At 56.7% G+C, this 57,671-nt stretch carries 46 protein-coding genes and 2 pseudogenes (2 of these 48 only partly in view); 16 read left to right on the top strand and 32 right to left on the bottom strand.

The annotated features are described in order from the left end of the window. A protein-coding gene (locus tag BLS41_RS34090; RefSeq protein WP_074772327.1) for an SDR family oxidoreductase crosses the window boundary here: on the top strand, positions 1 to 178 show its 3' portion. The gene continues 725 nt to the left of window position 1, outside the view; 178 of the gene's 903 nt are visible here — the last part of the coding sequence; the start codon falls outside the window, past its left edge; its stop codon occupies positions 176 to 178. Positions 179 to 786: 608 nt separating this feature from the next. On the opposite strand, the gene BLS41_RS34085 is transcribed toward BLS41_RS34090, so the two are convergent. The 13 genes from BLS41_RS34085 to BLS41_RS39260 all read right to left on the bottom strand — a co-directional run bounded on the left by BLS41_RS34085 (position 787) and on the right by BLS41_RS39260 (position 15,409). Further along, positions 787 to 3,087, bottom strand: coding sequence for an FdhF/YdeP family oxidoreductase (locus BLS41_RS34085; RefSeq protein ID WP_074772325.1), 2,301 nt, complete (start codon positions 3,085 to 3,087; stop codon positions 787 to 789). Between the two features lie 125 nt (positions 3,088 to 3,212). Next, complete coding sequence (locus BLS41_RS34080) at positions 3,213 to 4,292, bottom strand: catalase family protein (RefSeq protein ID WP_074772323.1); 1,080 nt, start codon at positions 4,290 to 4,292, stop codon at positions 3,213 to 3,215. Between the two features lie 544 nt (positions 4,293 to 4,836). Then, entirely contained in the window at positions 4,837 to 6,177 is a 1,341-nt protein-coding gene (locus tag BLS41_RS34075; RefSeq protein WP_074772321.1) for a c-type cytochrome, read from the bottom strand. Positions 6,178 to 6,248: 71 nt separating this feature from the next. Continuing rightward, on the bottom strand, positions 6,249 to 6,674 hold the full coding sequence (locus BLS41_RS34070; protein WP_074772319.1) for a hypothetical protein: 426 nt from the start codon (positions 6,672 to 6,674) through the stop codon (positions 6,249 to 6,251). Then, complete coding sequence (locus BLS41_RS34065) at positions 6,671 to 7,312, bottom strand: cytochrome c oxidase subunit 3 (protein WP_074772317.1); 642 nt, start codon at positions 7,310 to 7,312, stop codon at positions 6,671 to 6,673. Before BLS41_RS34065 ends, BLS41_RS34070 begins: the two co-directional genes overlap by 4 nt. A 1-nt stretch (position 7,313) precedes the next feature. Beyond that, positions 7,314 to 9,356 carry a cytochrome c oxidase subunit I gene (ctaD, locus tag BLS41_RS34060; protein WP_171910379.1) on the bottom strand — a complete coding sequence of 681 codons (2,043 nt, stop codon included), beginning with the start codon at positions 9,354 to 9,356 and terminating at the stop codon, positions 7,314 to 7,316. A 33-nt stretch (positions 9,357 to 9,389) separates the two neighbouring features. Continuing rightward, a complete protein-coding gene (gene coxB / locus BLS41_RS34055; RefSeq protein WP_074772315.1) occupies positions 9,390 to 10,379 on the bottom strand; it encodes a cytochrome c oxidase subunit II in 990 nt (329 codons plus the stop codon). Between the two features lie 272 nt (positions 10,380 to 10,651). Then, complete coding sequence (locus BLS41_RS34050; protein WP_074772313.1) at positions 10,652 to 11,542, bottom strand: alpha/beta fold hydrolase; 891 nt, start codon at positions 11,540 to 11,542, stop codon at positions 10,652 to 10,654. Between the two features lie 229 nt (positions 11,543 to 11,771). After that, the gene (locus BLS41_RS34045; RefSeq protein ID WP_074772311.1) at positions 11,772 to 12,713 is read right to left on the bottom strand and encodes an NADP-dependent oxidoreductase; all 942 of its coding nucleotides are present in this window, start codon (positions 12,711 to 12,713) and stop codon (positions 11,772 to 11,774) included. Positions 12,714 to 12,907: 194 nt separating this feature from the next. Next, positions 12,908 to 13,282, bottom strand: coding sequence for a hypothetical protein (locus BLS41_RS39265; RefSeq protein ID WP_171910378.1), 375 nt, complete (start codon positions 13,280 to 13,282; stop codon positions 12,908 to 12,910). A 34-nt stretch (positions 13,283 to 13,316) separates the two neighbouring features. Further along, positions 13,317 to 14,636, bottom strand: a complete 1,320-nt coding sequence (locus BLS41_RS34035) for a PQQ-dependent sugar dehydrogenase (RefSeq protein ID WP_074772307.1) — start codon at positions 14,634 to 14,636, stop codon at positions 13,317 to 13,319. Next, entirely contained in the window at positions 14,629 to 15,072 is a 444-nt protein-coding gene (locus BLS41_RS34030) for a DUF2231 domain-containing protein (RefSeq protein ID WP_074772305.1), read from the bottom strand. Before BLS41_RS34030 ends, BLS41_RS34035 begins: the two co-directional genes overlap by 8 nt. 190 nt (positions 15,073 to 15,262) lie before the next feature. Then, entirely contained in the window at positions 15,263 to 15,409 is a 147-nt protein-coding gene (locus BLS41_RS39260) for a hypothetical protein (RefSeq protein WP_171910377.1), read from the bottom strand. 195 nt (positions 15,410 to 15,604) lie between these two features. On the opposite strand from BLS41_RS39260, the gene BLS41_RS34025 reads away from it, so the two are divergent. Next, the gene (locus BLS41_RS34025; RefSeq protein ID WP_216350638.1) at positions 15,605 to 17,503 is read left to right on the top strand and encodes a thiamine pyrophosphate-binding protein; all 1,899 of its coding nucleotides are present in this window, start codon (positions 15,605 to 15,607) and stop codon (positions 17,501 to 17,503) included. 199 nt (positions 17,504 to 17,702) lie between these two features. Here BLS41_RS34025 and BLS41_RS34020 read toward each other — a convergent pair whose 3' ends face one another. Next, positions 17,703 to 18,959 (bottom strand): MFS transporter, encoded by a 1,257-nt coding sequence (locus BLS41_RS34020; protein WP_074773425.1) that lies wholly within the window; start codon positions 18,957 to 18,959, stop codon positions 17,703 to 17,705. 335 nt (positions 18,960 to 19,294) lie between these two features. Between BLS41_RS34020 and BLS41_RS34015 the strand changes: the two genes are divergently transcribed. The 4 genes and pseudogenes from BLS41_RS34015 to BLS41_RS40190 all read left to right on the top strand — a co-directional run bounded on the left by BLS41_RS34015 (position 19,295) and on the right by BLS41_RS40190 (position 21,738). Further along, a complete protein-coding gene (locus tag BLS41_RS34015; protein WP_074772303.1) occupies positions 19,295 to 19,660 on the top strand; it encodes a hypothetical protein in 366 nt (121 codons plus the stop codon). Positions 19,661 to 20,076: 416 nt separating this feature from the next. Beyond that, positions 20,077 to 20,478 (top strand): hypothetical protein, encoded by a 402-nt coding sequence (locus tag BLS41_RS34010; RefSeq protein ID WP_143026455.1) that lies wholly within the window; start codon positions 20,077 to 20,079, stop codon positions 20,476 to 20,478. A 51-nt stretch (positions 20,479 to 20,529) separates the two neighbouring features. Beyond that, positions 20,530 to 21,038 (top strand): annotated as a pseudogene (locus tag BLS41_RS34005) (zinc-binding dehydrogenase); the annotation flags it as partial. A 286-nt stretch (positions 21,039 to 21,324) separates the two neighbouring features. After that, positions 21,325 to 21,738 (top strand): response regulator, encoded by a 414-nt coding sequence (locus tag BLS41_RS40190; RefSeq protein ID WP_074772299.1) that lies wholly within the window; start codon positions 21,325 to 21,327, stop codon positions 21,736 to 21,738. A 973-nt stretch (positions 21,739 to 22,711) separates the two neighbouring features. On the opposite strand, the gene BLS41_RS33990 is transcribed toward BLS41_RS40190, so the two are convergent. Beyond that, on the bottom strand, positions 22,712 to 22,900 hold the full coding sequence (locus BLS41_RS33990) for a hypothetical protein (RefSeq protein ID WP_074772297.1): 189 nt from the start codon (positions 22,898 to 22,900) through the stop codon (positions 22,712 to 22,714). A 205-nt stretch (positions 22,901 to 23,105) separates the two neighbouring features. Continuing rightward, complete coding sequence (locus BLS41_RS33985; RefSeq protein ID WP_074772295.1) at positions 23,106 to 23,669, bottom strand: hypothetical protein; 564 nt, start codon at positions 23,667 to 23,669, stop codon at positions 23,106 to 23,108. Positions 23,670 to 24,013: 344 nt separating this feature from the next. On the opposite strand from BLS41_RS33985, the gene BLS41_RS38140 reads away from it, so the two are divergent. Together BLS41_RS38140 and BLS41_RS33970 are read left to right on the top strand one after the other, a co-directional pair. After that, positions 24,014 to 25,624 (top strand): alpha/beta fold hydrolase, encoded by a 1,611-nt coding sequence (locus BLS41_RS38140; protein ID WP_083380217.1) that lies wholly within the window; start codon positions 24,014 to 24,016, stop codon positions 25,622 to 25,624. Between the two features lie 8 nt (positions 25,625 to 25,632). Further along, entirely contained in the window at positions 25,633 to 25,962 is a 330-nt protein-coding gene (locus tag BLS41_RS33970; RefSeq protein WP_074772293.1) for an NIPSNAP family protein, read from the top strand. Positions 25,963 to 26,242: 280 nt separating this feature from the next. Here BLS41_RS33970 and BLS41_RS40185 read toward each other — a convergent pair whose 3' ends face one another. The 8 genes from BLS41_RS40185 to BLS41_RS33935 all read right to left on the bottom strand — a co-directional run bounded on the left by BLS41_RS40185 (position 26,243) and on the right by BLS41_RS33935 (position 33,888). After that, positions 26,243 to 26,563 (bottom strand): helix-turn-helix domain-containing protein, encoded by a 321-nt coding sequence (locus BLS41_RS40185; protein ID WP_366487166.1) that lies wholly within the window; start codon positions 26,561 to 26,563, stop codon positions 26,243 to 26,245. A gap of 61 nt (positions 26,564 to 26,624) precedes the next feature. Continuing rightward, positions 26,625 to 27,962 (bottom strand): Gfo/Idh/MocA family protein, encoded by a 1,338-nt coding sequence (locus BLS41_RS33960; protein WP_083380215.1) that lies wholly within the window; start codon positions 27,960 to 27,962, stop codon positions 26,625 to 26,627. A gap of 211 nt (positions 27,963 to 28,173) precedes the next feature. Beyond that, positions 28,174 to 28,302 (bottom strand): hypothetical protein, encoded by a 129-nt coding sequence (locus BLS41_RS40040; RefSeq protein ID WP_290439544.1) that lies wholly within the window; start codon positions 28,300 to 28,302, stop codon positions 28,174 to 28,176. Between the two features lie 960 nt (positions 28,303 to 29,262). After that, positions 29,263 to 29,538, bottom strand: a complete 276-nt coding sequence (locus BLS41_RS33955) for a hypothetical protein (RefSeq protein WP_074772289.1) — start codon at positions 29,536 to 29,538, stop codon at positions 29,263 to 29,265. A gap of 553 nt (positions 29,539 to 30,091) precedes the next feature. Beyond that, positions 30,092 to 30,847, bottom strand: coding sequence for an esterase/lipase family protein (locus tag BLS41_RS33950; RefSeq protein WP_074772286.1), 756 nt, complete (start codon positions 30,845 to 30,847; stop codon positions 30,092 to 30,094). A gap of 195 nt (positions 30,848 to 31,042) precedes the next feature. Next, positions 31,043 to 31,441, bottom strand: a complete 399-nt coding sequence (gene phaP / locus BLS41_RS33945; protein ID WP_074772284.1) for a TIGR01841 family phasin — start codon at positions 31,439 to 31,441, stop codon at positions 31,043 to 31,045. Between the two features lie 273 nt (positions 31,442 to 31,714). Further along, entirely contained in the window at positions 31,715 to 32,590 is an 876-nt protein-coding gene (locus BLS41_RS33940; protein ID WP_074772282.1) for a manganese catalase family protein, read from the bottom strand. Between the two features lie 461 nt (positions 32,591 to 33,051). Then, positions 33,052 to 33,888, bottom strand: a complete 837-nt coding sequence (locus tag BLS41_RS33935) for a CHAD domain-containing protein (RefSeq protein WP_074772280.1) — start codon at positions 33,886 to 33,888, stop codon at positions 33,052 to 33,054. Positions 33,889 to 34,309: 421 nt separating this feature from the next. On the opposite strand from BLS41_RS33935, the pseudogene BLS41_RS33930 reads away from it, so the two are divergent. The 6 genes and pseudogenes from BLS41_RS33930 to BLS41_RS33910 all read left to right on the top strand — a co-directional run bounded on the left by BLS41_RS33930 (position 34,310) and on the right by BLS41_RS33910 (position 38,228). Further along, positions 34,310 to 34,863, top strand: a pseudogene (locus tag BLS41_RS33930) (low affinity iron permease family protein). After that, entirely contained in the window at positions 34,864 to 35,130 is a 267-nt protein-coding gene (locus BLS41_RS40180) for a DUF6723 family protein (protein WP_074772278.1), read from the top strand. A gap of 73 nt (positions 35,131 to 35,203) precedes the next feature. Beyond that, entirely contained in the window at positions 35,204 to 35,371 is a 168-nt protein-coding gene (locus tag BLS41_RS39255; RefSeq protein ID WP_171910375.1) for a hypothetical protein, read from the top strand. 454 nt (positions 35,372 to 35,825) lie between these two features. Next, positions 35,826 to 36,206 carry a response regulator gene (locus BLS41_RS33920; protein ID WP_074773413.1) on the top strand — a complete coding sequence of 127 codons (381 nt, stop codon included), beginning with the start codon at positions 35,826 to 35,828 and terminating at the stop codon, positions 36,204 to 36,206. A 134-nt stretch (positions 36,207 to 36,340) separates the two neighbouring features. Beyond that, positions 36,341 to 37,069 (top strand): haloacid dehalogenase type II, encoded by a 729-nt coding sequence (locus BLS41_RS33915; protein WP_074772276.1) that lies wholly within the window; start codon positions 36,341 to 36,343, stop codon positions 37,067 to 37,069. A gap of 754 nt (positions 37,070 to 37,823) precedes the next feature. Beyond that, positions 37,824 to 38,228, top strand: coding sequence for a hypothetical protein (locus BLS41_RS33910; protein ID WP_074772274.1), 405 nt, complete (start codon positions 37,824 to 37,826; stop codon positions 38,226 to 38,228). Between the two features lie 1,439 nt (positions 38,229 to 39,667). Here the strand turns inward: BLS41_RS33910 and BLS41_RS33895 are convergent. The 7 genes from BLS41_RS33895 to BLS41_RS33860 all read right to left on the bottom strand — a co-directional run bounded on the left by BLS41_RS33895 (position 39,668) and on the right by BLS41_RS33860 (position 48,354). Further along, positions 39,668 to 40,033 (bottom strand): DUF6404 family protein, encoded by a 366-nt coding sequence (locus BLS41_RS33895; RefSeq protein ID WP_074772268.1) that lies wholly within the window; start codon positions 40,031 to 40,033, stop codon positions 39,668 to 39,670. Between the two features lie 1,635 nt (positions 40,034 to 41,668). Continuing rightward, on the bottom strand, positions 41,669 to 43,249 hold the full coding sequence (locus tag BLS41_RS33885) for a recombinase family protein (RefSeq protein ID WP_074772264.1): 1,581 nt from the start codon (positions 43,247 to 43,249) through the stop codon (positions 41,669 to 41,671). A 130-nt stretch (positions 43,250 to 43,379) separates the two neighbouring features. Then, a complete protein-coding gene (locus tag BLS41_RS33880) occupies positions 43,380 to 43,769 on the bottom strand; it encodes a hypothetical protein (protein ID WP_074772262.1) in 390 nt (129 codons plus the stop codon). Positions 43,770 to 43,880: 111 nt separating this feature from the next. Next, a complete protein-coding gene (locus tag BLS41_RS33875) occupies positions 43,881 to 44,843 on the bottom strand; it encodes a ParB/RepB/Spo0J family partition protein (protein WP_074772260.1) in 963 nt (320 codons plus the stop codon). Beyond that, a complete protein-coding gene (locus BLS41_RS33870; protein ID WP_074772258.1) occupies positions 44,831 to 45,742 on the bottom strand; it encodes a ParB/RepB/Spo0J family partition protein in 912 nt (303 codons plus the stop codon). The genes BLS41_RS33875 and BLS41_RS33870 overlap by 13 nt, the downstream gene beginning before the upstream one ends. Then, on the bottom strand, positions 45,732 to 47,303 hold the full coding sequence (locus tag BLS41_RS33865; RefSeq protein ID WP_074772256.1) for a recombinase family protein: 1,572 nt from the start codon (positions 47,301 to 47,303) through the stop codon (positions 45,732 to 45,734). The genes BLS41_RS33870 and BLS41_RS33865 overlap by 11 nt, the downstream gene beginning before the upstream one ends. Before the next feature lie 424 nt (positions 47,304 to 47,727). Next, positions 47,728 to 48,354, bottom strand: coding sequence for a tyrosine-type recombinase/integrase (locus BLS41_RS33860; RefSeq protein WP_074772254.1), 627 nt, complete (start codon positions 48,352 to 48,354; stop codon positions 47,728 to 47,730). Between the two features lie 480 nt (positions 48,355 to 48,834). On the opposite strand from BLS41_RS33860, the gene BLS41_RS33855 reads away from it, so the two are divergent. Beyond that, positions 48,835 to 50,661, top strand: coding sequence for a P-loop ATPase, Sll1717 family (locus tag BLS41_RS33855; protein WP_143026452.1), 1,827 nt, complete (start codon positions 48,835 to 48,837; stop codon positions 50,659 to 50,661). 557 nt (positions 50,662 to 51,218) lie between these two features. Next, a complete protein-coding gene (locus tag BLS41_RS33850) occupies positions 51,219 to 56,399 on the top strand; it encodes an nSTAND1 domain-containing NTPase (protein ID WP_074772251.1) in 5,181 nt (1,726 codons plus the stop codon). Between the two features lie 35 nt (positions 56,400 to 56,434). Here BLS41_RS33850 and BLS41_RS33845 read toward each other — a convergent pair whose 3' ends face one another. Then, a protein-coding gene (locus BLS41_RS33845; RefSeq protein ID WP_074772250.1) for a TRAFs-binding domain-containing protein crosses the window boundary here: on the bottom strand, positions 56,435 to 57,671 show its 3' portion. Its footprint extends 761 nt past the window's final position; 1,237 of the gene's 1,998 nt are visible here — the last part of the coding sequence; its start codon lies off the right edge, out of view; it ends in the stop codon at positions 56,435 to 56,437.

Below are 57,671 nucleotides of genomic sequence, written 5' to 3'. Positions count from 1 at the left end.
TCAGCCGAGCGGCGGACAGCCCCAGGAAAAAGTTGAGGAATTCGGCTCGGAGGCACCGATGAAGCGTCCCGGACAGCCCGCGGAACTCGCACCAATTTACGTGCTGTTAGCGTCGCAGGAGTCGAGTTTCGTAACGGGCGAAGTGTATGGCGTGACGGGCGGTAACCATCTGCCTTGATGGAGCTTGAGCGACTGCCGCTGGCCGAAACCGGGCCGCCGCCTCAGTCTTTTTATTTTGCCGTGGTAACGGGGGGTTATCGCGCCCCGTTCGGTTCGTGCAGGCCGCGGCGGCGGCCCTTTATCCAACGTCGGCATCTAAAAAAATTTACCGTTTCAATTATCTCAGTTTGATGCGACTTCGCCGAGTTGTGCTGAGGCAACCATGAGCTGAGAGTCAGCAATATCTGCCGCTCGCCATAAAGAGAAGATCGAATCTTCTGTTCAATGTTTATTAGCGACGCCGGAACGGTCGCTTCTGGCGACGGCCAACTCAAGGATCGCGCCCCATAAGGGCGCCGGTGCGTTCGGTTAGCTCTGCCAGCGTGGCTTTCACAGAAAGCGAACATTCTGCGTTGAAGCGACACAACGACCGAACTGCGCTTTTTTGAGTGAGAGTGAGAATGAATAATTCGAGAAAGTCGTTGCTTCGAAACTATCTGCCGGCGAAGTAATACACCCGATCCCTACCGATGTTTCGATGACAGAAAACGCACGCGCCGATCAATTCCGAGCGAACCGGGCCTAAATTATCGAACGGGGATATTCACATACTTACCAGCCGAGCCATCACGCACCCATTACTTCTGATTTCCGCAGTCGCACCGGTATCGATTTCGACGCCGGCACGAGACTGTCCTTGGCGTGATGCGATAACGGGATGAGCCGGTTGCATTCGGGGTAATAGCCCATGACACAACCGGCCGGAATATCGAACGCATGCACGCGCATACCACCCACTTCGCGTATCACATCGTCTTTCGAATCGGTCACGGCAGACACTTCGTCGCCCTCCGCGAGATCGAGTCTCATCATGTCGTCGCGATGCATCAGCAAAACGTTACGCGTACCCAGCACGCCACGAAAGCGGTCGTCCAGCGAATAGACCGTGGTGTTGAACTGGCTGTCGCCACGCGTTGTCATCAGACGAAGCACGCCGGGACCGCTAGATGGCATATCGGCGTCTTCATCGAGCGTATCGGGCACCACAAAATTTGCTTTGCCATTAGGCGTTTTCCATTTGCGTTCAGCGGCCGGTATCGGTCGATGAAAACCGCCGGGTTCGCAAAAGCGCCGATTGAAGTCAGCGAACTGATCGGGATAGGTCCGCTCGATCGCTTCGCGGATCGTCGCATAATCGGCGACCCACGAATCCCAGTCGACCTTTGGGTTGCGCGGCAACAGCGCCTTGGCAATACCGGCCACGATGGCCGGCTCCGACAAAAGGATTTTGCTGGCCGGGTCTGCATAGCCGTGTGAACCGTGGACGCACGCCGTGCTGTCCTCGACGCTCACCCATTGTTCGCCACTCGCCTGCTGATCAATCTCGATGCGCCCGAGGCACGGCAGCAGATAAGCGACTTCGCCATGCAGCAGATGACTGCGATTGAGTTTCGTCGCAATCTGCACGGTCAGCCTCAGCGAGCGCCACGCCGCATCCATCACATGGTGATCCGGAATCGCCACCTGGAAATTCCCACCGAGCCCGATGAACGCTTTGACCTTCCCGTCCAGCACACCCTGGCAGGCTTCTACGGTACTCATACCTTTGTGGCGCGGCGGCTCGAAACCATACAGCTTTTTCAACGTATCGAGCGGCGCCAGTTCCGGCTTTTCCGTGATGCCGACCGTGCGCTGACCTTGCACGTTCGAGTGCCCGCGTATCGGGCAGATACCTGCACCAGGCCGGCCGATATTGCCGCGCAACAGCAGCAGATTGGACAGCATCTGAACGTTGTGCACGCCATTGCGATGCTGTGTGATTCCCATCCCGTAGAGCACCATGACCGACTTCGCGCGGGCGTATTCCGAGGCGGCCGCAGTGAGTGCGTCACGCGTCAATTGCGAGCGAGACTCGATCTCGACCCAAGTAGTTGCACGCATTGCCGCAGCGAATGCTTCGAAGCCTTCCGTGTGTTCGGCAATGAACGCCGCGTCGAGCACGCGAGGCGCTCCATCTCGTTGTGCCGCGTCATCCCATTCGATCAACAGTTTGCACAGACCTGCCACGGCCGCTGCATCGCCGCCAATGCGCACTTGATGATATTGCGTACTGATGTGCGTCTGCGCCGGCGTCAGCATGTCGAGCGGCGATTGAGGATTCGCAAAACTTACCAGCCCGCGCTCTTTAATCGGGTTAAACGTGATGATGTGTGCGCCCCGCTTGCGTGCATCCTGCAATTGATGCAGCATCCGCGGCGCATTGGTGCCGGTGTTGTGGCCAAAGAAAAACATGCAGTCGGTGTGTTCAAAGTCGGCGAGCGTGACCGTGCCAACAGGTGAACCGATGGTCTTGGGCAAAGCAACGGACGTGCTTTCATGACACATGTTGGAACTGTCCGGCAAATTGTTCGTGCCATACATGCGAGCGAGAAGTTGATACAGGTACGAGGTTTCGAGCGACGCCCGTCCGGATGCATAGAACACGGCTTCATCGGGTTCGATTGCACGCAACTCTTTTGCGATGTCGGCGAACGCGTATTCCCATGTTGTTTCCACGTAGTGATCGGTGGCGGGGTCCCAGCGCATCGGCGCGGTCAGCCGTCCCGACGATTCGAGTTCCAGGCCGCTCCACGCTTCGAGTTCGGACAGTGTGTGCTGCGCGAAGAAATCAGGATCGATATGTTTGCTCGTGATCTCCCATGCGGTCGCCTTCGCACCGTTCTCGCAGAATTCGAACAAATGCGGGTCAGCCGGTTTGGCCCACGAACAGCTCACGCAGGCGAAGCCGTCAGGTTTGTTCTGGTGAGAAAGAATCGCGCTGCCATGCAGCGCGACGTGCTCCTGAATCAGAATCGTGGCAACCGCTTTCAACGAGCCCCACCCACCGGCCGCGTTTTTATATTCCTTGATTGTGCTGTCCGTGCTCATGCCGTCTGCTCCTTGCGCGATCGCCGCTGACACAGCCTGCGATTGCGCACGGCTGAACACTTGCGGGTCCGCAACAAACGGACCCGCGCATCGTTACGCGAAGTGTGCCGGTCATTAACGTGGTGTTACCCGTGTATGGGGCACCCATTGAAGCGCCCCCGAAATTCCGCCGACATTTCATAGGCCGGCTTGCGTGAGCGCATCACACCTCCAAGCGGTCGGTGTTCCGCAATGCCATGCCACGGACTGAACGACAAACCGTCGTCAATGGCGGCAGACCGAGCCTCTGTCCATGCAGGTTGCGCCGGTACCCGAATACGCGCGACTGCAATATAAGGGCTTTCGTCCTCCGGCCATTTAACCGAAGCGTCCTCGATCGGCATCTTGCCGATATCGGTCGCGAGTTGCACACGGACCTCCCATTCGCCGCCGCGCGTGGCGAAAAATTCGTTCACCGCATCGCGCAGCGCGTTCGGGTGACCATTGACATCAAGTGGTGCGTCAGTCAAAGCGGTAAGTTCTTCGGAGACCGGCACGACGCTTAGCTTGGCAAAATACTTGCCATAGAGAAACGGGACGGCCGTGAAAAAATTCTCGCCGAGGATATGTGTTTCCGGATGTCCGCCCAGACTTTTGAGCGTGCCGCTCTCGCCACCGACCGCCTCGACCACTTTCTCCGCACCACGCAATACAGCCGACAGCACTTTCTTACCGGTCGGCGCACGGTCGGTTGTTTTGGCCAGTAGTTTCAAACTCGAAAGAAAGTCCTTGGGCGTCGCCGCCGTAAATGCCGGCGCGTTGATCATCACAAAGTCCTGGGTGGTTTCCGCTTCGCTGCCTGGCAGGCGCGCGCCCTCTACATCGGCAATCTTGAGCGCCAGTCCACGCGGCGTTGAAACGCTATCGTCCAGGATGTCGCCGGGATTAGTCGACAGGCGCATCACGACTTTGTGAGTGCCCGGGCGTGCGAAAACGCCTTGGCTGAGTTCCGGCGGCAGGTCGGCAAGAACGCTCAGTTCCCCGTCGAGCAGACCGTGACTCTTCGCGTGCACGCTACGGACGCCATGCTGGTAATCCTGCGAGGTGATTTCCAGAATACTGTGCATCGCCTCGACAAGTTGGCGAGTCGTTTCCGCTTCATCTTCGGGTATTTGTTCATACGTCGGATCAAACGGCAGCGCGTGGATGGCAGACGCGGTATTCATATGAAGACTCCATGTGGGGAATTCGCGGGTTGTGCGTGGAATGCGCAACCGCCGTGCCCAGCGGGCCCGATATTCCCTCCACATCATTGCGCCGTTACAGATGCTGATTCCAACGGCAGTTATATCCATCTTCTCTCACTTCGCGATCGGTACTGCCGGCCGCCTGATACGTGATCAGGGCGGCAGCACCGCTGCGCCAGGCGGATGACTTCAGTACAACCTTCGTCAACCGCCGGGCCCGTTCGTCGAAGGTGCTTCTGATGAACCAGCAGGACATCGAGCGACAGGGTCTTGCGGCCGATTCGGAGGTGTCGCTGGAAGCCGTCTCGCCGGATCACGTGCAGCGACGCGTGGACAGCTTTCGCATCATTGCGTTCGACTTACCCGCCGGATGCATCGCCGGCCATCAATTGGAACGCAATCTGTCGATTCCGCTGTCGCATCATGCGAAGAAGAGCAAGCTGCCGGCGGCACAAGCAATTCAAGTCCGCATCGTGACGGCGCGTGCCGCCGGAGGTACTTGCGTGCCCTTCCCCGAGTTGCTTCATTTGTGTAGCGCGACGCGTACGTCGGACACGTCGCGCGTGGTCACAGGCTCTGCTGCATTGCCCCATGTATTGCGAATGAACGTCAGCACGTACGCCATTTCTGCATCGGTCAGCTTGCCAGCAAACGACGGCATCTTGCGCGACTCGGGTCCCTGCTCAGTGTGCGGACTGCCGCCGCCCTCCACTAGCAGGCGCACGAGTGACGTGGTCGATGCTGACAGAACTGCGGGATTGCCAGCAAGGCGCGGAAATTTTTGCGGCACGCCCGCGCCATCCATCTGATGGCAACGCGCGCAGTAGGTCGCATAGATGCCCGCGCCCGGTCGTTCGACATCACCCGTTTTCAACGACTGTGCCGTTTGCAGCGCGGCGCGTGATTGCGCATTGAAGTGGCCGCTCGACGCACGCGGCGGCAGGCTTTTCAGATAGACGGCAATGGCGGTGAGATCGTCGTCGTTCAGATACTGCGTGCTGTCTTCCACAACCTGCACCATGCTGCCGAACGTCACCAGTCCGTTGCCGTGGCCGTGTCTGAGAAACGCGGCAATGTCCTCGACCGAGCTTCGTCCGAGACCCGAGCCGGGGTCCGCCGTCAGGTTTGGCGCGAACCAGTGGTCGTTCGTACCGCCTGTCAGATACGCATCGCGCGATTCGCTATAGCCGCGCTCCTCGTACGCGGGCCCGCGGGGCGTATGGCACGCGCCGCAGTGTCCGAGCGATTGAACCAGATAGGCACCGCGATTCCATTGCGCGTCACGCCCGGTCTCCGGTTTGAACGCGCCGCTTGGCGCGAACGTCCAGTCCCAGAACATCAATGCCCAACGCTGGTTGAACGGAAATGGCAAGCGGGTTTCGGGTGCGGGCGTGGAAACAGGTTGTACGCCGTACATGAAATAGCTGTATAGCGCGTGCATGTCGTCGTCGGTGATCTTGCTGAATGACGGATAGGGCATCGCCGGATACAACCGCTTGCCGCCGCGTGCGATACCCTGGCGTAGCGCCCGGGCGAAGTCGTCATAGCTATATCGCCCGATACCGGCATGCGGATCGGGCGTGATGTTCGACGAGTAGATTGTGCCGAACGGTGATGCCATCCCGAGGCCGCCAGCGAAAGGCGCCGACAATGCTGGCGATCCGCCTGGTTGGGTCACGCGCGGCGCGGCGGTATGGCAGCCGGCACAATCGGCCGCCTTGGCGAGATAGGCGCCTCGAGCAATGGTCGCGGCATCTGCGCTGCTCGCCTGGGCGCTCGCGCCTGCGCTACTAGCGCTCGCTGCGGCCACCGGTATGCGCGCTGATGCGAAAGCCAGAGCCAGCGACAAACCAGCCGAAACCATGACCGCACGCTTCCATCCACACCGGTTAGCGGAAGAATTGCGAATCGGACTCTCGCGGCGGCGGCACATGATCACCACCACCTGCACGGCGACACGATCGCCAACGCGACATCGGTCGCGATCAGCGCGAACAAAAAAAGCGCACTGCACATTGCCGCGACGCGACTCACGAACCACGCCAATTCCGCTCTGGTTCGCGTGGTGCCGCCCAATATCCCCCATCGCTTTGGTCCGATCCGCCGGATGTTGCGCCACGCGAGCAGACTGCCCGCGATCCCCGCCAGCAAACATAGCGCACTGAGCACGAACAGAGCCGTGCGCATCCACGGGAACAATGGTGCGTTAAGTGGCGCGCTGTCTGGATAACAGCTTTGTGCCGCCAGTGTTTCGGCAACGAGCATCTGTACAAGCCACGCGAACGGCGCGATCAATAATCCCGCCACTATCTGGCGCATCGACGGAAAGGACACCTCGCGAGGCGCGACGTCTTCGCTCATGACCATCCCCGGAACAGATAGGGCGACAGATACAGCGTGCTGAAAATGAAGAGCCAGACAACATCGACGAAATGCCAGTACAGTCCGCCGATGGTCAACGCGGCGCATCGCTTTTCGTCGAAGTAACCGAGTGCCGTCCATAGCAGCAGGAGCAGCAGCACAACAATGCCGACCGCCACGTGCGCCATGTGAAAGCCGGTGATCGTGAAGTACAGGGAGCCATAAAGATGGGTCGTCAACCCGTAGGGATGATCGTGCCACTCGATCAACTGAATACCCATGAACGTGCAACCGAGCACCACACCCACCGCCATCGACGCTACGCCCCAGCGCAAACGCCTGCGCCGCACGCAGCACTCGCACAGCCACACGAAGCCACTACTCGATAGCAGGATGACCGTGTTCGCGATACCGAGTCCCAGCTTCGGCAGCCCCTCGGGCGGCCAGTGCTGGGTACTTTGCGAAGCCAGATACAGGTACGAAAAGATCAGATAGCCGAACAGCGCGCCTTCGGTAGCAATCAAGGTCAGGCATCCCCACCAGCCGCCCGAGCGCTCTCCGGCACTGCCGACCGGCAGAAGACGCGACGATTCGGCCGCTCCATCCGGTGACTGGTTCAGATCGATGGCGTCGCTCATATCAGGCTCCCGCGTCGTGCACGGCGCTCGGCTCGCGCTGGATCAACGCACGCTCCGGCCATAACCACGCGATGATCGATAGCGCACAGCCCGCCAGCATCGCGCCCGACACTATCCACGCGCCGACGGCGAGGCCCGCGAATACGAGCGTTGCAAATACGGCGAGCCAGAATGGCGCATACGAATCGCCGGGCATCTTCAGAATCACGTCGGGCAGCGCTTCGAGCGCAGTCGTGCCCAAAGCCTCACGCCCGTTCGCGAGCATGTAGCCCTCGTCGAGACGCGAGCGTGTCTGGATGCTCACGCCCGGCTCGTCGGTGCGGCCCTCCCACAGCGGATGACGGCTCGCGAGCGTCGGCACGACAGCAAAGTTATACGGTGGCGGCGGAGAACTGGTCGACCATTCGAGCGTGGGCGCGTCCCATGGATTGTTGCCGGCGGGCTGGCCGTTCTTCAGGCTGACAAGGAGGTCGACGAGAAAGATCAACACACCCACGGCGAACAGAAACGAGCCGAGCGACGTGACGAGATTCACCGTGTTCCAGCCCATGTCGGCCGGATAGGTGTAAATGCGGCGCGGCATGCCCAACAGGCCCGCGATATGCATCGGGAAGAACGCTACGTTAAAGCCGACGAACAATACCCAGAAGCCAATCTTGCCCAAGCGCTCGTTCATCATCCTGCCGGTGAATTTCGGAAACCAGAAATAGATGCCGCCAATCACCGGAAAGACGTTGATGCCGAGCAGCACGTAATGCAGATGCGCGACAACGAAGTACGTGTCGGTCAGTTGCCAATCGAACGGCACGGCAGCGGTCATCACGCCTGACACGCCGCCAATCACGAACAGCAACACGAATCCCGCGAAATAGAAAAACGGCACGCGAAACACGGGTCTGCCGGTCCAGATGGTCGCGATCCATGCGAACGTGGCAACCGCGCTCGGAATTGCAATGACCATGCTTGCCGCACCGAAGAACGACAGCGCAAGCGCCGGAATACCGGTCGCAAACATATGGTGAATCCACACGACAAAGCCGATCACCATCGTCGCGACAGTGGAAAGCGCGACTGGCCCGTAGCCGACCAACGGCCGCCTGCAGAACACCGGCAATGCATCGGACACAATGCCCATGGCGGGTAGCACAACCGCATAGACCCACGGATGCGCGAAGATCCAGAACAGGTGTTGCCATAACAGTGGACGGCCGCCGTTCAGCACGTCGAAAAAATGCGTCCCGATCCGGCGATCCATCCATAGCAGCAGGAATGCAAGGCTGACCGAAGGCACCGCCAGCAGGTTACCGCCCGATGCGGTGAGCGTGCCCCACACCAGTACCGGCATCCGGTCGAGTGACATACCCGGCGCGCGCATCCGCAACAGCGTCACTACGAAGTTCATCGAGCCGACCGTCGTCGAGATGCCGAGCAGCACCATGCCGAGTGCGTACACATCGATATTCGGGCCGGTGCTGTATTCGAGACCCGAGAGCGGCGCGTAGTTGAACCAGCCCGCGTCCGGTGCCTGCCCCGTTGGGAAACTCGCGTACAGAAAAATGCCTGCAAACAGAAAGACCCAGTACGACAACGCATTCAGGCGTGGAAACGCCATGTCGCGCGCGCCAAGAATTAGCGGCCACAGATAGTTCGAGAAACCCGACAGCACAGGCAACGCATAGAGGAAAATCATCGTCACGCCGTGCATCGTGAAGAGCTGGTTGTACTGTTCGGGCGTCAGTATTGTCGCGTTCGGACGCGCCAGTTGAATGCGCATGATCAACGCCTCTACGCCGCCCATCAGCAGAAACACGAAGGCGGTGACGAGATAGCGCAAACCGATGGTTTTATGATCGACGCTCGACAGCCATCCGCGCCAGCCCGGTGGCGTCTCCCATATCTCGTGCAGACGCTTTTCTTCGGCACTGCCCGCCAGCACCCGGCCGGTCTGTGGCCTACGCGCCAATGACGGCGAAGCGGCTGACTCATTGCGTGTGTCGCGCTGCGGTTCTTGCGGCGACGAAGCGCTAGCAGTGCGGTCGGACATCGTGAACGCTCCGTGTCGTCGGCAGAAACTTCGTCAATGGAGGGTCGCCAGATATGCCGAGAGGGTCTCGGCTTCCGCGCCGGTCAGCGCAATATCCGGCATCAGCGATTCGGGCTTGATCTGCTGCGCGTGTTCGATCCAGTCGAGCAGATGATCCGGCGCGTTGATCAATGTTCCGGCTGCGATTGTGCGGCGCGAGCCGAGGTGCGTGAGATCAGGGGCTTGCAAGCCGTTTGCGTTGGTGCCACGAATCGTATGGCAACCGGAGCAACGATCGATGAACAGGTGCTTGCCGATGGCGATGTCGGCAGCGTCTGCTTCCTGCTGCTGCAAGGCGGCATTCCGGCCCTGTGCGCTGCGCCACGCATCGAAGTCGGCGGGGCTTTGTGCGATCACTTCGAAAGCCATATGCGCGTGCTGCGCCCCGCAAAATTGCGAGCATTGCCCGCGATAAATGCCGGGCTGGTCGGCCTGAATCCATTGCTCGTTCGTTTGACCGGGAATCGTCTGCGTCTTTCCCGCGAGTTGCGGAACCCAGAATGCGTGTACGACATCGGCGCTTTTGAGCAGAACCTTCACGGGTTCGCCGACAGGAATGTGAATCTCGTTGGCCGTGCTGAAGTCGCGGGACGGGTCGGGGTCGTCCGTGTAGTCGACTTTCCACCACCAGTCGTATGCCGTCACTGTCAGTGTCAACTGAGGATGCACAGCAGGCGATGCGACGGATTCGAGTGTGACAAGAATGTAGACCAGCATTGCCAGCAACGCGACCGACGATATTCCTGTGCCAACATAAATCCAGCGCATACCGCCCGATTCGGCATTCAGGCTGCCGGGATCCGCCGGCTGACGCCGCCGCACAATCGCCAGGACCAGCAGGACGCCGATGATGATCGTCACTGCCACCGCGACAACGGTCATTGTCCAGCCGAGATACATCGTCGGCCGACTGGCAGGACCGGCTGCGTGGAAAAAATAATTCAAGGATGCCGATTCAGCGCGACTGGGAGTGATAGCCAGCACGAACCCACTCGCAAGCCATGGCTCGGCGCCACAGAGAACTGGTTTCGTTGTCGTTCCGCCGTCGCTCACTGTTGGCTCCCGGAACTCGCAGCTGATTGCGCCTCGATAGCCGCATTGAACCCGCACGGCTATAAGGGGCGGTAGCAAAAAACAGGCCCTACCGCGCGTTACAGTTGCAAGCTTTGGATGACGCTTCTAGGGCGGCTTGGCGCTTGTCTTAAGACATAGTTTCAGCGCGACCACCTGACTGGAAGTAATAACCCCGGCGGGCCTTACCGAAGATGCTCTATCAAAGCATTGGCAACTTCATCCGGGGCTTCCCGCGACGGAAAATGTCCGACACCGTCGATCAGAATCCGTCGGTAGCCCCCGGCAAAATGACTCTCCAGGCCGTCGGATTCCTTGGGTTCGTCGCACTGGTCTGCGCCTCCCTGCAGCATCAGCGTCGGCACGCCAATACTTCCGATGGTTGCGAGTTGCTGACGCAGGCTCGAATACGCCGGGTCGGATTCCTCGTCCTGCCGCCAGCGGCGGCGATACCCGTTCAGCGTGATCGCCAACCAGTCGGGATTATCAAAACTCTCGGCCGTGCGGGAGAACTCGTTGTCATCGAACCAGCCCGGCGGCGACCACGTCTCCCATTGAATGCGCGCAAATCCCTTCGGATCGGCTCCCACGGCATCTGGGCCACCGTCCAGCGCCATAAACCATTGATACCAGAACTTCCGCGCCTGCGAGAACCCGGGCAACGCGAACCGGCCATACGGCTGAAACGCGAGCGCAAGCGCTGCAATCCGCTTCGCGCGCTCGGGAAAAAGCGCCGCCACTGTGTAGGCAGCCCGTGCGCCCCAGTCATGCCCGACCAAATCGAATCGATTGATCGATAATGCGTTGGCCAGATCGATCGCATCCTGTGCGAGCGCGACGCCGGACCCGTCCCGCACCGTGCGATCGCTAATAAAACGGGTGCGACCGCTACCCCGCAATTCAGGCACGATAGTGCGAAAACCCGCAGCGTTCAGACGAGCCGCGACAGGAATCCATGCGCGTGCGGCATCGGGCCAGCCGTGCAACAGGATGACGGGCGGACCGTTCGGAGGCCCGGCGTCGGCGTAGCAAATTTCGAGTGTCGGGGTTCGAATGCGACAGGTAAATTCGAGCATCGTGCGCTCCTTACGATAGCCGCCATGGGCTGCCCTTGAATCCGCGTCTTGCGCTTTCCGGCTTCTCTGCAAACATCGGCGTCAGTTCTTGAAGACTTAACAGCCACAGTTCGCTTCCGTTAAATCGGCACCGGGCTTCATCACAACTCCGCCGCCATTGCGTAGCAATCGCGGCAAAATCTCTCTTATTCGTGTCTGTCGAGGCGGCGTCGCGTGCGACGCTATCGACTCAAGCGTCGAACGCATTCACGACAATTTTGCCGTGGACGTGCCCTTTTTCAAGCCTTGCCAGCGCATCAGCAGCGGACGCGAAAGGATAGGTTGCGATCACGTTGACCTTTACCTCGCCCGCGTCGATCAGGCGGCCTATCTCCGCAAGCTGCGCTCCGTCCGGGCGAGCCGTGTAACGCGCCGCGTGGGCGCCGTGTCTGGCGGCTTCCGTTGCGGAAGGCTCCGTCAGCGTCGAAATCATCGTGCCGTCCCGTTTGACCGTTTGCCATGAACGGCTTTGTGTCTCGCCCCCAATTAGATCGAAGACCAGATCCATATCTCGCGCGACTTCTTCAAACGGCTGCTTCTTATAGTCGATGACATGATCGGCTTCTAAAGACTCCACAAATTCGACCCCGTCGCCTGTCGCAGTAGCGAACACCTCCGCACCGACGTGCCGGGCAAATTGCACCGCCAGGTGGCCGACGCCTCCGGCTCCCGCGTGAATCAACACGCGCTGGCCTTTCTGTAGTCCGCCTTGGTCAAACAGTCCCTGCCAGGCAGTGAGCGCAGCAAGGGGAACCGCCGCAGCCGCTGTCGAGTCCATCGACGCAGGTCGCGGCGCCAGCCCACTCGCAACGATGACGACAAACTCGGCCAACGCTCCCTGCCCCTGTCCGACGAATCCAAACACTTCCGCCCCGTGTTCCCAGCCTGACAAGCTCTGCCCCACGCGTTCAAGCGTGCCTGCGAAATCGCGTCCGAGAGTAAACGGAAGCTTGTCCTCGCCAATCACGGGATATTTGCCATCCCGCGTTTTGATGTCGACGGGGTTGACGCTCGCAGCTTTCACGCGAACCAGCACTTCATTCGGGCCGATCGGCGGAACATCGATCCTTTCCGACCGAAGTACGTCCGGGCCGCCGAAGCGATGAATACGAAATGCGCGCATTTGAGCCATGAATTTCTCCGTGACAGTATCTTGCCGACCTGCGCGAGTGAACGCAGCCATACGATCTGCCGAGCAACGCTCATACCTCGTGCTGCACCAGTCCATCAGGAACGGTTGGACTCGAAGCCTGCGCGCCGTCGTTGCGCGGGCAATCAGCGCGGGCGTGGCGCGACAGGCACATCCGTTGCGTCATTTGATAGGTCTTACGTCACACGGAGATTCGCCATGAACAGGAGCTTGAGAAGAGCGCTGATGATCGCGACAATTTCGGGGGTCGTTTGTGCAGCCCCGGGTTGCAAGAAAAGCAATGACTCCGGCAACGACGCCTTGAGTTCGGGCAGCAGCGGCGTAATGAGCAATTCCGCCGGGCCAAGTGGGACGCCGGGCACAAGCGCCGCGGCCAATAGCGCAACCGAGGCAGCTCCCGCGAGCGCACCCTCGCCGGTGACTAGCGAGGCACCCACCGTGAGCACGCCCGATGCGACGGCGAGCGGTGCGTCGTCAGTGCAGTAGGCGCGGAGGCATTCAGGGCGGCCCGAGTTTGACCGCCGGTCGACGCAATGACGCAGTGCGGGCAAGCTCGCATCTACTGATGTCAAGAACCAGTCAGCCCTACGCCCCTACTCTTGTGACCCGCCACACGGTATTGCCGACATCATCGGCAATCACCAGGGCGCCATCCAGATCCTGCGTGAGTCCAACCGGCGCGCCGTACGATTCTCTCTCGTCATCAGAAACGAAACCGGTAACGACCGGTATAGGCGTGCCAACAGGCTTGCCGTTCTGAAAGGCGACGTAAGCGACAGCGTAGCCGCTTAGAGGGGACCGATTCCAGCTACCATGCTCGCCGATAAAAGCACCGCCTCTATATTGAGCGGGCAGGTTATTGCCGGTATAAAAAAGCAGGCCGAGTGGCGCGACGTGCGAGCCAATCGAATAGTCCGGTCGAATTGCCTTTGCCACCATGTCAGGACGTTGCGGCTGCGCACGCGGATCGACGTGCTGGCCCCAGTAGCTATATGGCCAGCCGTAATACGCGCCTTCACGGACCGACGTCAGATAATCGGGGACAAGATCCGCGCCAATTTCGTCGCGTTCATTCGCGATCGCCCACAGGCGGCCTGTTTGAGGTTCCCATTGCAGTCCAGTCGGATTGCGGATTCCGGACGCGTAGATACGACTTCCCCCTGTTGCAATATCGACCTCCAGTACGTTGGCCCGTCGATATTCAACGTCCAGCCCGTTCTCGCCAACGTTACTGTTAGAGCCGACACCTACATACAGTCGCTTGCCATCGGGACTCGCGAGCAACGCTTTAGTCCAGTGATGGTTGATCTTGTCTGGCAGATCAGTCAGTTCCACGCCCGGAGTTGACATACTCGTCTCGCCTGCGCGGTATGGAAACTTCAGAATCGCATCGGTATCCGCCACATAAAGTGTGTTGCCAATCAGTTGCATGCCGAAGGGCGAATGCAGATCGTCGATGAACACATATTTGTCCCAGCGCCCACTGCCGTCAGTGCGCTTTCTCAACAACGTGATGCGGTTGGCACCTTTCGCTTTTTTGCCGGACCGCGACGTGATGATGCCGGCTATCAACTGTTTCGGCGTGGTCACAGGTTCCGCATCGGGACTGTTCGATTCAGCGACCAGGATATCGCCGTTCGGCAGCGCGTAGACCTGGCGCGGATGCTGGAGTCCCGACGCGATAGCCTCGATTTGCAAACCCTCCGCTACCTTCGGCTTTTTGCCTGGTTGCCATCCGACATATTTGGGTACCTGTATCGGAGGGGCCAGAAAATTGTGAGCGCCAGGCAACGGTGGCTCTGCCCCTGCCTGCCTGGACGGATCATAGGTGGCCTGCTCGTTGCAACCGCCAACAAGAATCGCAACCGCCATTGCCAATGAACTGCTCAGGAAGGTTCTAGTCATGAGCCGTCCCCTTCGAATGGAACCCGCTGAACCCAAGAGCAAATTGCCCAACGCTCAACAAGATCACGGTAATCGCCGACAGAATGACGTTCGCGGGGACCATGGCGTAGGCGTCGCGGCTATGGACGAAAGCGTTGAAGATTGCCGACACGATGCCCAGAAGATTTAACCAGAAGTCCAATTTCTCCACGGCCGTCACCGCGCGCCGCGCTGAGATCCAGACGTGGACCAGATTGATCAGGCGAGGAATCACAGCAAAGAGTAAGGCCGTCGTGACCAGCCATGCTGCGCCCTTTCCCCAGAATACATTCCGGGTGACGGCGTAGGTTATGTCGAAAACGAGCGTGCCGACAAAGAGGCCGTAGGGGATCGGGTTGAGCAGATCGAATATTGCTGTCGCGAATCTCGATCCACGAATATGGGCGGAGGAATTCATTTTTGACCCTTGTCCTTCTTCTGCCCATTCGAAAAAGGCAGTCCTTCAAATACGTGCCGCAAACCGTTCGGTTGCCAGCGTCGGTGTACTCCACCAGCAATTACTGGTTGCCGACTAGCGCTTTACTCAGAGCTTTCACGTGGAGTGAGAATGGCGAGCAAAGCATCCAGACGCGCGCTACCGAGAGACCTTAAAGCTCAAGTCGCGTCTGCATCGCGGCGACGATTCCACCGAAGGCGCGCATGCTGTCGTTGCCCGCGTGATGCGCCGCTTTGCACGCGCCTAAACCACACGCAAAGAGAGCCGCAGCGACCGTAACCAGGATTGACCGTTTCATTTCATCCTCCCTAAGCCGGACTCTGGGTTAGCGCAAGCTCCGGCAGCGTCAGCAATGTAATGAATCTCATAGCAGGCGACGTACCTGGTAAGTCACCACAATTGAGCGTAGTGCAGTCACTCTTAAGCATCGCAGGACCGACACTTGCTCGAAGGCTGATTGGCATTCCGTCGCATCGCAATCGGGAGTTCTGTTATGCCCTCCATCCTCAAGCCCGCCTCCCCACACGATTCGCTTACGACGCCCGTCGATCACGACATGCCCCCGGCCGCCCACAATCGCGATGGCGCACCGAGTTCCGAGCGACGGCGCATGATGCTGAAAGCTGCGGCGGCGGGCGGAGCGGGTCTGTTCGCCGTGAGGACGATCGCGGCTCAGGCACCCGCGGCATCATCCGGACAACCCGTCAGCGCGGCACCGCAGCCGCCCTTTTCACCCGGCGACAATGCATCGACCGCCGAGGTAGTCGTTCAGACGCTGCTGGCGTGGAACGTCGATCACGTCTTCGGGATGGTTGGCGATGGCATCAATCCGCTGATCGAAGCGCTACGGCGACATAGGGACACGATCCGCTTCATTGGCGTGCGTCATGAGGAAGCCGCCGCGTTCATGGCGTCGGGATGGGCGAAGGCGACCGGCCGTCTTGGCGTCTGTCTCGCCACGACCGGTCCCGGCGCAGTGCATCTGATGAACGGACTTTACGATGCGCATTTCGACGGCGCACCGGTCCTCGCGATCACAGGGCTCACCTTTCACGACCTCGTGGGTACACGTTTTCAACAGGGCGTCGACACGCCCGCGTTGATGCAGGACGTCGCGTTGTACAACACGACCGTGACGGGGCCGCGTCATGCACTCGTCGTGACGGACATCGCGTGCAGAAGCGCGCTTGGTGCGCGCGGGGTCGCGCATCTGGCCATCTCGAAGGACATTCAGGCAATGCGTCTCGCCGATGACAAAGCGTCCATGGAAAACCACGGCCTGCGCACGTCGACGGCGTGGCGTCAGCCCGCGTCCGCACCCGCCGACGCGCAGTTGCGGGCGGCCGCCGATGCCATCAATGCTGGCAGCCGAGTGGCGATTCTGGCGGGCCAGGGCGCGCTCGGTGCATCCGAAGAACTGGAGCAGATCGCGACCCGGCTTAATGCGCCGGTGGCCAAAGCGTTACTCGGACGAAGCGTGATTCCCGACGATTCGCCTTTCTCAACCGGCGGTATCGGCCACCTCGGCACCGTGCCCTCCGAAGAAGCGATGCACCGCTGCGATACTGTCCTGATCCTCGGTTCGACGATGCCGTGGGTCGATTCGTACCCGAAGCCCGGCACGGCGCGAGGCGTTCAGGTGGACATCAAGGCTGAGCGGATTGGCCTGCGCTATCCGGTCGAAGTCTGTCTGGTCGGCGACACGAAGGAAACGCTGCGGGCGCTGCTACCCTTGCTTCATCAGAAGGACGATACGTTTCTTCGCGAGATTCAGGCTCAGGTGACGCAATGGAACGCCCTGCTCGATCAAGTCGCCTCATCGGAGCGCACGCCGATACGGCCACAACGTGTGATCCGCGCGATAAGCGACACGCTGGCCGCCGATGCGATTGTTTGCCTCGATTGTGGTGCTAACACCCATTTCGCTGCGCGTTTTTTGACGCTGCGTCGCGAGCAGCAACTGGTTGCCACGGGAATGCTTGCGACGATGGCGCCCGGATTGCCGTTTGCGATAGCGGCTCAACTGGCAAATCCCGGCAGACAGGTGGTAGCGATCGTCGGCGACGGCGGACTCGCGATGCTGATGGCCGAACTGTCGACAGCGGTGATGAACCGCTTGCCGATCAAGATCATCGTGATGCGCAACGACATGCTCGCGGAGGTCGTATTTGAACAGAAGGAGCTCGGCAATCCGCCTTACGGTTGTGAGCTGGGGGGTATCGACTTTGCGCAAGTCGCCGCGGCATGCGGCGCCGTAGGCACGAGCTGCCATAACCCGCAGCAGTTACAGGTGGCGATTGCATCGACTCTTGCGTCGCCCGGCACTGTGCTACTGGAGGTTCACGTCGATCCGGCCGAACCGATTACGACACCGGACAAACTAAAGGCGTGAAGAGGTGAAGATGCTAAAAACCGTCTCAACTGCCGTGCTGGACATTGCATACCTGCGTCGGGGGCATTTGCTCACGGTCTGTCGAAAAGACGAGAACGGCACATGCAGCGCAATCGGCGCGGGCAAATGCCCAAGAATATTCGCGTAGCGATGCCGCGAATAATTTTCTGCTCGCCGTGAGTCTCCCGCGCTCGAAAGATCACGGCCCGTTGCCCGAATGTTGGATTTTGGCGGCGGGACTGAAAACGTACACCGCCGCGCCTATCAACAATGGCATTGCAGCGGCCATGAACAGGGGCGCATAAATCTGGGCGGCGGTGACGTGCTCGTGTCTGAATGCAGCGGCAATCTTCCCAAATCCTCCGCTAGCTAACGCGACGCCCAGGAATACGAGACTATTTAGAAATCCCAAAGCGAGCCCTAGCCTGCCTGCGGGCACGATCGCTCTCGCCTGCGACATCACGAGCGGATGGATCGCTCCTACTGAAAACAGCACGCAGATCAGTCCCACACCGAGCCCACTACTTGCGTCAGGGAGAACAGCGAGCACCAGAGCTGCAAGCGCACCGGCCAATAGCCAGCTCAAAGAAATACGCTTTGGCGACCAGAAACGCACCATAAACGGAATGCAAAACGACGCGCCTGTGCCAACGATACTGGCGATTGTCATCGCGTTGCCGCGCGCCACGATATCGAAATGGAAAACGTCCGCGAGATAGGGGCCGCCCCAGGATGTACGGAACGTGCTACCCACGGACATCGCAAGACATGCCGGTGCAAGCGTCCAGAATCGGCGCCCCCTCTGGCCCGAGGCGCCGCGTGCCGTTATTGGAGAATTCGCGAGAGCCGGCGGCTTCCGATGTGTCACGAAGCGGGCAACACCAAGCATGCAGCAGAACATGGCCGCTGCCGCAACCGTCATGGCAGGTCGCCATCCCACATGCGCGGTGATCTGTCCCAATGGCGACGCGGCGGCCAGCGCGCCCGCCATCCCGACAGCGCTCGCGGTGGTGACCGCGCGGGTCTGCGAGGGTCCGGCACCATTGGCAAGGACATAGTTGAGCAGGCCCTTGAAAATCGGTGCACAGCCCAATCCAATTCCCGCCTGTGCGAGGATCGCGAGCCAGGCGCTGGTTGCGCTCGCCAGCAAGCCGGCGCTGAACGCGCCTATGCCCATCAGCATCGCGGTCGGCGTACGGACCCCGAAGCGATCGAACAGCATGCCGACCGGTATCTGCGCAGCGGCGAAAACAAGGAAAAAAGCGCCGGCGAACCAGCCAAACATTTCAGGTGAGAATCTGAAATCCGCGATCAATTCGGTCGAGATGACCGCAACGTAACTGCGGAAAAACTGACTCAGTACGTAGCTGAAAGTGAGCGCCCAAAGCCCATAGTCGTGTCGATATTTCGACGTCTCGCTGCGGCCTTCGGAATATTCGCGACGGGTCTCGGACATTAGCGACATCCTTTGGATTGCCAGCCAGAAATGATACGCGCTCTTCGCTCGCGGGAGCCACGTTCGGGCGAGTGTCTGGTGCCTGGTTAGCGCTGTAGCCAAGTAAGTAAATCAGCTCCGCGAGTTTTTCAGGGCGCACCCGGCGACGTGGGTGAATTGAGAATCGGAAAGCATCCAGTGCAATACCGGAATTTTGCTCACGAATGATCGAAGGACGGCGCTCAGTTTTCGAAGCAACGAGCCGTTGACTGGCGTGGGCGCGACGCTTGCTAACCAAAAACCGAACCCATTCGCAGGAGAGAAGCCCTTCCTGTCGTCAACTTTAGGAGTCGCTAATGCAGCAAGCAACTGGTCGTCGAGAACGCAAGAATGCCAAGGTCGTCGCTATCGTCTGCGCAGTCTTGATCCTGTTGACTTTCGTTATCTCCGAGCTCAAGCCCTGGTCGCGCAAACCCGCCGACGCGGGAGAGTGTTCGACTCACGATTCGGAATGGCGGCAAGAGGCGCTGGTGAACAAGATCAATGCCACCGGCGACCCATCGTTAAAAGCCAAGGCGGTCCAGGTTCAGGCAGGATCTCACTGGGACGATAAAAACCATCTCTGGGTCGTTCCGTTTCGAACCGCGGACCAGAGCGCCGACACAAGGAGTTTCGTCGCGCTTGTGCATTGCACCGGTTCGGTGGATATAAATCACGGGTAGTTTTCGCGACTGTTCAATTCGTGAGCTGATGGCGGCCTGCCGCGGCAAAGACGCGGTCGGTCGTCCTGTTGAACATAAGTGAATTGATGTGCAACAGGTCAGCAGTCCAGGTGACGATCATGTAGCGCGCGAACCCGACTGTTATGCTCACATGCCGAACGGATTGCACCCATGTTCCTGCACTGTTGCCGTGGACGATCTCCTTACCCCCACAGCCTCCTTCGTGTCAGTTCACTGCACCATTGGGCTGTTGTCTTATGTCAGCCGCGTTGCTCGGAGTGCATCTTTTTTCATACTTAAATTGGTGAGGATCTATTGTGCCAACCCGTTCCGCCTCGACGCCGTTCCGGGCAATCGAACGTGTCGTCGTTAGTCTGTATGACGGCGGGGTTTTGTCGCCTGCGGTCCTGGAACGTGTGATCGGCGCGCTCGCTGTAGACAACGTCGACTGGCAAACAGTGGCGTCATTGCATTCCGTGGACGGCCGTTTGCTGCATGAGATCGTGGTCTCGACAATGATGCCGTCGGCACCGCAGAATTCCGTTGTGAAATCGTTTGCGGCGATCGTCGCGCATCTGGCTGACGCAAGCGCGACTCAAAGCAACGAACGACCGCATACGCAAACGCAGAAGGCGCAGCGCACCGCCCGAAAAAAACCGGAGCGAGCGGAAAGTGACGTCGGCAGTGACGAACTCCTCGCTCAATTGTCGGACAGCGCTACTTCGACGGGCAAGCGCGGCAAAGCCACCCCTAAGCGTCCCGGCGCGGCCTCAGGCTTTAACCCGTTTGCGAGCCCACTGCCGTCACGCAGAAGATAAGAGCAAGGCGCTCTCGTCGGTTTCCCCGCCTTATTGTCACACTACATGTTCTGCTTGTCCTTCGCATTGCGGCGCTGTGGCGTATGCGACAACTGCATGAATCCACCGCGAATCCGGGCGTGGCCGGTGCAGCGTATGGATTCGGCGGGATAGGACCGTGTAGCGGCGGCCAGGCGGAGTATCTGCGCGTGCCGTTCGATGATTTCAACTGTCTCGTGTTACCGCCCGATGCTCAAGAAAAAGAGAATGACTATGTGATGCTCTTTGACATTTTCCCGCTGGGCTATCACGCTACTGAACTGGCCGGTGTGTTGCCAGGCGAAAGTGTCGTGATCTATGGTGCTGGGCCAGTTGGCTTAATGGCAGCACTCTCGGCGCAAATCAAGGGGGCGAGCAAGATAATGGTCGTCGACAGCCATCCAGATCGGTTGAAATTGGCAGAGAAGATCGGCGCAATTCCGGTCGATGATAGTGACGGCAATTCTGCAGACCGCATTCTGGAAATGACCGGTGGCGAAGGTGCTGATCGTGGCTGTCAGTCTGTTGGCTATCAGTGCAGTACACCAATCAATCGCCCCTGCATCCCGGGCACGATGTGATGAAATGCTTGCGACGAAATGCAAGCTCAAACGCACGCACATTGAAAACCAATGGCTGGCGGCCGGATCGCTTGCGGTCGAGGCTCTATCTGAAATAGACCTTCGCTCACTTCCCGCACTACGCACGCAATACCGTACTATCTGCACAGCGGCATAAGTTCAGGATCGAGGCGGAATCGCGAAACTGGCAAGTTCAAACTGGGAGCCACAAATCGAATCGTATCAATTGCGCGAGCCGCGCTGCCAAATGATGTCGCGACCGCGACGCCCCTTGATTGCAAACCGGCGAGTCCTGATCGTTGACGACTACGTCGATTCTGCGGACGCAGTTGCGCTATGCCTTGATTTGCTTGGGTTTGCAACGCATACAGCCTACGGCGGCTTCGCTGCGCTTGAAATTGCCGCCACTTGGCAACCAAGCTATATCATCTTGGACATAATGATGCCGGACATGTCAGGCTTCGCCGTGGCCAGGCGGCTTCGTGCGGACCCGCTCACTGCAGATTCAATACTTCTCGCATACACCGCTGCCAATACTCCATCCGACTATTCGCAAGCCAAGTCTGCCGGATTTGACGCTCTATGCGAAAAGCCGGCAGATCCTTGCCATCTCGCCACACTCCTGCAGAGCTTGAGCGACCCGCACAAGTCGAACTCCTAGTTCCGCGCTGATGCATCAGAGGCAACGACTTCCGAGTTACACGTACACATCCTAACGTCCGGCGGGCTTTAGATATTGACCGGCAGCCCTTTTGCATTCCTTTGAAGCGACTAGCGGGCAGCACTTTGTCAACCGAGCAAAAGGATTGTGAGCGCCCAACGAAGGCCCGCCATAACAGCTTCATCAGCATCTGCAAGCCGGCAAACATCGAACGGCTAGCCGCCTGCCTCCGATAACGATTCTTTCGCTCTACGATATTCTTCGTACGCGCTTCAGCAGACCAGGAAGAGCCGTGAAGCACCAAAGGCTGTGCCGATCTCTGCACACATCCTTCTCGAATCTCCCCAAATCCTTGTCTGCCCATCCTCAGCGTCGCTGGCACAAAAATTTAACGATTTTCAGTTGGGCCCCTGAACCTTCGTCCCCGCCGCTTCTAACTATTAGCTCCCTGATCCGCTTGCGCTAACAGGTGCTCCCGGGCCACTCGGGGTCGCGGTACCTCCTGGCTGCGTGGAATTGCCTGCAGTTTCGCCTTTGGATGGTTTTATTTTCTTCGCATGGGAGGAAGACTTGTGCGCCGGTGCCGATTGCACATTGTCCCCAGCGTTCGACCCTTGAGATGAACTCGGTGGATTGTTCTGCGCCATCGCGGAAGAAGAAAACATTGCTGTTGCACAAAGTGCGTAGAAAATTGCGTCGCTCTTCATTTCAATTCTCCTAGAAAATCTTTTGTTAAGGATGAGAACAATCTTGCAACGGATGCGTGAGACGCGCACAGCGCACAGGCAATCTTGTCCTGTGACGCCCTGCGTCGTGCTTCGCTTTAGCCAGCCGTAGACTTCCTCCGCGTCTTGCGCCCTTAACGCGTGAGTGATTCGAACCATCGCGCGTTTTCAGCAGGTGTGCAATAGCCAAAGTGTGACGATGCCCGTAGGATCAACTCGTTGTCATATCTGGTGCACCGGCTCTTGAGTCAAAGGGCCGACGCATCAACCTTGAGGATCTCGAATCCAGGATCAGCGTATCTGTCCGCAGCCTCTTCGGCTTCCTCACGAGAAAGGAAGCGTTTAGCTTCTTTCAACACTGGCGCGAGCCCGATATCGCCATCCTCCCCGCTGCCAAGAAATTTCTCACCGCTTTTGACAACATAAGTATCAATCATCTAGACCTCCAACAAATTTGCAAGCGACATGTCTACCCAGTATTTTGGCAAACAACATCAGCGTAATTGACCTTGGCTTCAAATCGAATTCGCAATTCAACGTCCAAAAACGCTATGTTCAGACCGACCGTGCTGCGCACTCGCTTGACCTTATCGAACTATGGCAGGAGAGGCAGAACCATACCGTCATCCGTTCGAGTGGCAACTAAATCGCACCCGTCGGATCCTCTGCATCGACCAGTTCGGCAATGTCATCGACCTCGATGGTTCGACCATATTTGTTCTTCACGCCATGTCCCCAAACTTGTATGTGGACGCCAGGCACGAGGTAACCGGACAGTACCTCGGCGGCATGCGGAGGCATTCGAACCGACGTACCGTCGGTCAGCAGAGCCCCGCGCAGTTCGCCTTTAGGCCCATAAAGCGGAAGCCTGACTTCGCCGCTAATCTCCATCTCGCGCCCGTCGATACGCGACTCGTGATGCTTCGCATCCCCATGGCGCGGTCCCTCATCGAGAATCACGACACCGGCGCTCGATGTCAGTTGAACAGCGGCGAGGACTTCAACACCGCGCGGCTTGACACCACGGATGCGAACTCTCTCGCCAACGCTGATGTGTTTGGCAACCTGTCTGGACAAGTGAGGCGGAAAATGCACCTGCCTGTCGTTGCCTAGAACGAGCCCATCCAGCTCTCCATGGGGATTTAACAGAAACTGGGTCACCTTTCCTTGGGTTTCTGGCAGACATGTGGGATCTATCCAATGCATTGTCTAGCTCCAAATCATCTAGGATACGGTTTCCTGCGCAAGGGGCGTTCCATCCCATCTTTACAGCGCATACAGCATTTGCGCGGGTGAGCATGGGCTGATGTCAAACCGGATCCTCTCTAACGCCAGCACGATTTTCCTAAAACACATTTGTCGCAAGTGAGTGGGTGAGCGACTTACGTGGCATTGCCGCGCCTTGCGAGCGGCGACCTTCACGCCGATCAGATCGACTGCCGTACAGGGGGGTGAGCATGCTCCGACCCATATAAATAAAGACGACCGGGAACAGTACATGCGGCAAGTTCCGCGACATCAAAACCGAAGCGGCAATCGCCGAGGTACCCATGTTCACCGACACGCATCGCCGCAAACTCGACCCCCGCGAAGAAACTTTCCTCGTGGACAGCGGCAGTGATGGCCTACAGATATTCCTTCGATATCTGCCCCCACAAAATCCAGCTGGCCGATCGCCTGTTCTGTATTTGCACGGCGCAACTTTCCCATCAGCGCTATCTGTCGCATATCGCTTTGAAGGCCGCTCCTGGCGCGACGCGCTCAGCGCGGCCGGACTCGATGTCTGGGCTCTTGATTTCCTCGGTTTCGGCGGGTCTGATCGATTTCCTCAGATGGATGACGACGCTGACGCCGGGCAACCACTGAGCCTCGCGGCATGTGCAGTTGGACAAGTCGAAGCCGCCGTGCACTTCATCCTTGAACGCAGCCGTTGTGCGCGCGTATCCCTCATTACTCATAGTTGGGGCTCGATGCCCGCCGGAATCTTTGCGTGTCACCATCCGACGCAGGTTGATCGCGTAGTAATGTTTGCGCCGTTAGCGTGTCGCCAAGGGCCACGCTATATGCCGCGTCCGACCTTGCCCGCGTGGAAATTCGTGACGAACGAAGACCAATATGACCGCTTCGTGGAAGATGTCCCGCCCGGGGAGTCCCCAGTGCTATCGCGCGAGGATTTTGCAGTCTGGGCCGAAGCCTATCTCGATAGCGATCCGGGTTCGCGTGATCGGGCCCCGCCTGCGGTCATGACACCGACAGGCCCGCTAGTCGAGATTCTTCGTGCATGGCACGGTGAACTGGCGTGGGCGCCGCAGGCGATAGTTGCACCTGTTGCAATTATTCGCGGCAGTTGGGATGGTGTGTCATCCGAATCGGACGCTCAGTGGCTGTTCGATCATCTCGTTCGCGCGGCCGAGCGTCGGATAATTACCATCTCTCGCGGAACTCACCTCATGCACCTCGAACAGATGCGTACGGCGCTCTGGCAAGAAAGCATTGCATTTCTTGCGGGCAGCATTACCGTTCGCCCGACAGGGCACACTTCAGGAGAGACCATGATGCAGGATCACCATGAAAGTAAGGACATTCCCGGCTACAACCCAGGCACGGACCAAGTTGCCAAGTCGCCGATCACACTGGATGAGCTAAAAGATCTGAAGGCGACGTGCCTGTTCAGCGACGAAGATATGGTCTATCTCCGTCTCAGCTACGACGTACTGAAGGATCAGGCCGAAAATCTTGTCACGATGTGGCGGGGAATCATTGCGCAGCACGTACACCTCGCCAGCTACAGCTTCGACCGGGAAACCGGTGAGCCTGACAAGGAGTATGGTGCGGCAGTCGGCAAGCGCTTTGCCCAGTGGGTGCTTGATACAGCACGGGCGGAATACGATCAGGAATGGCTCGACTACCAGTACGAAATCGGATTGCGTCACCACCGCGCGAAAAAAAACGTCACCGACAACGCCAACACTGCCGCTCATATTCGTGGCCGAGACATCATCGGTTTCGCTGCTGCAACCGTCGCGCCAATGCGCCCTTATCTCGAGAAAGGCGGCCATTCTCCAGATGTCGTTCAGCGTATGCAGGAAGCGTGGTGGAAGTCGATGATTCTCCAGGTGACTCTCTGGTCACAACCGTACATGAACCCAGGCGACTTTTGAGTCAAAACATGCACACCCTTTGCATTCGATACACACTGGGTCCAAACCGGCTAAAACACTTCCGCGACTACGTGGAGCGTGAGCTGGAAGCTATCCGCAACGCAGGGGGCAAGATCGTCGGATACTGGCTCCCGACGGATTTCGCCGGGCCGACGAACGTCGCGTATGGCCTGATCGATTTCCTCACTCTCGCTTCCTATGAGCATTACCGTGAGGCGTTGGCCGATGATCCTCTTCATCAGCGCAACGCGGCCGAACTGATGCGGAGCGGCGCAGTGCTCAGTATGGAACGCTCGATCGTCGAGCGGTGTGTCGATGGATACGAAGGTAAAGACTAGCTGGATGGGAGGCTGCAGCATGCAAACGCCGCAACAATGGCGGACTCTCCGCCCACGCCCTAGCTCCTGTCGCGAACCGAAAGACTTCTAGCGACTGTTTGGCGGTGCGGTAACGGAGGGAGTCAACTTTAGCGAGCGCGTACTTCCGCCCTTAGCAGACGGTCTCCAGTCGAAGGGACAACTGTCCGATTTCGCAAAACGGCAATCCGGGTGGCCCGCGCGTTAGCGATTGTGAATGGCAAATTATTTGGCGGATAACCGATACGCGCTATCTGGCGCGCTAACTCGCTAGCTGAATGAGTTTGCCACGACGTTGAGATCCAGCATCGTGGCCGTCAGCCCGAACATACCTTTCCGGTGTTGCGTCAAAAGCAATGCGGAACATCGCAATAAGATTGTTGGGGCTGGTATGGCTCAAGGCGTCTGCCACCGTCGATATGGACTCGCCATGCGCAAGCAGATCGATCGCACGCACGGGTAAAGTCTCCTGTCGCCACTCGGTCGACGAGAGGCCGAGCGTTGCGGAAAACAGGCGTCGAGCGATTCTTGCCGACAGGCCGGCTATTGACGAAAGTACCTCGAGGGAATGTTCCCAGCTCAAATCGCGCAGTACGATATCGACCAAGCAGGACAGGCCGGCGTATACACCCTAGACGTACCTTTCAGAAATTCTCCTCCTCAGGCTCTGGTCCCCGTGTCGGCTCACTAACCGCATCGAGGCGAACGGCCCTTCCCGTTCGCGCGGATTCATAGATTGCTTCCATGATGCGCTGGTCCTGCAGGCCCTCTTCGCCGGGCGTGTGCGGTGTGATATCGCGTTTCACGCACGAAGACATATGATCGATCTCGCGTGCGAACTGGTCCTGCGGATCGATCTGCAATTCGACGACGGCATTTTTGCCGTCCAGCAGCATCCCATGAAGCAGCCGCAAGCCGTTGTAGCCAAATGCGGGGTCCATTTCGGCCCAGCCCTGCGCGCCCTGCAATCGGAAAAAGCGGGATTCGTGACTGGCGTAGCTAGCGGTGCACGTGGCGGAAAAGCCGTCGGGGAAACTCAGAATGAAATGCACCCCAGCTTCTACTTCTTTGAAACGCGGATCACCTTTGGGTTGCGAAACTGTAGCAAACACCTGATCCGGTTCGCGTCCCGTGATAAAACGCACCGCATTCAAACAATACAAACCGATGTCCGGCAAAGCGCCGCCGCCGGCCAGCTTTTTGTTCAAACGCCACTGAGTGGGGTCGCCTACATTCTGCGAATTACCGGCGATAAATTCGCGCAGGGAACCCAACTGGTTATCCTTCACCATCTTTGCAATCAAACGGTCCATCGGCTCGTACTGGCTACGATAGGCAATCATCAGTTTCCGGTTCGCCTGCCGACATGCGTCGATCATGGCCTGGCAGTCCGCGACGCTCGTTGCCATCGGTTTTTCACAAAGTACGTGCTTGCCTATCCTGGCCGCTCGCACGGTGTAATCCCGGTGCAATCCATTAGGCAGCACGATGTAAATCACCTGAACTTCAGGATTGCTGGCGAGATGTTCGAAGTTTTCGTAGCCATAGACCGCAGATCCGCGCACGCCGTACTGTCGCGCGATCTTCAATGCTTTGCTGCGATCACCGGAGACAAGTGCCGCAACTTTCGAATATTTGCATTGCGACAGCGCAGGAAGAATCTGATTGAGCGATAAACGCCCTAGTCCGACGATGGCATAGCCGACCCGATCGTCGAGAGGCAGGTTCGGATCGGGCGTTTGCTCCTTCTGCTCCGTGTCAGGGTCCTGGATCAACGAAAGCTTGACTGCATTTGATTCGGCCGCTGCTAAACCCGCGGCTTGGATGGGCGCCGCCGACCCCGCCGCGAGGGCTGCCGCTAAACTGAGGCCACTACGTTGCAGAAAGCGTCGCCGTGCCTCGCCGCGGTCCGGATCAGAGGATGTACTGTCTGACGCAATGTTCGGCGCGGAATCGGCTGCGGAAGGGCGATCGCTACGCATGCTGGCTCCTTGATCAGTAGCCGTGGGAAAATGGAACTGTACCCAGCAACAGGCATACCTGTTAGCGGCTGAAGATCACAGACTGCGAGGCCCATGAGCGAGTTGCGCTTTCGCGATCCCCACCGCGACTGTCGGTTCCCAACAGCATTTCACTGGTGAACGCCGAAGAGCCGTGCGAACCGTGGGCGCATGCGCTGTCGTAGCAGCTCACCTACTGCTCGTCACTCGCCTGCTGGTCAATGTCGATTCGCCCGCGGTCGCGCAGCAGATAGGTCATTTCATCATGCCACTGCGATTCAGTTTCATCGCGATCTGCACGGTCACACCACGCGGCGTCCATGACGCGATGACGCCCTTGCGTTTCACTAGCGAGGCGATGTCAGCACCGCCACTTGATTACAAATGTTGAATGGGCCATTACGGTCCACCTTTGTACCCGTCAACTCACTAATCCCCACCGGCTCCGGAAAGAGTCAACTGCCGCCGGAACCGGAGTTGGCAGCCGAAGCAGGAGTGGCTGACCTACTCTTGGCAAGCGTATTTTTTTTTCGCGTACTCTTCTGAGCGTGCCCGGACGCGGTTGGGTCGGAAGACTGCGAGCTCGTGAGCGTTGCTCGTTCGCCGTTCGAATTGCTCGTTCCTTTCGCCCCCTTCGCCTCGGCGGCGCCTCCATTCATACCCTGCGAAAATGAGCTACTTGAAGCGACCAAAAAAATGCAAGCTAAAAAACAGCTTTTCGCGACTTTCATTTCGATCTCCGCGCGGAAGTAGACACGACTCCATCGAACTTACGTAGCGTCCGCCGCAATTGATGTACCCGTCCCCGCGGCACGATACAGAAGGTGCCGTGTCCATACCTATCGACTTGGCAAGGTGTGTGACGCGGCAGTCAATCTCGATGCGCGGTCTCAATACTTCTGCGCCACAATTCAATAATTGCACGGTTGTCGTGGCACAACAGGGCCTTCGTTAGACGTCCGCGACCGGATTGAGTCAGATCGCCGACATGGTGCGCCGTGGTATCAACGCTACGGAATGGGTGAACGGATGTGGCTGCGACTGTGTCGGACGTTTGTCCTTTTCATGCATTTTCAAACGATTTGGATGAGATATACCATTAGCTCAACAGTTAAATTGAAGGCCGAAGGACGTGATGCCGCTCAGCCTTGCAAGCGGGTTCCTACGCGGCGGCCACCAGGCAATGCACGATAAGAATGCCCAACGGCGGTTTGGCTGTCCGATGCTCACGACGAAGAACGATGCGCGGCGATGGCTAAAAGGATTTGCTCGGCGTTATCGATTAACTACCGCCTGACGCGGGATTGGTAGCTGATGCCGGCATGGCGGCGTTCGATTTTTTATTCATCTTCTTGTGCGAAGTGGCTCCGGCAGGCGCCATGGTATTTGCTCCCGACGCGCCTGACACCGAATCTGTTGAACCACTTGCACTCGGCTTGCTCATACCTGTGCCGCCTTGCCCACCTCCGGCTCCGCCGCCTGCGCTCTGCGCGTACGCGGCACCCGAAATAAAGATGAAAAATGCAGAAATCAAAATCCCTTTTGTTGAGCGTCCCATGGTTGTCTCCTCAAGCGCATAGCGGTCATAGTCACCGGAAGGTGTGAACCCGCTATGGGAAGAGCGCAATCCGTATGCCGCACCACGGAATCTGCTCGTATCGTGTCATCAGCACAGCAATGCTAAGCAATGAAACTTCTACGTGCCGATTTTCGCTTGTTACGCAATGAGTCTGTGCGTGGAGATTTACCGGCTGGGAGCGCGACCTCACTGCCCGTCGTGTAACACCGGACTGCCGAAGCACCGTTATTGTTGCCACGAGCGTCCAGCCTGTCCGCAAGAGCAATTAGAAATCTGCCCAGCTCGACGCTCCCATGTTTGTGCACAAAATTCTGTACCAACTCGTCGATACACGCCGCGCGGGATGCAACATGTAGCATGCTAGCGATATGCGAGGTCCCCACAGCAAGTTCAAGCTGGAACGCGACTTCAATGCGAGCTTCTCTGGCGGCAACAGGTTTGCTATAAGCGCTCACTTTCAAGTCTCCTTTTTTGGCGGAAATGCTTTCTAGCAACCGGGCCAATCCACTACCAACGTCGCCTCATTGTAGGTCTAAAAAACTAGGGCGACGCTCTTTTCAAGGAAGTCGCAGGCGGGGCTATGCTGAGGTTCAGCAAGCAAACCCGCAACAACCTGCAGTACCTCGGGGCTGTGCAGCATGCCCCAATGGCTAACATTCTCAACCGCTACATTGCGATGATATTCGGATGCGGTGCTTACACATCCCTCCCATCCTACGAGACCATCGGATATTGAGTAAACCGACGTGCATCTCACATTGGGGACGATGCTCAGTTGCGAAATCTGAGCCCCATCCAGCGGAGAAACGCCGCCGTTAAGTAGCGTCAGAAGCCAACCTGCATGGGTGGAGTTTGGCTGGTCGGCGAATGGCGTTGCTAAAGTGATGATCTGCCGGACAAGCTGCGGATGGCGTTTCCCGAGTTCGCGGGCGTATACCCCGCCCAGACTCCATCCAATCAAGGAGACGTGGCGTTCATTTCGCGCATGAAGACGAATCAATTGCGTAGCAGGGCGGTCGAGAAAACCATCGAGGTTGTCCTCGGGCCATTGATTGACCCCTTGGTCCCAATCGTGAACGTCGTAGTCCAATCCGCACAGCCTTTCCCGCATCGCTTTTGTGGCAGTTCCATCCGAACCTAGGCCCGGGAAAAAGAGTACAGGATGACCATCTCCACGCGGCAGCGAAGTTGATGAAGCCGTCAAACCAGCGAAATAGTCTGAGATGGCCCGCAGCGGCTCTAGCGCAAGCAGAAACGCTGACGGAGGCGCAAATTGAACGGCGTCCATTTAATCCCCGATGATGCAGTCAATTGATTGACCAAGTGAAGAACTTTATAGCTGTGACGCACCGGTGAAAGTGTGACTCTCAGTCCCAGTGCCGGCTTCTTCGGCGTCGCTCGCCCCCCGACGCGCATCCACTCGCTCCTTCGCAAAAAAACAGGCAGATCAGTCTGCCTGCGAGCACACTGTCTCCGTTGACGATTACTCCGTCGCGGCTACATTCGTTTCAGCGGAAGTGGCTTTCGTGAGGTCTGCGACAAAGCCCTTGGCGTCTTGCTGGTAACGCTGAAGCTGTGATTGACTTGCCGAAGTAAGGCCACCCTGAACATCTGCCAGGATTTCCCGAACATGCCGCCCGTACGCCAGGCACTTTTCCGCAGTCGGTTTCCCAAGGCTTGCCGAAAGTGCAAACAATTCGTCCGGCCTTGAGGACAATGCTTTCATTGCAAGCGCGTGATTCTCAGCAAGCGTTGCCTTGAACACTTGGAGATTTAGCGCCGTCAGCTTCTCAAAGCCTTCAAACACCTTCGTCGAAAAGCCGAACAACTGTTGAATGTTTGCCTGTGCTTCGACCGCATGTTGGGGAATAAGCGTGCTCATGACTGCTCCAGAAAGGGATGCGGCGAGTGCGGTGCGACTGAGGTGTTCGATCGAAAACGTGCACACGCCGTGAACCGAAAGGTCCATTGCTGCAATGCAGCAAAATTCATTGTAGGCGCATCATGATGGAAGTCAATTGAGCCCTGGTTGTCTTTCTTGCGAGCGCATCTGATGTGAAGGTGGCGGCGGACCTCACCGCGCCGACGGGGTCAAAAATCATGACAACCTGATGAAAGGCCCGCAATAGGCCTTTCATCTCGTCCCTCGCTTGGCCTATTTGACAGCCTGGCCGGCGCCTAAGTCTGCACCGGTGAGTGGGTCAGCAGATGTATCAGAGGCCGTGCGCGAAGCCATTGCACTTAAGACCTCAACAACGTCATTCGATACGTTGACGCTCGCCAGCCCGTCGCCACCATCAACCGCCGGCTCCGGGGATTCAACAAATTCCCAATCCGGTCCCTCGTTCCATGGACCCCGCGGAGAATCATCGCCTTTGGACATGTTGTAATAGACGCTTGTGAACTCCGGTACGCCCGGGAGCTTGCCTTGCGGAAAATTGGGCTGAATCGAATGAAGCGCCTTTTCGAAAGACTTCTGGTGAGCAATTTCTCGTGTCATCAGAAAACCGAGTGTTTCCCTGATGCCAGCGTCATCCGTTACGTTGATCAACCGCTCGTACACAATCTTGGCCCTTGCCTCGGCCGCGATGTTGGAGCGCAAATCCGCGGTGGGTTCCCCAATGGTGTCCACATAGGCAGCTGACCAAGGGACGCCGGCGGAATTCGTCAGCGCTGGGCCGCCGCCGTAGAGTAACGAGGTCGTGTGGGAATCGTTACCGCCGCCCGTCATCGAGCGATACAGCTCTGCCTCGCTTTCGACCGCTTCAGCGAGCTGGCCTTTGGCCCCTTTGTTCAGCATTGCGATAATAGAGCCGATGATTTCCAGATGACTCAGTTCTTCCGTCGCAATGTCGAACAGCAGGTCTTTTCGACCGGGGTCATCTTCGCTGACTGCTTGCGTAAAGTAACGGCAGGCTGCACCCAGCTCACCTTGGGGGCCGCCGAACTGCTCGAGCAGCAGATTTGCAAGACCAGGGTTCGGCGCGGCAACGCGCACCGTGTACTGTAGACGCTTGTTGTGAACAAACATGATGTGGTCCTTTCAAAGCCATGGCTAAACGGAGGACCGTCTGTAGCGCCACGGGCGAAACGGATTTCGGGAGCCGTGAAAGAAGCACCGCAGGCTGGCGCGGCTGTTCTCGGCTGGAGTCTCAGAACGAATAGTTCTGGCGAGATGCGGCGACACGCCGCGAGGTGTCAGGAAAGTCTCCTCACACCTCCGCATGACGTGTTCCTGAAAGCAGATTTGCGAGCAAAAGGTCGTCGTCGGTAACGGACCTTTTCAGCACCAGAGAATTCGCGCACGCAAGGCGGCTTGAGGGTGGCTTGTCAATACCGGCCGCTTTACCATTCAAAGAACGCAGAACAATAGCCGTCAGCAAGCGAACTCATCAGGCACCGTCCACGCCACGTGGCCGCCGCGCGATTTCTCCGACGTCGTGCAGCGAACCAGTAGCGTGAGGAGGGCCGCCATCCATGCTGGACAAAAAATCAGCGGAGTAATTTGGCGGCGGCTTTAACTTTGCGTTTGCGTTCCTTTTCCAGCGCAGCATTTGCGCGCTTTGCGACGCGCGAGTTGGTGAACAAGGTTCGGTTTGCGCTGAGCAATTCTTCACTGGCAACCACATCGTTAAGCGCGCCAAATCGTTTCTGGATTTTCTTCAGTGTCTTAGCCGACCGGAGCTGTTTATCTGCGAGCAGCGGCTCGAAGAAGTCGAGCAGGTATCGCACTTTCTTTCCTGCCTTGCGCACCTCGTGGTAAGCCTCATAGTCTGAACCGCGTTTGCGGGCGGCAAGATGCATACGTTTGTGCAACGATTTTTCGGCTGCCCGCACGCGCCTACGTGCGAATTCCTTAAGTGGCGTATTACTGTGCGACGCGTTCAAGGCAACAGCAGAACTATTGAGTGCGTCGTCCAGCTTTGAACTGATTCCGGCGTGGGAGAGGATGGCGCGGCTTTGCTCCGACGCGTCCTTTCGTGCGGCCCGCAGCTCATCGAGCGACGCCTTTTCGGGACCTAAGACCTGGCAAAGCAGGTCTGTGAGAATGTCCCAATCGCGCGTTTGTCCAGCTGCGCCTGCGAGCTCTTTAAAGAGCTCCCGTTGCCTGTCATCGAGCTGTTTGTCGAGCAAAGGGCGATAAGCCCAGAGCAGTGACCGCAGCCTGCGCAATGCGACTCGAAGCTTGTGAAGAACTTCGGCGTCGGGCTTAGCTTGCAATTTGGCAGCATGAGCAACAGCCTCATCAATCAATGGAGTGGCAAATGTCGAAAAATGCGATTCGGCAGTGTCCGGCTCGGCCGTGCTGGGATGAGTCTTATATTCCATACAACCTCCGTGACGATCCCATTGAGGCAGCAAGAGGAATACCACGCTACCGGTAGCGGCAGTTGTGCCAACTGGAGCGATGTGACACCCGCTGATATAAATCGACGAATTTGGTTGCCCGGTTTGTGTCGCTGTCTGAATAATTTAATTTTGGCGCATTGCAATATCTCCGGACGGCGCATAGTTTGAAATCACGTCTCCTCCATGTCTCCAGACGTGGAATCAGCCCGCGCCGTGCGCGGGCTTTTTTATCCGGCTTCTGAAAAAAAACCTGCCGCGATGACTTCGCGGCACGGTAATTGCGGTGTCCAATAGCTATGCACCTATGCCTTAAACGGCATACGCGTATTTCCTCCGTGGCCACCTGCGCTGACATTCCTTGCGTGCGAGCTAAACGGCATCACTCAGTTGGAGACATTCCATGCCAGACTCGCTGCATCACACTTCCGTTGACCGGCTAGATTCCGTCCCAAACACATCCAGTCCCGCTTACGCATCGCGAAATCCGATAACGAAAGCATTCGACCTGTTCGCTGCTGCTGTGACGCGGTGGGCGGGTCTCCTGTCGCCTTTGGCGTCGCCGTCCTGTCCGTGGTCGTCTGGTTAACCTGTGGCCCCATCTTTAAATTTTCAGAAGATTGGCAGCTGGTTATCAACACAGGAACGACCATCGTCACCTTCCTGATGGTTTTTCTCATTCAGCAAAGCCAGAACAAAGATAGCGTTGCCGTTCACCTCAAGTTGAACGAACTGCTGGCGTCAAACCGCACCGCAAGCAATCAGCTTATCGGGATTGAGGATGCATCGGAGGAAGACTTGCGGCGAATTGCTACTGCTTACCTCGAACTTGCCAAGAAAATAGGTGGTCGGGACGGGTCGCAAGATAGCGTGGAGAGTTGTGTCGAACAGGCACGCAGAAACTCTGAACCAAAAAAGCATCGTCTCGAGCAGACGGTAGCCGAGGAAGTCAAGTAGATGGCGCGTCCCCTTTCCTTGCTGGGCCGACCGGCGCGGCCAAGTACCACCGATGACTACGCCGTAAGTGTTGCGAGCAAAAGCGTCCACAAAGGCATCTACTTTGGGACGCTTTCAGTTATACGAAAAACGGATGGCCGTGTTCTCCATCCGTTCGATGGCGCACCAGACATCGGACCTTTCCCGACATTCGAGGAAGCACGTAATGCCGCCCACGCGTTTGCTTCACGCCTCATCAGTTCGGACCTGTTGAATCCGGAAGACTAGTTCCGTTGTGTCGACACTGCATGCCATTCGGAATTCCTTTCCGCACCACGATGCATCAACTCACGAAGAAAACATGACCACTACCCCGAAGGTACAGAATCTAGGTGACGAGAAATCTGAGAAAGACATCGACAAAACAATTGAGGACTCTTTCCCTGCAAGCGATCCGTCTCCTACCGGCGGCACGACACGGATAGGGTCTGAGGATGGCGAAGAAGTTGACGAAGACCCGACGGCGTGACGGAACGTCATGAACCCGCGGGTTACGGCTTCATCTGGCCGAGCATACCAGCGAGATTTCTTTAAGGTGTTTCGCGACGCTGTCGTCGGTTTCATTTCGGACCGCTGCGCAACCTTGGCGGCCGGTATCGCATTTTATTCCGCTTTCTCACCAGCCCCAACGTCACGGACGGCATCTGCTTCACTGCTAAAATCCCGGCTTAAGGTTGTCGATGGCAACGCGGTAAGAGACGCAAACCATCAAGGTTTCAACCTGAACGTCTCGAGAGCCGAGTGCCGTCGGCTCGGTATTCTACCGTTCCCCACGGAGCTGCCTTCAGGGGCAGGCGTGGGTTCGAGAAAATCGGCAATTGCGTAGCGTAGACTAAAATGGCGAAGACCCTCGAAAACTAAATTGGAAGCAATCTAGCATGGCGCAATACTCTGTGGCCTGCCGTCGGTGGAGCACGAGAACCGTGGAGCTTCTGAACAAACGTCCTCGCGTGCTGGTCATTGATGACTATGCTGATTCAGCGGACGCTCTTGCATCTTTACTGACGTACGAGGGGATGGAGGCGCGTGTAGCGAAAGGCTGTGATGAAGCACTAGCTTGTGTTCACGTCTGGGTACCGGACCTGGTCATTGTCGACATCAAGCTGGTTGGCCGGGACGGATTCGCAACCGCGAAAGCCCTGAGAGATTATTTGCCAACCGAAAATCTCGGAATCGTAACTTACACGTCTTTTGACGAAAGCAACGTTTTGAGAATGAGCAACAATCCGCGGGTCCTCGACGGGTATTGCAGGAAAGGAAATCCGGGCTCACTCCTTGACCTCATCGGAGAAATTTGGAAATGACAGGTGTCATTCCTTCGCATTAGTTGTTCAAGGGCGTGCTGCATCCTCAAAACGGCTGTCGACTTGCACATAACTGAAAGCATCCCGACCGCATTAAGGAAAAACTGTTCAACGCGTCAACCTTGAGGCCGTCAATGAACAACGAATCCCGAATCAAAGCCTTGCTGTTTGATGTCTTCGGCACCGTCGTTGATTGGCGTAGCGGAGTAGCGCGCGACGTTAGCTCGTTCCTCTCCCGCCAAGCGATTTCTGCGGATGCATTTAAATTCGCCGATGCATGGCGACGTCAGTATTCGCCTGCGATGGAGGAAGTTCGCAGCGGCCGACGCCCGTTCGTTCGGCTCGACTTGTTGCACATGGAAAACCTCGTCAAGGTATTGACGGATTTTGGTGTCAACGTGGGCTCGATCCCGGCGGAGGATTTGGTCGAATTGAACCTTGCGTGGCATCGACTCGACCCCTGGCCTGATTCTGTCGAAGGGCTCTTGCGCATGAAGCGTCGATTTATCATCGCGCCGTTGTCTAACGGGAACATCCGACTGATGGTCGACATGGCCAAACGGGCTGCGCTTCCTTGGGATGCAATCCTCGGCGCGGAAGTGATTAGAGCGTACAAGCCGACGCCGCGAGTCTACTCAGACACTGTCGAGCTTCTCGGTTTGAATCCAGCTGAGGTCTGCATGGTCGCGGCACATAACGCCGATCTCGCTGCAGCACGACAATGCGGATTGAGAACTGCGTTCATTGCGAGGCCACTTGAGCACGGTCCGAGTCAACAGACAGACCTGAAAGCCGAGCAGGACTGGGACTTTATAGGGGAAAGTCTGAACGACGTTGCTACGCAACTAGGTTGTCCAACCTGAACGCGCCCCCGGTTGTACTGATGTTCCAGATAACGACGGAGCCTCCACTAACCAACGGTACCAATATAAATTCACCGTCGGAAACGAGGTCCCACCGTGCCTCTTAGACTCTCCCAGAAAAATTGGAGCGGCCCGTGGCAAAGCTGCACGAAAAATCCATTTTATTGACCACCTTACGCCGACAACACTTTTCGTTACTTTTTATTATCTCGACCGATGCGTCATTGATGCCCGATTATTTCTTTTTGCGGCGGCGATGATGCCGCTGCGCGTGCCAACATTTCTAACTTCGGCCTTGCCGGCTTGCGAAGCAACGCGGCGGCAGCCCGACGTCTGGCAATCACCTCGACTTCGGTTGCATCGATATTCGCCCCCTCACCTCCCATCCTCCTAGACGTCGCGCCGGCCCCCTCAATGGGTGATGCCGTCAGGCGGGCTGCCTTTCCGAAGCCAGCGCGAATATCCGCAAATGGACGGCGTGAAAGCCACAATCTTCATACATCCAATATTGCGATATGTTTTCGTGGCAAGATACTGGTGATTTTTTGTCAAACCAAGTCTCTAGGCGTTACCAATCATGGCCCTGCAGCGATTTGTGAACGACATGCGAAGGAGCCATTCTAGGCAAGGCTGATGAGATCGATCCTTCGCTCATTTGAAAGGAATTCGTGTTGAATCCCAACATCACCGCCCCTCCGATTGGATTTCCCGACCGCGTCGAACGCAACACGCGCCCCGCGTATGGTTTTGTGGCATGAGCCCGCCCGTTCTGAAAACGTGGCTTGCAGAACTCGGGCATCCTAAATGGCTAACCGCCGCGCAGATAAATGAGCAACAGAATCACTCATCTTCCGGTACATCACAGCATGCAAGCGACTGGAAGCATGACGACCGCATCTACAGCGTGACAATAAACAACCACGAGTACTTCCCGGCTTACCAATTCGATTCGTGTTGTCAGCCCCTACCCGTTATCCGCGAGATTCTCGCCGCGCTCGCTCCGCTTACCAATTCCGAAAAGATTGCTGCATGGTTTTACTTCCCGAATGGCTGGATCAGCAACGATGAAGGGCTCGCGGTTGCGCCACAGGATGCGCTGGACCGCCCAAGCGACGTTATAGCCGCGGCCAGGCGGAATCAAACCACTTACGTAGCGTGAGAAGTAACCGAAGAGCTGGTCAATCCCACAGCAGACGTATGCAAGGCAAGGCGGTCCAAAGCCCTAGGAAGGAATCCCATGTCTCACGGCTCGCGCGCTGAAATCCGATTTCAGCGTTGGCCGTTGAGAAAAAAATCGAACCAGCCGTGCGCAATCGCGTAGCCGTAATAATGGCGGATTATCACGGCTACGCTCTGGCCTCCATCGTAGACCGCGTGGATGACCTCGCCCCTTTGCCTCGGTGGTAACGGATGGCCGCTTATGCAAGCGGCGAATGAGTCATATCGACCCACAACGGTCTTTCGAGTTGCTCTAAAGCGGCCGTTCAAACTTATCGCGAACGCGGGCTGTTAGCTAATTGACGAGCCGATGTAGTCGGCAATTGGAGCAAGAATAACCTCGGGGAATTGCTCAGCGATAGCTGAAGACATTTGCTCTTTCGCGGTTTCATCAATATTGCCAGCGGAAAATGCGTCCGCGCGTGCTTGTTCATTCGGCCATTGGGCGTAGCTATACCAGGTCCCATCGGAGCCTCTATGAAGCCTTGATCCAAGCGAGCCCCGCAGCAGAAGCTGTTCCGAAATGCGTGACCACCCGCGAACGAAAGTCTCTTCGCTGTCCGGATGCAGACGCCATCGGTAGAGGACAACAAAGGGAGGTCTTTGGTCAGATTTTTTTTCGACACCTCATGCTCCATGAGATATGTCATGGCTCGTCATGATTGTCGAGGATTAATAATTTGATGTCGACTGACCGATGGCCGATCTGTGCCCAACAGCATATTGTCGAAGTCGCAGCGATTTCCCTAGTACTTAATGACAAAAATGGGATGTCGACCACTTGAGCAATAAGACGGTTGCTGCCACTCCGCCTAACAGAAACAGTGCTCGGCTACGTGACATTGTCGGCGAAGTACAGTGCCCTTGTCTGCAAAAGCGTAGAAGTATTGAAATATCGTTCCAAGCAGTGCGAAAGCAGTCGCCATCGCATAAACGGCGAGCACTATCCCAATACTATGGCCAAGCGAGGCACGTATATTCAAGGCTGAGTTGTTACAGGTGAAAACCGGGACTCCCGAAAAAAAGCAAGATGATGAACAGTGCGGAGACGATAAATGAGATTCGATTTTTCAAACTTGGCCACATCGTGCAGCTTCTTGTCTACGAAATTTTATCCCTTCAACGCCCATTGTCGCGCGGACCTGACCGTTTGAGGCCAATTGTCAACCATCTGGCCCGTGATGTCGGCTGGCCGAAAATGGCCGATCAGCGTCCCATGACCGAGCGCGGCGAACATCGCGGGCGTGGGTGTCGTGCGAAGGGCAAAATGCACCCCGCGAGAGCCAATCATGCCAAACGGTCGCCGTTCTAGAGCACAGTTGACCGATCTGCTCCAGCGAGCGGGGGCTGCAAGCGTTCAAATCGATTGGGTCGGGTCAGTCATGCCGAGGGATTTAGGTCTTGCCACAATGGCAGGCCGAAACGACGGCGGAAATACAAGCCGCGCACCGCCATGAACAGTCCGAACACGAGCGATCCGCTAAGTATCAATCGCCAGGAGGGCATATTCATTCGCGGGATTTGCCAATGAAATCTGAAGAATTCAAATACTGAGAAGCCGAACAAGAATAGCAAGGTATAGGCGACCCACGTAGTTTTGAAATCCAAAAAGTATAGCGGTGGTACTTTAAAGCCCAAGCGACGGATAAATTTCCAACCTACCGGTGTAGCGTTGCTGTTCAGCAAACCTTTTGCCGCTAGCATCCTCATCGCTAATGAAAGCTTTGTATCAAACAGTGATGTCATCTTTGCTCCAGTTATCTAACGGCGATTGCGGGGCTAGGCGCAGCCGATCAAAATCGGCGTTCAGCAATTGTCGCCGATTCACGGCACAGCGTCGAATGTCTCCAGTTGGCCGCATCAAGGCAATGCAACCAGCAATCCACTCGCCCGAAAGCGGCCATTGAGCGATAGCAGACCAGACCTCGGCTACGCGAATTGGATGGCGACCTCGACCGGCGGCTTCTGGCCGATCTCGCTCGCGAACCGCCGCTCAAACGTCAGATCGACGCAGGGAACGAAGGTCGCCTCCTAGCCGAACTTGGACGTTAGCAAACAGGTGGTGGCCGGCCAGCCCTATCTATTGTCGTACCGCTGAAATCGACGACGGATTCAACCGGTGGATGCAACACATTGAAGACGGCGCTAGCAATGGGAGTGTTGCAGATGAAACGGCGACGCCGGATTTATTGCAACGAGAAGCAATTCCACCGTCCGCAGTTTTTTGGGGCCGTTGATCAGGGATGCCTTCGTGCGGCGCATCGGGCGTCTTCCGTACGCTGCATCATTAAGATCAGTCGGAAGCAATCCAGCGATGCACGACACGCACGTATTGCTGCGCCGATATTTGGGGCGATCCGTGACGTCGGCTCGAAAAGAGCGTCCGAAGGCGGAAGGTTACCTGGTTAGATTCACTCTCCACGCATTCGCGGGTTTGCTCTGAAATTTCGAACTGAACGAGACGCTGCGTTTGTCAAGGACAGATTCGTGTTGTCGTCGGTCCAGCATTTTTCACGCTGGCGCTGTCACCGCCAGAAGCGGCGGGCGGTGCCCGCCCGTCCACCATCTATTCTGCGACGCGAATCGGCCGACGCGAGACACGTTTTGGGCCTTTGCCTGCTCCTAATTGCATAATCGAAGCAAGGTATTCTGGCGACTGGCGTACAAGCCACGTCCTGACTGGCGCTCGCGCGAGTAGCTGACGTCCTACCACGAGGTGGAGAGTTCGCTCAACCAGCATTAAGGGATGTTCCTGACGGAGTAGACCAACAATGGAAACCGCTTTCTGCAGTTTCCGTTCTTGCCGCTGAAGGCCCGCAACGTAATCGCTGTCATACCTCACGCTCCGACTTTGATTAACAAGCTCTGCCGCAGGCGAAGCTACAAGAAGTGCCAACGCGAAGTCTCCCGTGAAGCAACGAGTTTGCCGCATCAGTTCGAGCACCTGGCGCCGTCGAAAGTTACTCATGCAGCTGAGGCAAAGCGTCGTGCGTTCGGGCAAACAATCAGGGGCCGCGAATCGGCTCTCTGACTGCTCCTGCATAGGCACGTCGAAGGTCGAAACAGGCTGCCGCCCGCCGACAGCACCACCTTCCGAGGTCGTGTGGACGATTCGAGAGACCAGCATACTGGGAATCCGCTTTATGCCAACTTCGTCGAGAAGCGAGATGAATCCCGTGTCGCGAAGCAAGTCGTCGAGAAGTCGTCGTAGCCGCCGATTTCCTTCCGCGATGTGCTTCATTGCGTTTGCGGTGCGTTTTATGCGGATACATTGCGCCCGCATCACTGCCTGCATCCGTTCAAGTCGTGGCAAGCGGCAATATCGCGATGTCTTCGATACATCGCTCTGGTGGTCACCGGCGACCGGGCGAGTACGCGCAGTCATCTACGCTCCAAAAAACGTCCAACCTGCGTCAGTCCTACACTGTCAGTCAGGTCCAGCAGAATACGCAGGTCAGAATGTCGCAACAGGTTGAAATCCTCTGCGTTGGGACCCACGAGTGTTGCGAACTTACCCGGCTGAATACGTCCGGCGGGAATGACAAAGAAGTCGAGAAATTCCCGGATACCCCTCAGCATCCGGCAATACACCAGAAAGTCGATATTGAACCTGTCTGGCCACCGTGCACTCCAGTACGGAGTTTTCCCATCGACCATCCAGGGGCCACGAGCAACAATCTGAAATCGAATCAGGTTGTCGACGCAAAGCGTGAGTGAATGCTTCTCATATGTCACCAGGTGGCCTCGTTCGGCGAGAGCTTCGGAAGTCACGCGTGCTAAAAGCGCTTCTGCGCGGTGCTCGATGTCGCGATTCTCTTCACGCTCGGGATTCAGGTTTGGCGCATAGCCAATCTCCCGATATGCCGCGTTGAGACTCCCAAACTCTGCTGCCACGGCTGTCGCAGAGGGCGCCCGGCGGTAATGCTTGAGTAACTGCTGGCTAACCTTCCCATATTTACGCACGACCATCCTTAGACCAGAGAGCAGTTCGTCCCGGTTCGGTGGGCGGCGGTAGCCGGCGAAGCGTGTCTGCACCGCTGAGAAAGTCTTTTGGTCAACGATGGCAGGGAACGCCTTCGGAACAGTTATCCACTGTTCTTCCGGTACTCGGTGCCAGCCACCCGCCAGTTTCGATGATGTCCGACTGTAGACGCCGACTCCCATGTAAGCGGGATTATGGAGAATCTGCGCGATGTGTCGAGGCAACCAGGGCCGGTTATCGCCGTTGACCAGACCAAAATCATTGAGCCTCCTGGCGATTTGTGTGCAGTCTGCCTTCCCCCATGCGTACCACTCGAAAATCTTGCCGACGATACCTACCTGTCCCGCTGCTGCTGGCATCAGCGTGACCCGGTCCGTCCTGATACTTTTGTATTCGTATTTCTCGAGCGTGCGTGTCGAGCCGCGTTTTTCTTCGTACAGGACTCGCTGATACCCGTAAGGCGGGCGCCCGCAGACGTGAAACCCGCGCTCCGCGAGGACGCAATGACCGAGGAACACCTTCCGGGACAGTTCCCTGCTGTACTCGGCCGCCATTACCCGCTTGAGCGTTTTCATGACCGGCGACATTGGACTAGGGTCCACTTCGAACGGTTCTGCCACATAGACGACTTTAACGCCGTGGCGTTTGCACAGGTATTCGTAAAAGGCCGATTCGTCGACATCCTGAAATCTTCCCCATCTACTCACGTCGTAGACAAGCACAAGTGAGAAACGGCGCTGCGGGTCGGCAACATCGATAAGTAGCTGGTTAAGTGCTGGCCGGGCCCGAAGCGTCAGCCCACTGATGCCTGCATCTTCGTAATCCCTGATAATGCGAATTGACCGTACAGAAGCGTATTCGGCAATGGCTTGCCGCTGAAATATCGGCGAGCATTGCTGCTGGTCTGTTGACATCCGTAGGTATTGAACAGCGCGCTGTAGCGAAGGAGCGGGCTGACGCCCGCTGCGGCTAGGTTGCATTTCGGTGCTCCTTCATGCTCGCGCTGATGGATAAGCCATCTGACCGAAGTGGCAAGAAAGGGTGACGCAGCCTGTATGCAGCGTCAGGGGGGCCGTCGTCAGCCCGGGTCATCGGCTGTGTTGCCTGGTTTCAGGGTCCGTCGGCCAGTCCCTGTTTGGCCAGCTTGTCGACACATACTTTGTGTAGCGTCGGCGCACTAGGCCGCCGGTAATCGATACGCCAACTTCCCGCAAACAACTGGTTGAGCCACGTTTCATCGTTGCATTCCGGCTTCTGGAGAAACTCTATCGCGACCATGACCGAGAGCTTCGACAGGGCAGCTCGTTCCCGCGCAGGGCAATTTGCGCCGTTTGCACACAGCCAGAGCAGCACCGATTCTCCAAGATGCTGAGAAACCAACCATTCTCCAGTCCGTGCTCGTGCAATGAGTTGAGAAACCACCAGATATGCCAGCAGTTCCGCCCGCGCCTGGCCGTCGAGGTTGTAGGGAATTGAACCGTATGAGTCCATGTTTCTCATGCCTCTTCATTAATCTCTTCAGCAGCCTCAATGCCATGCACCAGCGGTATCGTGCATGCGCTTCGGCAACGTCTGGTCACTCAGCCAGCCAAGTCTCTTGCCCGTCATCAGCTATCTCCCCGCTGTCTTTGCCTCAACCCTTCGAAAGTTCTTTGACCGGGGTTCGCGTGTACTGGGCCTCGAGCGCGCTGACTGTGCGTCACTGCTGATAGTGTCGAATTGAGTCGAGTAATCGGGATGATGCTCATCGAGCCATTGTCTGAGGCACCCATTTCCCATCAGTTTTGCAACGTAAGCCGCTGACACCGTGAGATGAAGATGTTCGATTCCATACCGCTCGTCGGTCTGGGCAACGGCAGTCTGAAGCATGGCGAGTTCACGTTCCAGCGTAGCGAGTTGCTCCGCAACTTCGCTCCGCACCTTCCGGTCGGAACCCGGCTCAAGCTGCTCCGGCGGAGTCGCTGCGACAATTGCTCGCGCGAACGACGACGTAAAGTTTCCCTGACCGCACATAAGCTCAACTGCAGCAATCTGACGCAGCGGTTTGAGGAGCTTCAACGCTCTGAATGTAGTCGCCGGACACATCTTATCCCCAAGCAAAACCGCCGCTTCCGGCGAAATACCTTCGAGTAGACTGGCCCGACGCTTGACCGTGTTGACGTCAATTCCCAATACCTGAGCGATACGCTCCCTTGAGACACCCTGCCCAATTGCCTTGGCTATCATCCGCGCGTCCTGTGCAGAGGTTAATCGGCTGATGTATCGATTGTATGTGTACGCCTCATCATCCGTTGCGATGATGCACTGTGCCTTCTCAAGGCCTAGGCGACGCAACGCCTCAATCCGCAGTCGACCGTCGAGAATACGGAACACCTCTGCGCTGCCCGCAATGCGCGCGACAATCAAAGGCTCCACGAGGCCGACCGTCGCGATGGATGCGAGAATCTGCAGGAATTTTTTCCCAGAGGTGGCTGTTCTCGGAAGCTGCCTTGACGATTCCAGTGTATTCAAGTGAAGAACGACGGGCTGCGTTTCGAAGGTAGTTTTAAGGGGTTGGACTGTCAATGAATCCATGATTTAACCTCCCCACGGATACGTTGGTCGAGGACTCGAGGAAGAGTGGTAAGGCCCTCCTGCTCAAGCAGGCCTACGAATTCGCGCTCGCGCATGAGCTCACGTAGAGCATGGACAATAAACGACAGACGCGCGTGCACCAATTCAACTCTTTTTGCGAGAACTCTTTGACGTTCACTTTCCCGCATGTATAAACGACGTAATTGGTCCGGAGCCAATTCGTGTGAACGAGGACCGGAAGGACCGGCGTAGATGGGTAACGATTTTCCTCCCGCACGCGAACGACGACTCAGTAGCCTGCGAACGACGGCCAATTGAGGACCTGTTAGCGTTCCCTCCTCATAAGCGTCAACCAACGCGGACTGAACGTCGGCGTCATTCGCCCGTGAAATCTGGACGGCGATAGCGATAGGCATTGTTCCGGCTTCAACAGCGGTAATAAGCCTTTCCTCGCCCCGGTCCAGGAGAAACATCAGACTTTCCAGATATGCAGGCGAGAGTCCCACTTTTTCTGCGACGATGCTGTCGGAGTATCCGCTCATTCGTAAGTTTTGGATGTCTCTCAGCAGCTCAAGCGTTGAGTGATTGCGTCTGGCGATGTTTTCCACGAGACTCATCACCAGACACTCGTCTTCAGGCTGGTCAATGATATTCGCGGGAATAGTTCCATGCCCCAGTGCCTGCACAGCTTCAAGTCGTCCCTGTCCGCAGACGAGGTCGAACTCGAACGTATCTTCTTGCGATGCGCAAGGCGTGACTGTGATGGGTTTTTTCAGTCCCACCGCTGCGATGCTCTCCTGAAGCGTTTGTCTTTGGCGCTTGCTACGGCTCCGCGGATTGAGTACGCGAATGCTGCTCACACTGATATCCGAGATTGGAGCCAAGGTGTTATCTGACATTTAAAGCCTCGATGCGAGTCCGCTCTGTCAATTCAAGCAGGACACTCTCGTCCGGATAGCGGAATGTTTCAAAAGGACAGCTGCTTCCCACCCTGACGGAAAGTGAGAATGCGTAGCCGGGGGGCAAACTACCTCTCGGAAAAACGTAGAAATCGAGAGGCAGTTCAAACGCGGAGTCCTGACGGAGTACGACCAGAAGGTCCGGAGAGGAATAGGTTGGCCAGCGCACCCGCCAGCGAGGGCGGTGAGAATCGAATTGAACAACAAGGCATATTGCGAATCTGACAACCAGTTCGTCATCGACCCGGATGGTCGTCTCGTCTCTTGATATTTCAATGACGTGACCTAGTGCCTTAAGTGCACCGGTCGTCCTTTCTATGCATCCCTGAAGTGCAGCTCGAGATGCACGATAGACTTCACGCCCTGCACCGACGTAATCACGTTCAAACCCCACGCGCGCGTACGCGAACTGCATGCATCCAAAACGCCTCCAGTATGTCTTTCCTCCAGGCATTCCGGACGCATCGTCGATGGCCTTTGCACTGACGACCTCGCTCGAACGGACGAAATCCTTTAACCTTTTCAGGATTTCGTCGTCGCTGAGGTTCTGCGTCCTGTTTATCCGAATTGCTTCTGCTGCCTTAAACGTTACCTGGTCTACGAGAGCTGGGAATGCTCCGTGTGCGCGCGACCATTCAGAGGGTAGGTTCCTATGCCAGTTCGCACCGAGCTTTTTGGAAGTCCTCCCATAGACGTTGGTCCCAGCATATTTTTCATTGCTCAATATGCTTGTGATTTGCTGAGGATTCCAGGGGCGACCGTGGTTATTGCACAGGCCGAATACATTCAGCCTGTCCGCAATCCTCTTGCATCCTAATCCCTGAATAACGTACCAGTCATAGATTCGCCGAACGAGCGAAACTTCGCGTTCATCTCCGGGCACTACTATGACCCTATCAGACTGGATATTTTTGCGTTCCTTGTCGCATAAGCGTCCCTTGACCGTGCCGTCTGATGCGAGCAAAAGCCGTTGCAGTCCGTATCCTGGCGCAGCTCCTTGCCAGAATCCCAGTTCAGCGAGTCGGCATTGCCCAACGAACACTTTTTGAGAAAGCTCGCGACTATATTCACCTGCCATCGTTCGCTTAATCGTTTTCATTAAGGCTGCCGAAGCACTTCCGTCCCAAGCGAATTGCTCTGCGCAATAGACGACCTGAACGCCTGCCTCTCTGCAGAGGTACTCGTAGTGAGCGCATTCGTCGACGTCCTGGAAGCGTCCCCATCGACTGACGTCGTAGACGAGAACGAGACTGAACTCGTTGGCGCGCGATTGGACGTCCTGAAGCAGGTCAAGAAGAGCCGGCCGACCTTTGAGCGTTACCCCGCTCTTGCCCGCATCCTCATACGTCGCGACGACAGTGATGCCTTGCTTCTCCGCAAAATTGGCGATGGCTAGTTTCTGATTTTCAGTCGAATACTCCTGATGGTCCGTCGACATGCGCACATATTGCGCCGCGAGTCGTCCAGCCAGAGACGATGACGAGCCGACCACGTGTTGCATTCCAACCTCCAGATGCACGCTGTCCTTAGTGATAGCTCTGCCGCAGTGCAAGTCAAGCAGTCAGAATTGGGATTTTTTGATCTTTTGTTAGGGACCCAACTGCATCGCACGCCCGAGGCTAACGCAGCTGAATCGAAAATTTTTCGGCTTTAACACACTACTGAGGTGTTTGCTGCGTATGTGGTTACAGACATAGATCAACAGTCAACCCCTGCTCCGCCGCAAACAAAATATGAGCTTGCAAATGGAGCATGGGTAGCATACGCGCCTCAAGATGTCTCGGTTCGTTACGACGGGGCGAAAGCAAGGGTTGTCGGCCAGGTTTCCTAAGTTGATGCACTGTTTGCTTCCACAGAAGTCAACAATAGCAATCCTCTTCTCGTTGACGACGGCCGACAAGCGAACGCTCGCCGGCCGCCAGCTATCAAACTTCAGTCTGCTCGGCCATCTCGAGCGCATCGTCTACCTCGATTCCAAGGTATCGCACGGTGCTTTCAATTTTTGTATGGCCCAACAGCAATTGGACGGCGCGTAGGTTCTTGGTGCGTCGATAAATCAACGACGCTTTCGTGCGTCGCATGGTATGCGTCCCATACGCGGTGTCATCCAGTCCGATCGACGCGACCCAGCGATGAACGATGCGCGCATATTGGCGCGTTGAGATGTGCGCCGAGGCATGCAACCGGCTCGGAAACAAATAGTCGGCAGGCGTCAATCCTCGCGCGGAAATCCAGGCGGCGACACTCTGACGAGTCTGCTCCGTGATTTCAAACTGCACCGGTCTATGCGTTTTCTGCTGCATGAAAGTCGCGCGGGCTACGACATGACCTCCCATGTAGACGTCCTGCACCTGCAGTCGCGTCAGATCGCACGCCCGAAGCTTGCTGTCAATTGCAAGGTTGAACAGCGCCAGTTCACGAGCGTTGGACGACATCTGAAGTCTCGTCCGAATTGCCCAGATCTCACGGAGTTTCAATGGCGGTTTCTGACCGGTCAGCCTTCCCTTGTTCCAAGGGACCCTGCGTGCGCCGGAAGATTTAAGCGTTTTCATGACAACCTCCTCTTCAATGAAGCGAGATTGATTTTGCGCTTTGCGAAGTGGTCGATCTTCGACCCACTGCGGCCGGTCAACCCTACGCGACAAATCGGGCGGCTTCCACGGTACAACGGACGTTCGTACAGTCGCATTGGAAGACGAGAGTTCGGCCTAAGCCGACATCGCGCCCTGCTGAATTTTTGCGTCAGCATTGAGGCGGGTTCCTGACGGCGGCGGCGCACAGTGGACGGCAGCTTTCAGTTTCGGCGAACTCGCACCTCCGTCCCTTTGCCACCGCATGATGCTGATGCCCGTCTCAATGGGCTTAGAGTGAAGATCACCGCGCAAAGCTAAGACCATTTTGATCATTTGGCGCACCCGTAATGCGACAACGCTGCATGGGCCCGGAAACGAAACTATGCGTGCCTACGGTCCGCTGTACACCTTGGTGATGCTTGCGCATGCTGAACATCGCAAAATATGCTAGCGACGAGTATGATTGGAGCCCTTGTCACGGCACTGCGCCACAAAAAAGAAAAGAGCGAACGGAACATGAATCGGATAGAGAATCTGCCGGAAAGATTCCCGCTGTCAAACTTGTCGAAGTTTTATTTTGGCGAGCCTGACGGACGCGATGACCCGCTGTTGGAGAGCTGCATACTTCCTATTACCCCAGTCCTAGAATTCTTGGAAGAAAATAAATCGATCGTCGTGGGTGATCGAGGCACAGGCAAAACCGCCCTGTTTAGGCTACTCGCCGCGGGACGCTTAGAGTTTAAATCAGCCGGGAAGCTCACTCAAATCTATGTTGCAATAGATGAGGAGTTGGCCTACAAGACACTCAAGACGCACATTATCGACCAGATTAAAGATCCAGTTAACACTCCGGACGCTCCGCACCGAATCGTGTGGGAAGTTTATTTACTGAGCCGCTGCCTCGAAACACTAAACGGCCACTACTCCGCTGACAAAGAATTTCTTAAGATCAGAGACGAATTCTTCAAAATAATTGGGAAGTCACCTGAGCAAAAAATGGGTCTACTGGACCTAATCAAAAGCACTAAGAAGTCCTTTGGCGTAAAGCTCGAAGGGGGCCACATGGGATATATGGTCCCAAACTTTTACGCTTCCGTTGAGCCGTCTGCGAACGTGGCAAATACTTCTGATGATGCCCTGATCATCGATGTGCCACAAATCAAGCGAGACATCAACAATTTCTTGAGAGCAAAGAAGACCGTTGTGTACCTCCTCCTGGACAAAATTGACGAGTTTGTAGCAGGCGACGAGTACGACACTCAGAAAGCAACTTTGCAGGCTTTGATCCACACGTGGCGGGACTTTCAATCCTACCCGAGCTTAAAGCCGAAGCTCTTCCTTCGTCGCGACTTGTTCGAAAGACTCGACTTTTCCGCTATCGGGCGTGACAAGATCGATCCCAAGAAAACCGAACTGAAGTGGAGCAGCGAAGACATCAGGCAGTTCATCGCTTCGCGAATCTTTCATAATTTCGTAAACGTACTAGGTCGAAGGAATTTGCGGTTCAATTGCAACGCCGAGTCGCTGAAACTCGACAGGAAGCTTTTGACCACCGCAAATGCCGACCCCGATGCGCTAATCGGTCAAGGGTCTTTTATGGACTATCTAAAGCTTAAACTGCTGCACCTGCAAATCTTCCTAAGCTCTCGCAAGCGCGATGAGTATGATGCGCGCAATACAAGTGCGCAGGACGCTGCGTGCCAAGCGTTAATCACCGCCATATTTCCTCGAAAAGTCAGCCATAATGTAAAGGGGAAAAAGAATGTTCCTATCGACCTTGACGAGTATCTTTCGACACATTTTCATTTCGCAAACGGGCATACCACGCCGCGAGTGATGCTCCAGTTTCTGAATTCGTGCGTCGAAAAATCCAAAGAGTACTACCGCGGAAACCCCGACCAAAATGTATCATTAAACACAAATGGCGAATATCCTCTGATTCTTCGAGAACACGTCACGAAAGCATATGCAGAAACACGGGAGATCAGTTTGAAGACAATTATTGGATTGAGTGAAGAATTTAAACGTCCGGCAATGCTCCTGATGCAGACGATATCGCGGTCCAGAAACATCGAGAAGTTTACCTACGCGGACGCAAAAAAGCATATCGGGAAACTGCTCCAGCCGAAGATTGACCACGGGGAGCCCGACCAGCAGTTGCAACATTTTTTGGCCTTCTATGAGCACGCCGGTCTGTTTCGCTGTACCAATCGGGCGCATCCACTAGAGCAGCGCTCTTACGAGTTGCCTCTAATGTTTCAGCAGTCTGAGCCCCTCGCAATATAGTCCTAGTCACCGTTGTTTTATCGACGTGTTACGCTGACGCCAAACTACCGGTGCGTTAAAAACAGGCGTAGAACTGATGCGGGAGCCGTGACTAAACTGTCCTCGTCACGGCGAATGATCAGCGCGAAGTGAGCCGTTCGCGGGCACAACCTGCAATTGAGCGAGCGGACGAACCTGCCGTTAGAACGGCGATATTACGCCGTTACCTGACCGACAAACTATGCGCACAATTCGGCCATTGCCGCCGCTGGAGCCCGGTGATCGCTACGTCGCCAATGTGGCCGACTGCGATCGTTGAAATAATACGACGATGCTTGCGTGCGAGAACCATAGCGAACGCTATGGTCTGGATAGGTTGAGTATTCACGCAGTTGAGTAACGGGGGACCATCGTTAGCAAACCTCCCATGTGATTGGTGGCTGGCCGACGCCGCCTCTACGATCCTTCGACTGGATTGGCGTAAACACTCAATTTAACGGCGCCAGCGTGTAATACCACACAGACTGTAGGCGTCTTGCAAAGCAAAGCGGCTAGTGTAGATAACTACGGTCGCAGGGATGCGAGTTTCGAAGAATCTGAAATCGAGCGTACTCAAGTCCATAGCCATCTCTGCGTTGATCGACGAGGTAGATTTTGCGTTCAGATCGAAGGCCAAAATGTCTCGTATCTTTCTTAGCCATTCAAGCGACGATAATGGTTGTGCTTTCCTTCTGAAGCGCTGGCTAGCCACGCAGGGGTGGGACGACGTATTTCTGGACCTCGACCCGCTTCGAGGGATCGCGGCAGGAGAGCGCTGGGAGCGCGCCCTCTATAACGCAGCTTCGCGCTGCGAAGTGGTTTTGTTTCTGGTCTCGCGTGCGTGGCTCGATTCTGATTGGTGTATGAAAGAGTTCAATCTAGCGAGCCGCCTGAATAAACGTTTGTTTGGAGTATTGATTGAGGATATTCCCATCCGGGAGCTGCCAGCTACGCTAACTGGGACGTGGCAAGTGGTGCCGCTCGCTTCCGGGCATGATCACATCATGCTGAGCGACATTCTTCCGGGTACGCATGAAGAAGTGCATGCCACATTTTCCCAAGAAGGGCTGACTCGGCTGCGGGGCGGGTTGGAGCGCGCGGGGCTGGATGCACGCTTCTTTGCCTGGCCTCCAGCGGACGATCCTGATCGTGCGCCGTATCGTGGCCTGCTGCCTCTGGAAGCTGCCGATGCGGGCATTTTCTTTGGTCGGGAGGCGCGAATGATCGAGGCGCTCGATCGAATTCGTGGCATCAAGGACGGAGTGTCGCCGCGTCTGCTGATCCTGCTCGGAGCATCGGGCGCGGGCAAGTCCTCGTTTTTACGGGCAGGTCTGCTGCCGCGTCTACGCCGTGATGAACGCAACTATTTCCCGCTCCCAGTCATCCGCCCTGAACGCTCTGTTATCAATGGGGATGCGGGATTGGTGTACTCGCTCGCAGCTGCCTTCAAAATTCAAGGCCACGCCAAAACCATGGCGGCGATCCGGGAAGCTGTCTCTGGCGGTGCAACGACGCTCCGTTCCCTGCTGGACGAGTTGGTTGCTCACGCTCACAGAGGGCAGGCGGAAGAGAGCACAGCGGCTAGACCACCGATGCTGGTACTCGCAATCGATCAAGGGGAAGAGCTTTTCATAGCGGAAAGCGCTACGGAGAGCGCTGCCTTTCTCGCTTTGCTCCGAGACTTGATGGGCGACCCTGAATCAGAGTTGCTCGTTCTGGTCACCATTCGCTCTGATGCATATGAGCAGTTGCAAACCGCAAAGGAACTGGAAGGCATCATCCAGCGGACACAAAGTCTCACTCCGATGCCGCGTGGGGCGTATCAACTGGTCATAGAGGGACCCGCTGCGCGAATGAAGGACAGTTCCCGGCCGCTGGAAATCAAGCCGGCTCTCGTCGACGCATTGCTAGCTGACATAGAGGAGGGAGGCAGTCACGATGCACTGCCGCTGCTGTCGTTTACGCTTGAGCGGCTCTATCGCGAATACGGCGCGTCGGGTCATCTGAGGCTCGAAGACTACGAGGCACTGGGTCGGATAAGAGGATCGATCGAGGCGGCCGTCGAAAGGGCATTCACCGCTGCGGACAAGGATCATCGTATTGTGCGTGATCGCGATGCGCGTCTCGCACTCTTGAAGCGTGGCCTGATTCCCTGGCTAGCCGGTATAGACCCTGATACAGGCAATCCACGACGACAGACGGCTCGGGTCGCTGAGCTCCCTGAAGAAACGCGGCCACTGATCAAGCTCCTGGTCGAGGAGAGGCTTCTCTCCACGGATACCAATCCGATAACCGGTGAGCAAACCATAGAGCCGGCCCACGAAGCTTTACTGCGGCAGTGGAGCGTGCTTAAAGAATGGTTGCAGGAGGATCTTGGTGCGCTCACAAGCCTTGAAAGCATCAAACGAGCTGCTCGTGAATGGAATACCCATAGTCGAATTGATGGCTGGCTCGTGCATCGCGGCGGTCGACTGGACGATGCAAATGCGCTGCTGTTGCGTGCAGACCTGGCCGCCAAGCTCGATGCGGCTGATCGGTTCTATCTGACCGCTTGCAGAAATCGTGAGGAGACTGAGAAGCTAGAAAAGGCAGCCGCCGACGAACGTGAGGAGACAGAGCGATCCGAAAAAATGGCAGCCCTGAAAAAGGCGGCGAGGCAAAGCAAACGCATCAGTATAGGCGTCGGGGTTGCCGCATTGGCTATGGCCATACTCGGCGTCGTTGCTGGCTGGCAGTGGAAATTAGCGCGTGAAAATCAACGCGTGGCTGACCACCAGCGGGCGAACATGATGAGTCAGCTCGCCGCGACTGAATTTCTCCACGGCAACGAAGACAGCGCACTACGATTTTCGGTGCTGGGAGCCCAAATCGACAAGTCGCTACCGAAAGCGGTAGCCACACCGTCCTTCGCAACGGCACAACTCGCTTCTATTCTGGCACACGGAGATTTGCGTCTTACGCTTGGAACCCTGGGCGCGGACAGCTTGATCTTCTTTGCAAATTTCAGTCCGGACGGAAAACGAGTGGTTACTGCGTCGTGGGATGGGATTGCACGCATCTGGGACGTCTCGACAGCACAGGAAATTGGCGAATTGAAAGGGCATCAGGGGCGGATCTTTTTTGCTGTTTATAGTCAGGATGGAAAGCGTATCGCCACCGCTTCCGAGGACAAGACCGCACGTGTCTGGGATGCCGTGAACTATCAAGAAATCGGGCCGCCAATGGCGCACCACAATCAGGTGCTTTCCGCCTCTTTCAACAGCGACGGGACGCGCATCGTCACGGCATCGCAAGACAAAAACGCACACATCTGGGACGTGGAATCGGGACGCGAGATCAAGACGCTGGAAGGAAAGCAAGGGCAGGTCTATTTCGCAGAGTTCAGTCGAGACGGAAAACGCATCGTTACGTCCTCGGACGACAATGTAGCGCGTATCTGGGATGCAGCGAGCGGGTCTCAATTGACCGAGCTTAGAGGGCATCAGGACGGCATCGCGTTCGCGGGATTTAGCCATGACGGGACGCGCGTCGTCACCGCATCGTTGGACAATACCGCGCGTATATGGGATACATCGACTGGAAAAGAAATTAAACGACTTACGGGGCATTCGAGCTTCGTCTACAGCGCAAACTTCAGTCCGGATGGAAGTAAAATCGTCACGGCTTCCTTCGACAATACCGCAAGAATTTGGGATGCTGTGGATGGGCATCAGATCCGAGTGCTTCCGCACGATTACATTGTCGAATCTGCGGCCTTCAGTGAAGATGGAAAATTCGTCGTGACCGCGTCAGACGACAATACGGCGCTTATCTGGAACATTGAGTCAGGACGGAAGCCGACGGTCCTGGGACATCGGCAAATGATCAATTCGGCTGGTTTCAGCCCGGATGGGTCGCGTGTCGTTACGACGTCATGGGACAACACGGCACGCATTTGGAACGCAGTAACTGGGGTTCAGACAGTGGAACTCCGTGGACATCAGAAGCCGGTGAATTCTGCCGAATTCAGTCGAGACGGTACACATATCATCACCGTGTCGCAAGATAAAACCCTACGTATTTGGAATGCTGCGACAGGAGTTGAACTCCGAGATACGATAAAGATCAAGGATCCAGTTCACTCTGCCGCATTCAGCCAGGATGGGAATCTGATCGTCGCTGCATTCGAGGACAAATCTGTCCACGTATGGAATGCAGCTACCGGCGAGAAAATCGGCCAGCCAGTGCGTAGCGGTTCTACAGTCAATTCTGTCACGTTCAGCCCTGATGGCATGCGGATCGTCACCGCGTCAGCCGACGCGGCTGCACGAATTTGGGAGGTGGCGACGGGAAACGAGATCGGCGATGCCATGAAGCACGGCGCGCCGATTCATACTGCCGTATATAGCCAGGACGGTAGGTATATCGTTACGGCGTCTGATAAGGGAGCACATATCTGGGATGCAACGACGAGGGAGGAAATTGGCGACCCTATCGCCCCCCAGGACCAGTTCAATAGTGCGGCTTTCAGTCCTGACGGCAACTATATCGTCACCGCGTCAAAGAACGACACTGCGCGCATCTGGGATGTCGCGACGAGAAAAGAAATCGGTCGTGCGATGAAGCATCAGGACGCGGTGAATTCTGCGGCTTTTAGTCGGGATGGCACTCAAATAGTGACTGCGTCACAGGACAATACGGCGCGCATCTGGGATACGAGTCCTCAGCATGAGATTGGTGCGCCGCTGAAGCATCCGGCGCGAGTGCGTTCTGCTGTCTTTAGTCCAGGCGGAAGGTATATCGTGACGACGGCGGACAGGAGTGCGTATATCTGGGACGCAGCGACTGGTCGTGAGGTCGGCACGCCCATAGTGCACTCGGAATCGATCAATTTCGCCGCGTTTAGCAAGGGCGCAAAATACATCGTGACAGCAGCTGGCAAGACCGCGTATGTCTGGGATACGGCGACGAAGCAGGAAATCGGTACGCCAATGCAACACGGGGAACGGATCAGTTTTGCAGCTTTCGATCCGGATGGAGCTCGCATAGTCACCGCGTCAGATGACGGGAACGTGCGCATCTGGGATGCTGCTACAGGACATGCCATCGGAGCGCCGATGAAACATGAAGGGAAAGTGCATTCCGCCGTATTCAGTCCGGACGGAAAGCTCGTTGTGACTGCATCTGCGAATACCGTGCGCATTCTGGTTGCGGCGACGGGGCAGGAGGTAAGGAGGCTAAAAGAGCACCCGCAACCCGTGACCTTCGCCGCCTTCAGCCCGGATGGCAAACACATCGTCTCCGCGTCGGTGGACGGAATCGTGCGCATATGGGATGCGGACACTGGGCATCCCTTCAAGGAAATTAAAGGACATGAAGGCGCAGTCCAATCGGCTGTGTTCAACAGCGACGGGACACGGATTGTTACAGCGTCGGACGACAAAACGGCGCGCGTCTGGGACACTAATACTGGTACTGAGATTGAGGTACTCAATGGACATCAGATGCCACTCGCGTTTGCTGCTTTCAGCCCAGACGACACGCACGTCGTTACAGCATCGGCAGACACGACCGCACGCATTTGGGATGTACATCTCGCGACCATGCAGCCCAAACAACTAATCGACGAGGCATGCAAACATCAGCTACTGGCTGTTCCCAGGCTAAGCCGCGACGACATGCGGAGATTCGGGTATCCCGAGGCTGAACCGGAAATCGACGTATGTCAGGATAATCTATGACACAAGCGGGAACTCAAAAGCATGGTGATCCCGCATCAGGATTGCCTCGAACGTCGGCTTGTCGTCTGGCGAAGTAGCGCGCGGGAGTCAATCACTCTGTACTGCCCTGAGCGTTTTGAGACTTCTTCGAGCATATGATCGGTTCCGCCGGGCTTTCCGCTTTTCTTTCCGTTCCAGAGCACGATCATTTCGACGTTCGATGGCCCCCACGCGAGTGCACTGTATAGCTGCCACAGATTTGCCCGCTCGTAAGTGTCACGGGATTTTGGCACGGGGCCAAGTTCGTCTGGCATGACCAGAATCGTTGTCAATTCATTGTTCTTAACCTCGAAATAGCGCTCGCGCCACGATTCGCCGGACGCGACGTCCACGGAGCGTTGCAAGAAAGTTGCTTCGTCGAACGGAAGACGCAATTCAACCCGCAGTCCTCTGTCTAGCGCCGCACGGGCAAACAACAAGTCTCCACCGCAGGCGCCTTGACATAAAGCAAGGTCACCCTGCCGGGCATCGAGTGCATCCAGGGTCTCTTCAATCGCTACCTTCGCGAGATCGGCCATATCCGCCGGAAAACGCTCGAGAGGACGGTTCGGTGCATCGATCATATGGCCACTAAACAGGAACACGCGCCGAGGTCGGAACGGCGCTTGGAGTCGCTTCATCGCGTTTTCGATCACACTAAGTGCTGCCCCGATTTCTGCTGGCCTGAACTCCAGTTCCTGCAGCAGCGTGAGTTGACGCCTCGTCGCGTTCAATGAAAACCAGTCGTGGTCTGCGACGGCAACCGCTCGACGATATGCGCGCTCAATCTGTTTGATATCGCCAATCAGTGCCTGAAGATCGGCGAGGGTGACGCGAGCAAAGTAGTTTTTCCTCTCAAGGTTCTCAAGGCTCTCACGGGCGACGGCAGCTGTGGCCGCCCACTGCACCCCACCTTCCATCTGCGTGCACAGGATCGGGTCGTCCTGCTCATCGTCGCCATCGAGATGCCGATTCAGATGCAGAAGCGTCACCGCGTTGATCCCGCAGTAGAAGCTGGCTGGGTCTTGCTCGAACCCCCTGGCATAGGCGTGCATTGCTTCCCGCAACGCGCCGGAGTGATCTTTGGCAGCCTCACGGCGCGCATCAACGTCATAGCCGAGTCGCTGCCAGCAGGCAAGCCATTCGTCCTTCTCAACTCTGCCGATAAGACCCAAGGTCTCTGCATCAGAAGGGTTGTCGTGCTGCAGCGACTCAAGCCACTGCTTCGCTTGGTCGAATCGGCCCAGACGTCCA

Origin of the sequence: Paraburkholderia fungorum, from assembly GCF_900099835.1 — a bacterium.
Classification (GTDB): domain Bacteria; phylum Pseudomonadota; class Gammaproteobacteria; order Burkholderiales; family Burkholderiaceae; genus Paraburkholderia; species Paraburkholderia fungorum_A.
This window is presented reverse-complemented; position numbering and strand designations above follow the sequence as displayed.

Excerpts from the sequence above, each read along its gene's own strand:
- BLS41_RS34085 (WP_074772325.1), bottom strand. The coding sequence starts at position 3,087 with ATGAGCACGGACAGCACAATCAAGGAATATAAAAACGCGGCCGGTGGG.
- BLS41_RS34080 (WP_074772323.1), bottom strand. The coding sequence starts at position 4,292 with ATGAATACCGCGTCTGCCATCCACGCGCTGCCGTTTGATCCGACGTAT.
- BLS41_RS34075 (WP_074772321.1), bottom strand. The coding sequence starts at position 6,177 with ATGGTTTCGGCTGGTTTGTCGCTGGCTCTGGCTTTCGCATCAGCGCGC.
- BLS41_RS34070 (WP_074772319.1), bottom strand. The coding sequence starts at position 6,674 with ATGAGCGAAGACGTCGCGCCTCGCGAGGTGTCCTTTCCGTCGATGCGC.
- BLS41_RS34065 (WP_074772317.1), bottom strand. The coding sequence starts at position 7,312 with ATGAGCGACGCCATCGATCTGAACCAGTCACCGGATGGAGCGGCCGAA.
- ctaD (WP_171910379.1), bottom strand. The coding sequence starts at position 9,356 with ATGTCCGACCGCACTGCTAGCGCTTCGTCGCCGCAAGAACCGCAGCGC.
- BLS41_RS34050 (WP_074772313.1), bottom strand. The coding sequence starts at position 11,542 with ATGCTCGAATTTACCTGTCGCATTCGAACCCCGACACTCGAAATTTGC.
- BLS41_RS34045 (WP_074772311.1), bottom strand. The coding sequence starts at position 12,713 with ATGGCTCAAATGCGCGCATTTCGTATTCATCGCTTCGGCGGCCCGGAC.
- BLS41_RS34035 (WP_074772307.1), bottom strand. The coding sequence starts at position 14,636 with ATGACTAGAACCTTCCTGAGCAGTTCATTGGCAATGGCGGTTGCGATT.
- BLS41_RS34030 (WP_074772305.1), bottom strand. The coding sequence starts at position 15,072 with ATGAATTCCTCCGCCCATATTCGTGGATCGAGATTCGCGACAGCAATA.
- BLS41_RS39260 (WP_171910377.1), bottom strand. The coding sequence starts at position 15,409 with ATGAAACGGTCAATCCTGGTTACGGTCGCTGCGGCTCTCTTTGCGTGT.
- BLS41_RS34025 (WP_216350638.1), top strand. The coding sequence starts at position 15,605 with ATGCCCTCCATCCTCAAGCCCGCCTCCCCACACGATTCGCTTACGACG.
- BLS41_RS34020 (WP_074773425.1), bottom strand. The coding sequence starts at position 18,959 with ATGTCCGAGACCCGTCGCGAATATTCCGAAGGCCGCAGCGAGACGTCG.
- BLS41_RS34015 (WP_074772303.1), top strand. The coding sequence starts at position 19,295 with ATGCAGCAAGCAACTGGTCGTCGAGAACGCAAGAATGCCAAGGTCGTC.
- BLS41_RS40190 (WP_074772299.1), top strand. The coding sequence starts at position 21,325 with ATGATGTCGCGACCGCGACGCCCCTTGATTGCAAACCGGCGAGTCCTG.
- BLS41_RS33990 (WP_074772297.1), bottom strand. The coding sequence starts at position 22,900 with ATGATTGATACTTATGTTGTCAAAAGCGGTGAGAAATTTCTTGGCAGC.
- BLS41_RS33985 (WP_074772295.1), bottom strand. The coding sequence starts at position 23,669 with ATGCATTGGATAGATCCCACATGTCTGCCAGAAACCCAAGGAAAGGTG.
- BLS41_RS38140 (WP_083380217.1), top strand. The coding sequence starts at position 24,014 with ATGTTCACCGACACGCATCGCCGCAAACTCGACCCCCGCGAAGAAACT.
- BLS41_RS33970 (WP_074772293.1), top strand. The coding sequence starts at position 25,633 with ATGCACACCCTTTGCATTCGATACACACTGGGTCCAAACCGGCTAAAA.
- BLS41_RS33960 (WP_083380215.1), bottom strand. The coding sequence starts at position 27,962 with ATGCGTAGCGATCGCCCTTCCGCAGCCGATTCCGCGCCGAACATTGCG.
- BLS41_RS40040 (WP_290439544.1), bottom strand. The coding sequence starts at position 28,302 with ATGGACGCCGCGTGGTGTGACCGTGCAGATCGCGATGAAACTGAATCG.
- BLS41_RS33955 (WP_074772289.1), bottom strand. The coding sequence starts at position 29,538 with ATGGGACGCTCAACAAAAGGGATTTTGATTTCTGCATTTTTCATCTTT.
- BLS41_RS33950 (WP_074772286.1), bottom strand. The coding sequence starts at position 30,847 with ATGGACGCCGTTCAATTTGCGCCTCCGTCAGCGTTTCTGCTTGCGCTA.
- phaP (WP_074772284.1), bottom strand. The coding sequence starts at position 31,441 with ATGAGCACGCTTATTCCCCAACATGCGGTCGAAGCACAGGCAAACATT.
- BLS41_RS33940 (WP_074772282.1), bottom strand. The coding sequence starts at position 32,590 with ATGTTTGTTCACAACAAGCGTCTACAGTACACGGTGCGCGTTGCCGCG.
- BLS41_RS33935 (WP_074772280.1), bottom strand. The coding sequence starts at position 33,888 with ATGGAATATAAGACTCATCCCAGCACGGCCGAGCCGGACACTGCCGAA.
- BLS41_RS40180 (WP_074772278.1), top strand. The coding sequence starts at position 34,864 with ATGGCGCGTCCCCTTTCCTTGCTGGGCCGACCGGCGCGGCCAAGTACC.
- BLS41_RS39255 (WP_171910375.1), top strand. The coding sequence starts at position 35,204 with ATGACCACTACCCCGAAGGTACAGAATCTAGGTGACGAGAAATCTGAG.
- BLS41_RS33915 (WP_074772276.1), top strand. The coding sequence starts at position 36,341 with ATGAACAACGAATCCCGAATCAAAGCCTTGCTGTTTGATGTCTTCGGC.
- BLS41_RS33910 (WP_074772274.1), top strand. The coding sequence starts at position 37,824 with ATGAGCCCGCCCGTTCTGAAAACGTGGCTTGCAGAACTCGGGCATCCT.
- BLS41_RS33895 (WP_074772268.1), bottom strand. The coding sequence starts at position 40,033 with ATGACATCACTGTTTGATACAAAGCTTTCATTAGCGATGAGGATGCTA.
- BLS41_RS33885 (WP_074772264.1), bottom strand. The coding sequence starts at position 43,249 with ATGCAACCTAGCCGCAGCGGGCGTCAGCCCGCTCCTTCGCTACAGCGC.
- BLS41_RS33880 (WP_074772262.1), bottom strand. The coding sequence starts at position 43,769 with ATGAGAAACATGGACTCATACGGTTCAATTCCCTACAACCTCGACGGC.
- BLS41_RS33875 (WP_074772260.1), bottom strand. The coding sequence starts at position 44,843 with ATGGATTCATTGACAGTCCAACCCCTTAAAACTACCTTCGAAACGCAG.
- BLS41_RS33870 (WP_074772258.1), bottom strand. The coding sequence starts at position 45,742 with ATGTCAGATAACACCTTGGCTCCAATCTCGGATATCAGTGTGAGCAGC.
- BLS41_RS33865 (WP_074772256.1), bottom strand. The coding sequence starts at position 47,303 with ATGCAACACGTGGTCGGCTCGTCATCGTCTCTGGCTGGACGACTCGCG.
- BLS41_RS33860 (WP_074772254.1), bottom strand. The coding sequence starts at position 48,354 with ATGAAAACGCTTAAATCTTCCGGCGCACGCAGGGTCCCTTGGAACAAG.
- BLS41_RS33855 (WP_143026452.1), top strand. The coding sequence starts at position 48,835 with ATGATTGGAGCCCTTGTCACGGCACTGCGCCACAAAAAAGAAAAGAGC.
- BLS41_RS33850 (WP_074772251.1), top strand. The coding sequence starts at position 51,219 with ATGCGAGTTTCGAAGAATCTGAAATCGAGCGTACTCAAGTCCATAGCC.